Raw genomic sequence first — 57,671 nt, 5'->3', positions numbered from 1 at the left:
CAACTCGCCTTAGCTAAGGAAGTAAAAAAAATTTCGCCAAACGCAAAAAAACCGGCCAAGTGGCCGGTTTTATCTTTTAGCTATCGCTGAGCAGCTTCGATTTCTTGGCGATTTTACAACCCAGCGCGCGCTGAGTGTTTTTGCGTCCGATTAGGGCCGCGATCGCATAAGGGTGTTGTCTCAGTTTCGCTTTTAATCGTGATAAGGTTGCGCGAACCCGATCAAAAACGCTACTGCCGCGCAAGCCATGGTCTTTAGAACTTTGCATAGTCCATCCCTGCTAATTAACTGAACAAGTATTATACCTAAAACATATTGAAAAAGCTATGTCAATATCGAGTGATGATAAAAATATTACAATATGAAGAAAATGGATTGTTCAGCAGCAAGTTGATACATCCTATTTCTTCAGCCTGTACATTTTTTATCGCCTTCAGCGCAAGTTAGATCACTACTTCGACAGAAAAAGTAATTTCCTCACTTATCTTTCTAAAAATGCTTGTTCAATGACGAAATGCCCTTGCATGCGCGAGGTCGCTTTAGAAAACCCTTGCGAGGTGAGCCAATTCGAGAGATCCGCCAGCATCGCATCATTTCCGCATAACATAAACCGGTCGCTTTCAGGCGAAAGCGGCGGTAGCTCAAGATCCTTTACCAGCTTTCCCGTCTCCAGTAACGTAGTGATGCGCCCGCGGTGGGAACATAGCCCATCGACCTTTTTTAAACTGTTGTATTCATAGGGCTCGCGGGTAATCGAAGGATAATAAAGTAACTTTTCTTTAACGTCTTCCCCGAAATAGGGATTCTGCGGAAGTTCCGTTTCGATTTCCTGTTGATAGGCAAGTTCTGAAGCGAACCGGGTCCCATGCACCAAAATTATCTTCTCGAAATTCTCGTACAGAAAGGGATCTTTAATGATACTCAAAAACGGCGCCAGGCCCGTTCCGGTGGCAAGAAGAAAAAGACGCTTACCCGGCAACAAATGACCTGCGACCAAAGTGCCAGCGGGGCGAATTGACATCATAATATTGTCGCCCGGCTTGACGTTTTGAAGGCGAGAAGTCAGCGCTCCGTTCGGGACCTTAATACTAAAAAATTCCAACTCGTCCTCATAGTTAGGACTGGCGATGCTGTACGCTCGCAGCAACGGCTTACCGTCAACTTCCAGGCCAATCATCACAAACTGGCCGTTTTCGAATCGAAAAGAAGGTTCGCGAGTTATTTTGAAACTAAATAACGTTTCACTCCAGTGATGAACAGCGGTAACTGTGGCATTGATTAGATTTCGCATAAAAAATTATCCCGTTGGACGCCATTAGCGAATGATGTCACACATTCGTCATTGATAATAGTTCTCATTACCGGTTTTGCTAATTAATGTTCCTGTATGGGAATAAGTACTACATGCGCACCTGGACGCCGAACTTCAACAGTTGCTTAAGTCTTCCTCCTCAAAAGAGCGATAATTTATCGCAGACCGTCGTTATGATTACAGCCCTCATCACAGTATCCCCGCATCACTTAGAGATAACGGGTAGAAGTACCTACTGAAGTGTTGATAAGCTGAAAGAAGTTCCCGGGGGTAACGCGTAACTTATGTGGTTAGCTGTATGAGTATATATTTTCAGACGCTGGCTATGCTCAGGCCGAGAGGCCGCCTCCTTTGACTATGACAAAACCCGGGTAGATTCATGTGCTCTTCGCACTACTGTAAGTTGACACTTTCCCCGGTTTTTCAACATTCAATGTTCTAAGTGAAGAAGAAATTCGGTATTTGGATTCCCCAAATTCCGTTATAATTCCAGGTAAATATTGATCATATACCTTTCCCGGAAGGGAAAATTGAAGGTGTTGTTGTGTTTAATAGTCAACTGAAGCTGCAGTTACGTAGCGCAGAAGAAAAAGTCGCCTCCTACGACCAGATTTTTGATAGTTTAAAGTCAGAAATGCTGCATCTTACCTTAGATAATGAAGGCATTATTTCAGAAGTTAATGAGCTTTTCGAGAGTGAAAGCGGGTTTAAAAAACACCACATTGTGGGATCTGCCTTTGTTGACTTAGTACCTAAGCGCGCGCAAACGTCAGAACATTTTCGCCAATTGGCAGCTGCAATAAAGAGCAAGCATCATTGGGCCGGCGCAGTTGAAGTTGGTAAATACGAAAAGCTTGTCTGGTTAAGAGTGATTTTACAGCCGATTTTTGATTTGCAAGGTAAATGTCAGAGCTTCGATGTATTTGGAAATAACCTCACTCGTACCATTGAAGCGTCCAAACAGAATGAAAACCTCATATCTGCCTTGCATCGTTCAATGGCAGTAATCGAATTTTTCCCCTCGGGCGAAATTATTACGGCTAATAGTCTTTTTCTTCAAACCGTGGGGTATTCGCTCAACGAAGTTCAAGGAAGGCACCACCAGATTTTTTGTACTGAGGAAGAGCGCCGCAGTGATGAATATGCTCAGTTTTGGCACCGGTTGAATCAGGGGCAATATATCGCTTCACGGTTTAAGCGGGTTAACAAAAAAGGGCAAACTGTTTGGCTTGAAGCTACTTATAATCCGATATTCGATTCTTATGGAAAGCTTTATAAAATAGTTAAATTTGCCACTGATATTTCTCAGCAGGTACGTCGGGAAAATCTTGTTAACGAGGCAGCTGTGCTTGCTGCTGATACATCCATTTCCACAGGTGAATGTGCAGAAAAGGGACTAAAGCTGATGCAGGACACCGCTTTGGTAATGGAAAAATTATCTGACCACATGGCCGTTGCATCACAAAAAATTAAAGCATTGGAAGAGCAATCCAGTACGATCAGCAAAATGGTCAGCGCCATAGGCAGTATCGCTGATCAAACCAATCTTCTTGCGTTAAATGCCGCTATAGAAGCTGCAAGGGCCGGAGACCAGGGTAGAGGGTTTGCCGTTGTTGCAGATGAAGTCAGGCAGCTTGCCTCACGTACCTCAAAGTCAACAGAAGAAATAATGAATGTTTTTTCTAATAACGAAAGGCTGACAAAAGATTCGGTGATAACGATCACGCAAAGTATGACAACGGCCGAGGAAGTTGTAGAACATATTCGTAGCACTCATGAAGTTATCGACAACATTCAGGCCGGCGCGGAAAAAATGTCGAAGCAGTATCCCAGTTATCGAGTCGTCTGGACTAAGAAGAAGCCAGACCTGGACGTGCGGTTGGTTAGCGGTTAAATATTTATTGATGCTTACCATTCGCTAAGTAACCGTAACAAGATCTCTTTTGTCGTTATGGCTATTCGTTGCGAAAATCAGGCAGAGAGTTGCTTTGCAGGTTGCATCCTGCGTTGAGACACGTTAAAAAGTAAATTTGGGCAGGAATACAGAGTGAAGTTTTCAAATGTGTTCAAGGAAGAGCTCCCTCTACATATTATTGAAACTAAAGCGCCGATACTCTCATGTGAAGGGTGCCGCAATGGTAAAGCTTTAGATTTTAACTTTTCGATGGCTTTTCAGCCATTAGTGGATTTAGAAAACAAGTGCGTGTTTGGTTATGAGGCACTGGTTCGTGGATTGGCCAATGAGCCTGCGTTTAGTGTAATTGAAAAAGTTACGGCAGAAAATATTTACCGCTTTGATCAGGCATGCCGCGTAAAAGCAATTGCCCTTGCAGCAAAATCGGGCTTGACTAAACGGTTGAATATTAACTTTTTGCCAGGTGCGATATATCGGCCTGAGCTTTGTATTCGCACTACCTTAGCAGCCGCGGAAAAGTACGGTTTTCCTTTACAGAATATCACCTTTGAAATCGTCGAAACCGAGCAGGTTACCGATACAGTTCGTCTAAAAGAAATAATCGATTACTATAAAAAAATAGGTTTTTCTACCGCGTTTGATGATTTTGGCTCTGGTTATGCAAATCTGGACTGGTTGGCAGAGCTTGAACCGAACAGTATCAAGCTGGACATGAAACTTATTCGAAATATTCACCAAAAGGCAAAGAAAAAGACTATCGTCGCTGCTATCGCTAATCTTGCGAAAGCGTTAGAGGTTGATATATTGGCCGAGGGCGTTGAATCGAAAGGCGAAAGAGATTGTTTAGCTGAAATGGGAATAACCAAACAGCAAGGTTACTTTTTTGCCAAACCACAGTTTGAAGCCTTCATCGAAGTAGACGGCAATCGGTTTACATAACTCCAACTATAAGCCAAACACTATTTTGTTTCCTTATGCGAGTTGCCGTTCATGAATAGCAGGGGCTGATAGCCCCTCTTTTATCACATTAACGGCTAATGTTCCGGTTAGAAAAGATCCCGGTTTGAAGCTTGTCTGCAAGTTATTTCCTGTTATAAGCAATCCATACTGACAATAATTCCTCTCATAATTCATTCAGCGGTTCATGAAAAAGGCGCCGCTTCGCTTCGAACAATTGTTTCGTTCAAATAAAGGCAACGTAGCGAATTAACTGCTGTAGGGTATTCTTTGGGCAGATTAGTATTATCAATACAGCGGATAATAGCCGTGCCTACCGACTCAGCAGAACACTCTTTAAATTTTCATTTTTGAACCCTACGGCGCTATTGCGATGTATAAGTTGAAAGCTTAAAAAGATGTAGAAGAAGCGTAGCCGTTTTACCAACCTAGAAAAATAACCTGTTATTAGCACACAATATTTGTTAAATCCGCGTTACATGACAAAGCGAGTGCCGCAGATGCTTTGGCTTGAATTCTAATGCATTTCTGGCAAGCTGGGTTCCAGTCTAAGAAGATTAATTTGGTTAAATTCAATTATTTTTGGAGAAATTTTCTGTGCTGTGGTTTTTGATCCTGCATATACTATCGTTACTCGTGTGGACGGCGGCAGTGCTGTATGTGCCTATTTTGGTCGTGCACACAGCACAAGAGCAGGAACATTATCACCGTCTGCCCACCGACATCGGTTCTTTGGCACGATTGGTTTTTACCCACGTAGCATCGCCAGCCGCCATCATTGCTATTATCGCTGGAACGTTGGTCTTTGTGGTAGGTGAAAAGGTGACGTTCTGGTTGTTTGTAAAACTTACGCTGGTGAGTTTGATGACAGCCTCTCACGCCAGTATGGGGCTGCTTATTACGCGACTCGAACGTAATGAACTGCGTAATTTAAAGACGTTTAGCTGGATACTGTTTGTGTTGACGAGCAGCTGTATTGTCGCTGTGGTATGGGTGGTGCTGGCAAAGCCTGCCATACCGGAGGCTTTCCCATGGCGACTTTAAGGCTTCACCCGACGTTCTTCTTCCTGCGGGATATCCATTCCTACACCATATTCGAACACCAATTGGGCACCCAGCGAACCAGCAACGTTAATCATTATTCCTGCGAGTATGCTGATATACAGGCCCCAGGGCATAATCAGGGCCCCGGGATCATCACCCAAACGCAACATCAGGTTAAGGGTGGCCAGCGACAGCATCATTATCGCCAGCACACCATGAGCCCAGGCTGCAACAATTCGCCGAATCAAGCGCATGGAGAAAACGTCGATAGCCCCTGGCAAACTTGCAACGATACCACCTGCCAGACCCACAGCTGCCAACCAGAAGCTGGCTCCTGCCCAAAAGGGATCATCAGTGAAGACAAAGACAATGTCAGTAACAATCAGCAAAAGCAGCGCCGCTATGGGAAAATGGATCAAAGCCGGATGCAGAGGGTGACCTTTAATTGCTGCGCGACTGTTAATTCTGGCTTTAGACATATTGGCGTCTCGCTCTGTGATGGTTAGAGAAGGAGTAGAATGACCAGAGTAGCAGAAGTATTCCTTATTTTCAGTGTCTTGCTGCTATCGGGCTGTAGTGGCTATTATTCTACGTTGGATCCTGCTGGTCCGTATGCTCGATCAGTGGCATGGATCTGGTGGGGAATGTTTATCGTTGCTACATTAGTGCTTTTTGGTGTTTGCGGGCTCTGGTGGTATGCGATGCGAAAACGTAGTCGCGACTACAGTGATTTAGAAGTCCGCCGGGTTCTCAACCGGTTTATCTTGGCTGGCGGAACTGGTTTACCCGTGGTTGCCATGACGGTACTGCTAGCGTTTGGTATTCCGGAGGGTCACAAAATGATGCCATGGCCAGATGCTCGCGCGCTACATATTGACGTTCATGCTAAGCGGTGGGAGTGGCAGGTGAAGTACCCGAAGCAGAACATTCAACTCACCGATGAAATACACATCCCTGTCGATACGCCAATTGATGTGTATGTAACCAGTGCAGATGTTATTCACGGCTTTTGGGTGCCGCGACTGGGCGGTAAAATAGACGCGATTCCGGGTCGTACTAATGTGGTGCGAATACAGGCTGATAAACCAGGAAGTTATGGTGGGCAATGCGCAGAATATTGCGGGCAATCACACGCATTTATGAAATTTGAGGTAGTTGCACATTCTGCATCAGATTTTAAAAACTGGCTGGCACAACAACATGAGGGAAAGAATGAATAGGGAATCTGTGCTTGATGCCAAGTTTTCCAGGGTTTGGGACAACCTACCCGGATGGGGAGCATTAGCGGCTGTAAATCACACTTCTATTAGCTTGAGATTCATGTTGACCGGTGTGGTTTTCTTCCTGCTGGGTGGCATCTTAGCGATGCTCATTCGCACTCAGCTAGCGTTACCGGAACATGACCTGTTAAGTCCGGATCTCTATGCTCAGGTATTTACTATGCATGGCACGGTGATGATGTTTCTCTTTGCTATCCCGGTGCTGGAAGGGGCGGCGATGTACTTGATACCCAAGATGATCGGTACCCGTGATCTGGTGTTTCCGCGCCTCAGCGCGTTAGGTTACTACTGCTATCTGTTTGGCGGCCTCATCATAACCTCTAGCTTGCTTCTTGGTATCGCACCAGATGCCGGGTGGTTCATGTACACGCCTTTATCAAGTGCAGAATTCTCCCCCGGCCCCGGTTCTGATTTTTGGCTGTTGGGAATTACTTTTGTAGAGATTTCTGCGGTTTCAGCCGGCATTGAGTTAACTGTATCTATTCTACGTACTCGGGCACCCGGAATGACACTCGGCAAAATGCCCATTTTTGCCTGGTATATTTTAGCCATGGCATTAATGATTGTTTTTGGCTTTCCGCCGTTAATTTTTGCCAGTATCTTACTTGAACTTGAGCGCGCTGCTGGAATGCCTTTTTTTGATTCGGCCGCAGGTGGCGACCCGGTGCTATGGCAACATTTGTTCTGGCTGTTCGGGCATCCAGAGGTATACATTATATTTTTACCTGCTGCGGGTATTGTTTCCACCATTCTCCCTGTTTTCGCTGGTCGTCCGTTAGTCGGATACCGCTGGATAGTCTTAGCGGTAATCACGATGGGCTTTATTAGCTTCGGCCTGTGGGTTCATCACATGTTTACCGTTGGAATTCCGCAACTGGCGCAGGCATTTTTTTCCGTGGCCAGTATGCTGGTTGCGATTCCCACAGGCATTCAGGTATTTGCCTGGATAGCAACGTTGTGGACTGGTCGCGTCAGCTTTCAGTTGCCTATGCTTTGGATGTTTGGCTTTCTTTTTATTTTTGTCTGCGGCGGGCTTACGGGGGTCATGCTGGCTCTGGTACCGTTCAATTGGCAAGTTCACGATACGCATTTTGTGGTCGCTCATTTTCATTACGTGTTGATCGGAGGGATGCTTTTTCCTTTGATTGGCGGGCTTTATTATTGGTTACCTCACTTCTCTGGCAGAATGCCTTCTAAGAAAATAGGAAGCTGGGCATTTTGGCTGGTTTTTCTAGGTTTTAATATCACTTTTCTACTAATGCATATCACTGGTCTTTTGGGCATGCCTCGACGGGTATTTACCTATCAAAGCGATCTTGGCTGGGATTGGCTAAATCTACTCTCTTCCTTCGGTGGTTTTATCATGGCAATGGGCGTGGGGATGTTAATCCTCGACGTAATAATGCATTTTAAATTCGGCGCCAAGGCCAGCCATAACCCCTGGATGGCAGACACGTTAGAGTGGGCGACAGGAACGCCGCCAACCACCTACAACTTCATTAGTATCCCGCGTATCGAAAATCGTCATCCACTGTGGCAGGATCAGGGGTTGCCCCGTAGTATGGCACAAGGCGTACACGGACTTAGCAGCATTGAACATGGAAGACGCGAACTTTATGGTACCGATGCGATTACCGGCAAATTAAAAGAGGTCATGCATATCCCTAGTCACTCATGGTGGCCGCTATTGGTCGCTTTAGCGTTGGCAATCGTTTGCATAAGTTTATTAGTGCGGGCCTATCCGGTGGCCATGGGCGCGGCAGTAGTGGCGGCTGTTTTTCTGTTTCGCTGGAGTTGGGAAAATGGAGCGCACAAATCTATGGCGCCTCTTACCCCTGAAGAACAAGCGCGAGACGAGCCGCCGCTACATTCGCGTACGTGTGACGGGCCTGGGTTATGGGGAATGGCAGTGACGCTATTAGCTGATGGTGCTTTGTATTTATCGTTGCTTTTTGGCTGGCTTTATTTATGGACAGTAGCTCCTAACTGGGCTGTTCCGGAATCTTCGGCTATTCCATTAGGAAAAATGGCGCTAAGCGGCGCCTTGTTAACAGTCGCAGTGGTACTTTACAGACGCTTGGTAAAACGTCTGTGTGGAGGAAACGATCAGCACCTGGTTATTCAGCTATGGCTGGTTACGGGATTAGGGCTGTTACACCTGCTGGTACTATTGTGGATTACCTTAACCAGCGAGCTTCAATATACTAAACTGGCCCACGATGCAGTCCTTTTGGTAATGTTAGCGTTTTTAATATTTCATAGTGGCTTAAGTGTGATAGTAACCGGTTTACAGGCATTACGTGCAGGTTATGGCTATGTCAGTGCCAGGTTGCCCTACGAACCCGTTGTTATGAACCCGATGTGGTTATTCAGCCTGACAATATTCTGGATTAGCTACGCCAGCTTTTTGCTTCTGCCGTTGGTTTGGAAAGCCGCATGAAGATAGTCAGTACACATCCCTGGCACATTACAGCAGGCTTGGTGATATGGGCGGTGTGGTTTGTAGCGATTTATGGTGGTTTGTCTGTCGCTTGTGTAGTAAGTCCTCCGCCACCTGATAGCGGCGTTTTCAATTGGATAAATGCCGCTCTGATGATATCCACACTTGTTACCTCTGCTTATCTGGCTTGGTGTGCTTTGTTGTGCTGGCGTCGTATGCAAGACAGCGTCAAGCAAGCCCGCTTCACCTTGCGGTTGGCGGCAGCAGTTTACCTTGTTGGATGTTTGGCGACGTTGGCAGTCGGTGTGCCGACGATGGTGATAGTGCCATGTTTATAATACACATCTTATTTATTTCTGTACTATGGGCTGCACCAGCCTGGGCGCATAATCCCATTACCAGTGAAGGGCAGGATGCTGTTGCGGCTGGCTTGACCGCTGCCGTTGTGTTTGCGTTTTGGATTCTTTACTGGCTAGGCGCCCGGCATGCTACCCCCACGCCCTGGCGCCGCTGGGTATTTCATATTACGGCTGTAATAACCTTATTTACGATTCTGGGACCGCTTGACGAGTGGGCTGAACACAGTTCTGCGGCGCACATGACTCAGCATATGTTTATGATGGTAATAATCGCTCCTGCCTTTGCACTGGCTCGGCCGCTGCCTCAGTTGTATCGGGAGTGTGGTCGCTATGGAAAATGGTTATGGAAATCGGCCTTTAAAATTACTCAGTACCCGATGGTGTGCGCCTATGTCCACGGCTTTATGATTTGGTTTTGGCACATACCTGCGTTCTATATGCTGGCGGTCGAAAATCCATGGGTTCATATATTTGAACACGCTTGCTTTTTAGTAACTGCAGTATGGTTTTGGTGGGCGTGTCTCCATGCCTTTACACGCAAGGTACCTTACGCATTATTGGCGCTGTTGCTGACACTGATGCACACAGGGTTTTTAGGCGCATTGCTGACTTTTGCAAAAGAACCTTTATATGGTGAATCCCGCGACTTAGCCGATCAGCAGTTGGCAGGTTTGCTCATGTGGGTGTTAGGCGGTATTCCTTATATAACGGCAGCAATGTGGGCAGGTCATCGCTGGTATCGGCAATTACAGCGGCGATTTATCGATAATTAGCTTTTATTGATCGGGACGCTCTAGTGTATGGGTACCTAGCGACTTTGGCGTAATCGCTATATTAATCGCTTTTTTTACACCTGCAGTCTGAATTAGAGTTTAGAACTTAAAATACTGACCAGCAGACCGTACATCAGGTTTGCAAAGGCCGCTTAAACATGCCGCTATATTAGTGGGGTAGAAACAAGAAGAGCTAAGGCCTTAACTTCCGCTTTTTCGATTTACGTTAACTTGAATATCGGTGCTCTAGACCGCTGTCTAATAATTGATATGTCTAATACTAAAAGTGCGCTTGCTCCTCAAACCTGTAAGCTAAAGTAGTCAATTTTAACCCACCACTTACGATCGACAAGACAATTTATGAGGCGAGGATCTTGACGGTGATAGTTTACTTCATTTACCGCTTTGGAATTAGATGTAGCGCCTTATCAACTGGCGGAATAGACCTTTTACATAAAAGTGCACGTACAACCACTACCAGTTAATATGGCCCGGGCAACATACTGTCCCGGAAAGAACGTTCGTTGTCACTAGGGCGCGTTGACCTTTGCTGTTCACTTTTGCAGCCATTACAGGTGCTTTATACAAGGCAGAGACTGTGAAATGTAGTTGGGCCTACATGAACAGTTGATAACGCAGTAGAAAGTATCTGCAAGCGCTGCCCGGCGGGTTCTTCATAAACCTGTCTTGCTCTTTGTTGCTCACTATTTGCTTAGTTCACTACGCTACATAGTTCGCGGGGCGATCAACCCAAGTTTATTTTGAACGAAATTCCCACAGCAAAGATCAACGCGCCCTAATTGCAAAAAATGAAATAAGGAGGACTTGCATCAAGAATTCTTTCGCGATGCTACTATTGCTTTGGCTTAGTATGTCGAGCGCGCCTGCGTTAACTGAGTCAGAGCATTTATCTGCCGCGCTAGTAGACATTGCAGGAAAACGAATATGTGATCGTTTACAAAATCGCTACCGGGGTCTAAAGCGAGATCTTCCGGGCGGTGCCACCGCTTACAGTGGCACCCTTTGGATTCACTCCTGTGAGGTGGAATATAATGAGAAACAACAGGACATAATAACCTTACTGCTAGGAATAGAGGGATGGCGTTGGCTGTATAGAGAAAAAGAAAAGTTAGGCGCAGAATTTAAAGTAAGCGAGTTTGCTCAATTTCAAGTGGATATAAGCTTGCAGGGCAGGGTAGCGGCTAAATATGATCCACAGGCGAAACGCCTGGCGATGTGGTTAAAGCCGACAGAAACACCCGAGGTAAATTTTAAAGCGTCTGGTGATGTAGATGTTGAAAAAGAGGGAATGTGGGGAGCTGTATTGGCTGGTGCGGCCAGTCTAATAGGGCAATCTCCCGATACTCTGGCAGACGAAACTGACGTGCTCCAATAGATTCACACACCCAGTTAAGAGATAATTAACTCAACTGGAGTGTATATGAAAACCCGAAAAAGCTATTCAAAAGAATTCAAACTAGATGCTGTGAGTCTGGTTACAGAACAAAATTACAAGATTACTGAGGCAGCTCGTAGCCTTGGTATTAGCGCAAATATGTTGGGGCGTTGGCTTAAAGAGCAGGAGTCAGAAGGTGACCATGCATTTCGTGGTAATGGTAAGTTGACGCCGGAACAGGAAGAAATCCGTCGGCTCAGAGAAGAGAATAAGCGCCTGAAAATGGAGAAAGAGATCCTAAAAAAGGCGACGGTCTTCTTTGCCAAAGAAACCAAGTGAAATACGGTTTCATCACCCAACATAAGAAGACCTGGCCGATTAGCCTGATGTGCCAGGTTCTGGAAGTTAGTCGTCATAATTACTACAGCGCCATGCGACGTAACGAACAACTTGAACCAGATCCACAGCATGATGAGCTAATTGAGTGGGTACAGAAAATTGCAGATACCAGTGACTTTACCTATGGCGTAAGGCGTATGAAACGAGCGCTGAATTCACTGGGTTATCCGGTTGGAAAACAACGAACGCGCACCTTGATGAAGGAGGCCGGTGTTAGCGTTAGAAGGCGCAGAAAATACAAAGTAACGACTAACAGCGACCATCAGCAACCTGTATTCGAGAACGTGCTGTCACGCGACTTTGATGCGCAAAAACCGGATCAGGCGTATGTCTCGGACATTACCTATATCTGGACGCAAGAAGGCTGGCTGTATCTGGCCGTTGTAATTGATCTGTTCTCACGAAAAGTCGTGGGCTGGAGTATGTCTTCGCGGATGAATGCTCAGCTTGTGTTTGATGCGTTAACAATGGCTCTATGGCAACGTAAACCCAAAGCGGGCCTGATACATCATTCGGATCGTGGTTCGCAATACGCGAGCCGTCAATTTAGGAAATTACTGGCACAGTACAAGGTTACAGGCAGCATGAGTCGAAAAGGTGACTGTTGGGATAATGCCGTTGTGGAAAGCTTTTTCGGCACGTTAAAGCAAGAGCGTGTGCAATGGCGCCACTACCAGAGCCGCCACGCTGCTCAGCAGGATATCCTGCAATACATCACAATGTTTTATAACAGTCAAAGAATGCACTCATATCTGGATTACAGAAGTCCAAGTCAATATGAGGCTGAAATGGCTAACTTAGGAAAAGCTGCTTAACTGGGTTGTGTGAATTTGGTTGACCACGTCAAACAATCGCGGAGAAAGGAGAGAAACGGTTTAAGGAAAAAATATCAGAAGGCTTTAGTGTATCAATAGATTTTTGTTCTGGTCGCGTAGTTTCTGAACTTGGTCAGCTCAAGCAAGCCGCACTATTTACAAAACTGGATAAAAACCAGCGCGCGACATTTAAGAAGGTAAGCCTGAATCCGTCATCTTTTTTACTTTTTGGTCCTTACGGAGAAAAGTCTAAGCTACTTGACCTTCAGCTGCGCATGGAAGATCCAGCGAATTTTCAAAACAAATTAATTTGTTTAGATGATGCTATCCGACTAACGAAAACCTATATGGAAGGTGACAAACGCACACCAGAAGTTCCTGGTTTAGGGTTGGCTCAAGCTGATGATTCCAAAGGAGAGGTTACATTACGCAACGACCAACAAACTTGCCCGGTAGTGGCAATGTTTGCGATGGATGCAAGTGTAAAAGAGGATGCGTTGTTTGAGTTTAGAGTACGGGACTATAGCGAACCCACGCCTCTAATGCATTGCGATTGAACTTCACATGTACGTTGTAATACCTACTTAAAACGTCCGACAAGAAGTGAGTGTTATGAAAACTAAAGGGTACCTGTCAAGCATGAGAATTGCGCTTTGGTGAACACTTAGAGTTATCTTCTAAAGAAGATCTTTCGATTCCTCAGAAGCAAACCTGGTATTCGAACATATCAGTACCAGATAACGCCATATTTACCTTCAAGACCTAAATGCCTCGCGTTTCTTGGGATTGATAGTCTTCTACTTTGCCTTTTACGATGACATATAAATTAGTAACTAAAGCAGCTATAGCAGCAATACCTGGCATAGTTATTAAAGATAATAAAGGTCTTTATATCAGAGCGATTTTGCTCTTCGTTAACAATCGTACGATTTTTAATGCGCAAAAATCGGCCCGGAGGAACTTCCGGAAGATTCATCATTAAAGAAGCTGTATATACTTATCAAACTACGTTACAGCGCCATCAAACGGAAATTGAACAGTGACAATTGTATCTGCGAACGCCAGCAAGCGAAAGCTGGCAACAAGAATGATGTTTTTAAGTGCAGGAATGGTTACAGCGGCCTGGGCCACCATCATTCCCTTTATTAAAGAAGCACTCCAGATCAGTGACAGTATTATCGGCGGATTGTTGCTGTGCCTGGGACTGGGGGCAATGGTGGGCATGCCATTGGCTGGAATCGGCACAAGCCGCTACGGATGTCGCTCTGTGTTGATGGTATCGGTAACCGGATTTGCGCTGTTGTTCATGATAATTCCGGTGGCTGGAACTATTTTTACATTAGCGTTGGTATTGCTGGTGTTTGGTATGCTACTTGGAATTACAGATTGCACTATGAATATACAGGCAGTGGCTGTGGAAAAAGCGGAAGATCAAACGTTAATGTCAGGTTTTCATGGGTTTTATAGTCTTGGGGGCATGATAGGGGCACTTTTCGTCACCACGCAATTGGCCTTTAATATCAGCATCATGACAGCCTGTATAGCGACTTCCGCAATGGTCCTTTTATTCCTGGTTTTTGTCAGGCACGGCCTGTTGGAGAAAGTCCAGACGCAAAGCGGTTCCGTCTGGGTCCTACCGCAAAGTGTGGTAGTTCTTATCGGCTTAGTATGTTGCATCTTGTTTCTTGCTGAAGGGACTGTACTTGACTGGAGTGGAATTTTCCTCACGGAATATCGTGGTGTTTCTAACGCGATGGCAGGGTTAGGCGTCGCGTGTTTCTCTGTTGCCACGACAATTGGCCGGCTAACCGGCGATTACGTTGTTTTGAAATTGGGGCCTCGGCGTGTCATAAATGTAGGTACTTTGACTGCAATTGCCGGTCTTTTAACAACTCTACATTCTGAGGCATGGCAAATGGCATTGATTGGCTACACACTTGTAGGATTAGGTATAGCTAATACTGTGCCGATAATGTTTTCAGCTACAGGAAAACAGAACGTCATGCCTGAAGCCATGGCAGTGACAGCCGTCTCTACATTAGGATACGTGGGTGTACTTGCAGGCCCAGCTTTGGTGGGATTCAGTGCAGATGTTTTCAGCCTGCCGCTATCGCTTCACCTGATAGTGGCTCTGCTAATACTGTCATTAGCAGTAAGTAGAAACATCAGAGTGTGAGAAATTAAGGGTTTAAGCAATAAAAATTATATATATCCACTCATAGGTTGGACATTAAGGGTTAACCGAGACCAATCCATACTTCAAGCGCCCGGTTTTCCTGTCTCTGTCAGGATGTGCCCGTTTGGCATACCTTGATAGATAATTTACTGTCCAATTCCACGTTTGTTTTAATTCAGAGTAAGCGTCATGGAGTATCGATTCCATTAATGGGTAGAACCAGCTCTGCGTATTTTTCGCGACCATGAAGCTCGATATATCGACACCCATCAACCGTTGAATACTAAATCCAATTCGCCGTTTCACCAGCAGTGCCAGCAAACTGACCCATATCAGCCCTTCCATCAAGCCCGCGTTCCGGGTATTGAACTTGCGTAAATTGCAGTAGGATTTCCATTCTTTGAACAGTAACTCTATCTGCCAACGTAAGCTGTATAGTTGTACGACTGCTTTTGCCGGGTATTTCTCACGCGGCAAATTCGTTGCCCAATAGGTTGGCTCTGATTTACCCGTAGGCCAACTCGCTATCAGGCGATATGACACACTTCCCTCGACGTCCATATCGACCACTTGGCTTCGTCGGATGTGATGTTTCACGTCCTTGAGCTTCACATTGTCGAATCGTTTCAAGCGCTTACCCTGCGCTGTAACACCCAATAAAACCAAAGGGTTAGCGGTCGTTTTTGCCCTGACCAGATAGCTCCCTCCCGCCTGATGGATACTATCCAGATACGACAGTTTGAAATAGCCTCGGTCTGCCATAAATAAGCAGGCTACTAACGATTCGGCTGGCGGTAAAAAATCATACTCTGCCACGCTGTCTGCACTGACGGCTATCCGTTCAGGTTGACTGTGTAACATGTCCCAGCTCACATGAACCTCGACGGCCGCAGGACTAACGGTGGTAAAACGGCCTTTAAATTCTTCCTTTAACGCGTTGTGAACGGCAAACGAACTGCCATCTTGCAGCACGACCTGCTTAAACGCCGATAGGTCAGTGTCTGTACCAAGGATATGCTGCTGCCATTTATGCAATGCAACGCCCACTATGCGCTGAATCAACTGCTTAAATGCTGGCTTACTCAGTTGATTATGAAACGGCTTGTACTGCACATCGGTGTACGTCAATCCAGTAAAATAGCGGTGCAAATCACTGATGCAGTCAATGTTCTTGTCCCCCATGGCCGTCACCAGTGCCATCACTAATTCATAGGGCTTCACGATACGCTCCCGATGACAAAAACCACACCGTTTACCAATATCGTTAATATTAAATTCGTTCAGGACTTCCGTTATCTTGTTTAGCTCGTTATTCTTATCGCGCATGTTCTCAAATTTGTTTATGACGTTTGTTTGGCGATAAACATCTGATCAAATTTGAGACATGCATTCAAGTCCTAATTTCCTTAAGATCCTACCTATGTATATCCACTAGCACGGCTCGCTATTTCTCCGACTTTTTAAAAGGCAGTTTAAATGATACGTATTCTCGCATTTTCCGATATTCATAATAATCTTACTTGTGTAGATAAACTGATTTCTCAGGTTTCAGGTGAAAAGTTTGATTGTGTAGTAGTTGCCGGGGATATAGGTAATCAGACTGCTCCGACGTTTTTTGAAAAATTGTCGGTGTTGCCATTCCCCATCTGTTACGTGTATGGGAACTGGGACAGTAAGCTTTCCTATAATACTAAGTTTTCGGACAACAGCATCCATTTACACCAGAATATTCAGGAAATCGGCGGCTATTATGTGGTAGGTTTTAGTGGATGTCCCGCACATTGGGGACATAATCCAATTTATATAGACAAAAAGAAGCAACTGGAAAGCAACTACAGCGCTACGTTATCAGCACACAGGGAAATAAAGAGGAAAATTAAAGAGAAAAAACGCGGTGTTGATGCGCTTACAGAACTGGAAGATTCAAAAGACTTTCGCGACTATCTACATGCGAAGAAGACGCTCATTGGTGAGATAAACCATGAAAATAAACGTGCATTAGCCGCCTTGTTAGTAGATGAAAAGCAAGTAGATATGCGGAAGGTAATCATTGTCACACACGAGAGGCTTACCAAGATTACAGACTATTTTCCCGAGCCTCCGTTATTGACGCTGTTCGGGCACCTTCATAAATACAGTTTCAAGCAATGGCGCGATTGTACTTTCATCAATATATCACATTTGGACAATCAACCCTCTTCGTTTAAGCAAAAGCCTAAGCGAGCCACTCCAGGGAACTACTGTATAATTACCATCGAAAATGGCGCAATAACCAGTGAACAAGTCGATTTAATTCATCTGTAGGTTATACTCATTCGCTCTGGCGGTAGGTGAGTCTTCGCCGCAACAATGGGGAAGGGGGTTAAGACGAGATCATTAAGCAGTCTGATAAACTACAATTATAGGCTGCATGAAAATAACCATCGAACTTCAATATTTGCTCATATATAGACTTTCTCATTGAAGTAAAATCAGGGAAAATGGCGTCTTACGTTAAGTCCATGCCGGTCTCATTGGGCAATAATTACAGGATCAGAAAATGCCAAAGGCAAGTGAAATCAAGAAGAATAACACCATCGTATTTGACGGTAAAACCTGTATCGTGAGGGATATCGAGCGTTCAGTACCACAGGGGCGAGCCGGCGGCAGTATCTACCGCATGCGTATGTATGATGTGGTTAGTGGTGCTAAGTTTGACGAAACTTTTAAAGATTCGGACATGCTTGATATGGCGGACCTGGTGCGCCGGCCAGCGATGTTTTCTTATATGGACGGTGATGACTTTGTCTTTCTTGATAAAGAAGATTTCACGCCTTACCACCTCAACAAAGACAGTATTGCTGATGAGGCGCTGTTTATAAATGAGAAAACCGATTCCATTCAAGTGGTCATTGTTGACGAGGTGCCTGTGGCACTTGATTTACCAGTGAGTGTCGAATTGGAAGTGGTAGAAACCGATCCGTCTATAAAAGGTGCATCAGCCACTTCCAGGACTAAGCCCGCGAAATTATCTACAGGGCTGGTTGTGCAGGTTCCTGAGTACATCAGCACGGGTGAATGGATCAGGATCAACACCGAAGAACGTAAATTCCAGAGCCGCGCTTAACACCAGCCATATATCGCCGTAGCCACAGAGAGCTGCTGGCGTTAACGCTTCTGAAAGAAACGCATTTAAACGGTAAGCACAGGAAATAAAGCTACTGTGCTTATTAGATTGTAGGCAATGAATAAGACAATTAAAAAGCTCGATAACAATGTCGTCAAAGCGCTGACTCAGGCATGTGAAACTGCCAAACAATGGGACATCGGTTTTGAATGGCTTACACACACCGCGCGGTACAACCATTTTCCTGGCAGCCTAATGGTCACGTGTGTATTTAGTTCAGAGAACGAAATACAAATTGTTACTGACCAAGGCATAGACAAAAAGCTCCGTCAGCTAATTCAAGGCCAGTTACTTAAAGCTGGCATCCGTTTACAAGATATCCGGCGTCATGTTCGTCTCGATAGTGAAGAACGCTGTGTGAGCCAAGATAACGGCGACTGGAAAACGAGACTGTCGCGTTGGAGTAGTTGAAACTGGATTAACGTGGGAACAGCCATGTTTCAGCGGATAAATTCCCATCACGCAAGATAAGTGGAATTATCATGCGTGATGGACTTTGGTAAAATAGACACTTATACTGGTGTTATTCCCCAAGACTTTTAGTATCCAAAAGCGACATGACGACAAATTCTATTTCTATTACTTCGGGTTTTGTCAGCACATATAAAAAAGCCGTTAATGCTTACTTCACTGATATATTCACCAAGTTGCCAAAAAATACCCAGCGCGCTTACGTTTCCGATTTCAACGAGTTTGCCATTTTTTGTGAACAGGAAAATTTACCGGGCTTCAATGAAGTTATGGACAATAATCTTCATTGCATAAAGCGCTATGTTGAAGTGCTTTGCCAATCGCCGCTGGCTTACCGGACGATAAAACGTCGACTAAGCGCATTGAGTAAATTCTTAGGAATTGCGCAGCTTCCGAATCCCATTACGCAATCTGTTTACCTGAAGGATTTTGTCAGACTGTCTTTAGCAGAAAATGAAAAGTATCAGCTCAGCAGTCGCCAGGCGGTACCGCTCACATTGGATTTACTAGAACAAATAAATGAAAGTGTTATTCCAGACAGCCTGTTGGAAATGCGTGATTTGGCACTGATTAACTTAATGTTCGATGCGCTAATGCGTGCTGATGAAGTTGTTCGGGTTCGGCTTGATCACATTAACCGTCGCGATAATGCTGTGCTTGTATTAACTTCAAAATCCGATCAATCAGGTAAAGGTTCTTATCGCTATATATCCAATAGTACCTTGGCTATGATTGATGAATATGTAGAAGAATCGAATTTTGACGCTGCTAATTCCGTGCCGCGAAATCCGGAAGATCCTCGACGTATCAATAGCGGCATTTTATTCAGAAGGCTGTCAAATCGTGGACATGCCCTACTTCCTTATGATGAATCCGCCACGGGTAAATCATCAGCGGTACTGGAATATTCAAGCGTTTACCGAATATGGAAGCGGATTGCCCTTAGCGCGAATATTAAAGAAAATATTACACCACACTCTGGTCGCGTTGGCGGAGCCGTGTCCTTGGCAGAAAGTGGCGCAACCCTTCCCGAAATGCAACTGGCTGGCGGATGGCGTTCACCTGAAATGCCAGGACATTACGGTCAACAGGCTGCTGTAGGAAAAGGTGGTATGGCCCGTTTGGCCAAGAAACGAGGAAGATGAACAGCTAAACATGCTAAATGAAAATGCATGTTCACTTACCTTTTATTTCTGCAAAAGCATCTAGCGCTCGTTGTCGACTTGCTTTGAGGTCAACAATTGGATCAGGATAATCAGCCCCAAGCGTTATGTTTGCTTTGCGCAATACCTCTTCAGGTGCTTCCCAGGGTTTGTGAATATATTTTCTCGGTAAGAGCTTTAATTCAGGGCAATATTGACTAACGTATTCCCCTTCTTTATCGAATTTTTCTCCCTGCAACACAGGGTTAAATATACGAAAGTACGGGGCGGCATCGGCGCCTGAGCCAGCTACCCATTGCCAACTTGCACTGTTGCTCGCTAAATCGGCGTCAACCAGGCAGTCCCGAAACCACGCTTCCCCCTCTCGCCAGTCAATAAGCAGGTTTTTAACCAAAAATGAAGCCACAACCATGCGAATACGGTTATGCATATAGCCGGTTTGCCAGAGCTCACGAATACCGGCGTCGACAATGGGAATTCCGGTCTTTCCCTGCTGCCATGCTTGTAGATCGATGTTACTGCTACGCCACGGAAAAGTATCAAACTTTGGGTTAAAGTTTTTCGTCGCTAAATCAGGAAAGTAAAACAATAAGTAATAGCTAAATTCTCGCCAACCAAGCTCACTTAAAAAGGTATCGATATTCTTATTTTCGGTATCACCATATGCATCCTTAACCGCGTACCAGATTTGATGTGGTGAGATTTCACCAAAATGCAAATGTGGCGATAAACGGGAAGTACCAGGTACTGCCGGAATGTTGCGTTCCTCTTTATAATTGTCTGCAGTCTCTGTTAAAAACACGCTGAGACGTTCTGCAGCGCCCTCCTCTCCCGGTTGCCAGGTAATAGCTATTTTATGATACCAACGGATGTTTGGCATCAGCGTTAACTGGTCTAGTGGTAATCTCTTTAACGGCACATCGGCATAATCAATTCGAGGGGGCGGGGCTTGAGGAAAACGTGGAGGAGCAGCGTTAAGGCAGCCTTTTCGGTAGTAAGGCGTAAACACTTTATAGGCGCCGCCATCAGCTTTTCTGATATCCATGGGTTCCCATAACAGGCTGCCGTTAAAACTCCTAACCTCGATACTACTTGCTTTTAATGCGCATTTTATCTTTTTATCGCGCTGCATTTGATGCGGTCCATAGCACCGGTTCCAATAAACACTCTGAGCTTGAAAATTCTTTGCAAGTTTGGGAATTATCTCGTAGGGATCGCCCAGAAAAATCTGCAGATGCCCATTTAACCTGTCATTTAATTTCTGCAGAGAATGGTGCAGCCACCATTTAGAAGCACCACCGGGCTGTTGTTCATCAGGCGCTGTGGTGTCTTCGATATAAATGGGAACTAGCTTACCTTTATCACATGCTGCGTTAAGTGCAGGATTATCTTTTACGCGTAAATCCTGTCGGAACCACATTATACTTATCGGAACAGTCAAAAATTTTCCCTCAGAATAAATTACTACGTTTGTGTACGAGCTCTGTTAGGTACGACACTTGATCACATAAGATTATGATTGCCTTGCTAGCGCTAACGGCGGTGATTTTTTAACCACTCATTGAGCAGTTTAATTTGACCGCAGCGATATGCCGCGTAAATAACGCGTAGCGAATTGGATAAGACTTCGCTGTCACTCCATCCGGTCTTCTCTCTAATATCGTCATAACATTCCATTGCTTCTGGAGTAACGTACCCGCGGACTAACTTCTTGCCGGCTTGCTTCTGCCTTTCCCGAAATCGTCGTTGCTTTTCCGCGTTTGCGGAAGGGTTTTGTTTCTTTTTATCAGCCATGGTGCTTACTCCATTAGGGGAATTAGGGCCTATTGATTGCTGTCCGACTTTTGTTCTAAATAAACCGGTTTGATCGCGGCGCTAACTGTGAAGCCTCATCTCAATCAAAAAGTCAGCTTAGCGAATAGTGAGTAACGCGCAATACAACTTTATGACAAACCCTCTGGCAACTCTTGCAGGCACTTTCTTACTACGTTATCAGCTGTTCATGTAGGCCCGCTATATCTCGACGCCTCTGCCCTGCATAAAGAATCTGCTATCGCTGCATAATTGAACAGCAAAGATCCGCAGACCCTAGTTTAGATGTAAAAAAAGAGGAAATAAATCACTGTTCAGAGTTGTTTAGCTTACAAGTGTTCGCTAAATTAGGCCGCTGAATCTATTAAGTGAAGAGATAGCATGTCCGAAAAACAACACAGCTTTAATCGTGAAGATCTTCTTGCCTGTAGTCGAGGTGAAATGTTTGGTCCTGGTAACAGTCAATTACCAGCGCCCAACATGCTTATGATGGACCGTATAATCTCCATTACAGAAGATGGCGGAGCGCATGGTAAGGGAGAGATTATCGCGGAACTGGATATCAATCCTGAGCTATGGTTCTTTAAATGCCATTTTCCGGGCGATCCGGTAATGCCAGGCTGCCTGGGGCTGGACGCAATGTGGCAGTTAGTTGGATTTTTTCTTGGGTGGTGCGGCGGTCCGGGTAAAGGGCGAGCTCTGGGAGTCGGTGAAGTTAAATTTACCGGCCAAATTCTGCCGACAGCAAAGAAAGTAACCTATAAACTAACAATGAAGCGCGTAGTTAAACGCAAATTGTACATGGGGCTTGCAGATGGCTCTGTCGAGGTAGATGGAAGACAGATCTACACGGCTAAAGATCTGAAAGTAGGGCTTTTTCAAGATACTTCTAATTTTTAGTTAAACCCCCTACTCATTTTCAAAAAAAAAGCCCCGTTAGGGGCTTGTGTAAGAAAGAGATGTTAACGTACGGAATACCCGAGACTTCGGTCCTCTACCGCTTCACGCCATCCACCTAACCATTGGGATCTGGCATCAAATGCCTGAAATGGACAATTTTCTTTTGCACGACCACTTATTCCAGCGTGATACCCTTTTGCATGGGCGCGTGTGAGTTTATCTCTTTTTTGTCTTTTCATTGATGAGCCTCTTAAAATTGATTAATGTGCTTTAACAACTTTGCGCGGCCCTCTTCAATTAGTGTTTGCTAGTGCCGGCAAAAAGTTATTTTGCACACTAATGAGATAGTGGAAGAAGAAGAATGGTTCAAGTTATATTGATGAATTCTCCTGTTGACAGGAGGTAAAGTGATGAATTTCATTGTTTTTTACTCTTACACTTTTTTTGCATAAATATGTCGGGTATTAAAACCTGCTGAAATAACAAGCAGTGTCAGCCTCAACTTCTTCATTATCGAGCGTATATGTTTAAGCAAAACCCTTGGCAAGAGTGACTGGAAAGGATAAATATTGTTTTAAAAAAGCAAAAAATCCCGTTAACAGCGAGCTAACGGGATCCGTTCTGTCGAACAACAATATGTTAACTAAAACTTCTTACTTGCGTCGTCTAAACCCGAGGAAACCGGCTAGTGTAAGGAGCCACAGAGGCGACACTGCAGCGCCCTGACGCTCGTAGCTCTCTTCTTCGTCACCATCAACATCGCAGCTATCAGTAGTTTCGCTGTTCAGCGGACTCAGTTTTACCGCTACAATAGTGTCCTGCAAGACAGTTTCGCCAGCGCTGTTGAGTATCTCGTTACCATTGGCGTACCGTGCTGGAACGCGAACACGGGCATTAGCAATAATTTCGTTATTGTCGTTAATATCAATAGCATCGACCAGCGTGTATTCGCTGTCACACCCAACTAAGTCATTTAAATCGGTAAATTCGTCCGATTGAATATCGTACATAAACGCGTGAGTTTCGCGGTTGGTATCGGAGGCATAGTTAAATTCTGAGCTACCAACAATAATATTATTGTTGTTGATAGCATTACCGATTGTAGCAGAATTGATAAAAAATCCCTGAGGATAGCGCGCTTCCCCAGTATCAAGGTTATAGGCAAATAACCTTTCTCTGGCGTAGCTTCCAGGCTTACGAAGCGCCCAGCCGGTGATCCAGTTTTCGTCGTTTATGCTTAACGCACGGCTGGTAATATTTTCATCACGAGGAAGCAACTCGGTAGTTTCGCCGTTTGCAAATGACGTCGCCACCGAGCGGGATTGATAGGCAGAGATGTAAACAGTTTCCCCAGTAGCCGAGTCGCCTACTGCTATTCCGTTATTGTTGATATCGTAGGCGCGGGTGGCGTAAGAAGCTGTAGAGTCTTCTTCAGGAGTGAATAACAGCGGGTAGGTTGTTAAATTAATAACGTCGCCCGTTCCGTCCAATTGCCAGATCGTGGCACGTACCTGCGCCGCTGCGCTGTAGGCGCTGGTATAAAGAATATTGCGCAGACAAATCTCAACTGGTTGATCACCCCGCTCTTCATCGTCGTTACATTCCTCGATAGCGGTATCTAGACTATCTAAGAATGAAGTGGTGCCATAACCAGCAACTTGTAAATTATCGTTAACAGCGTAGGCGTAACTTAATCCGTTTAACGTTGTATCTTCCGGTGCCAGTCGCTTGGTTACACCATTCACTTGTGCAAAGGCCTGATCTCGCATCGTATTGTAGGTGTAGGTAACTTCTTCATCATCTTCATTAGTGTATTCAAGATCTGTATACAATCCTTCAGAGACGCCGACAATGACATTTCTATTCAAGCTATCTCTCGCTATCGTTCTAACAGAGCGGGAGTAATCGTCAAATTTTTCTGAGACTTCATCAAATCCGGGCACCAGGTCGGCATCCACAGTATCGGAAACATAGCTGCGATAAGGCGCCAAATGCTGGGTGAGCACATTGTTGTTCGAACTGTAATATAAAATGAAATTATAGATTGTTGAGAAATCGGCATTGCTGAAAATGCCCTGACGTATGTCGTCTTCATCTTCTAACGAGTAAGAGGTATTACCATACGTACTGGCGTCATAAAATCCAGAATCCTCAAGGCGTTCTAAATCGATAGGCGGATTGAACTCGTATTGAACAGTGGTCAGCATTGAGCCAGTATTGTCAATGGACTGAGCATAGTTATCTTTTGCAATATCCTGAACCGGTAACGGTGTTACAGAATAGGTTGCAGCAGCGGCTGATAAACTACCGGTTGCCAGCAACACTGCGGCGGTAAGCTGTGTTAATTTCATTTAAAATCCTATTTACTGCTGATCTTTTTCCAGCATACTTTCTAATTCATCCCAGCGCGCGTATTTCTGAGATAGCTCTGCTTCAATGTCGTCAAGCTTCGCCAGCGTATCGGCTGTGGCTTTACTGTCTTTTTTAAAAAAATCCGGGTCGTTAATTATTTCCTGACATGTTGCCAGCTTTGTTTCGAGGCGCTCAATATCACCAGGCAAGGCTTCGAGTTCCCGTTGATCTTTATATGATAGCTTTTTGGCCTTGCCGGGAGAAGGCTTCTGACTAGGACTTTCAGTTTGGGCTTTAGTTTCATTCTTCGCAGTGTTATCAACTGTTTCTTTCTGCGCAGGCTGAGATTTATACCACTGTTCAATATCAGAGTAGCCACCGACAAATTCGCGAATTTCCCCTTCGCCTTCAAAAACCACGCAACTGTTGGCGACATTATCGACAAATTCCCTGTCATGACTCACCAGCAACACCGTACCTGCATATTCTGCGAGCAGTGTCTCCAGCATTTCAAGAGTTTCCACATCCAGGTCGTTTGTGGGTTCATCAAGAACCAGCACATTGCTCGGTTTGAGCATGAGTTTTGCCAGCATCAAGCGGTTTTTTTCACCGCCGGACAAGGATTTTACCGGCGCATTCACCCGCTCAGGGCTAAACAGATAATCCTGCAGATAACTGATAACGTGTCGAGGCTGACCGTTTACTTCTAAATCCCGTTTTCCATCCCCTACTGCATCAATCACCGTTTGATTCAAATCCAGCCCGTGGCGGTGTTGATCAAAATAAGCCACTTCCAGATTGGTTCCACGTTTCACATTGCCGCTCACCGGCTCAAGTTCACCAAGAAGAAGCTTAATTAACGTAGTTTTACCGCTACCGTTTGGACCGATCAACGCAAGCTTATCGCCGCGAAGCACGTGCAAGTTGAGGTGATTAACGATAGGTTTACCTTCTATCTGGTAATGCAAATCGCTGACTTCGAAAACCACTTTACCTGAACGTTGTCCCTGGTGCTGGTTAACTACCGCATTTCCTTGGGTAGAGCGCCTGGCCCGGCGTTCCTCACGAAGCTTTTTCAGTGCTCTTACCCTGCCTTCATTGCGCGTGCGGCGGGCTTTTATCCCTTGGCGAATCCATACTTCTTCTTGCGCGAGCTTACGATCAAACTCAGCATTTTGGGTCGCTTCAACTTCAAGATCTTGTTGTTTCTTCTCAAGATAGGTTTCGTAGTTCCCTGGGTAACTGGTTAACTTACCTCTATCTAAATCCACAATTCGTGTGGCCATTTTTCGAATGAATGCCCTGTCATGGCTGACAAACACGATAGCGCCCTTGTAGTTACTCAAGCTCTGTTCTAACCAACGGATCATTTCAATGTCCAGGTGGTTAGTAGGTTCATCGAGCAACAGTAAATCGGGTGAGCGAACAAGTGCTCTGGCTAATGCTGCTTTTCTGCGCCAGCCGCCCGAAAGAGAAGACAGTGAAATGTCAGGTTCAAGCTTCAACATTGTCAACACTTGCTCAATTTGTTGCTCAAACTGCCAGGCATCTCTGCTATCCAGGACTTCCTGAAGATTCTGCATGCGCATTAAGTTCGCTTCGCTGGGATCTTCAGCAACAATTTTAAGCTGATGAGAGTACTGCTTGAGCACTTCTCCCACATCCGCTAACCCTTCCGCGACATAATCGAACAAGCTGATATCAGTGGTTTGCGGAGGATCTTGTTCCAAACGCGCAATCACTGTGGTGCTGTCTATAATTCGTTGACCATCATCAGCAATAATATCGCCAGCAATAACTTTCATCAGCGTAGATTTGCCACTGCCATTGCGACCCACCAGGCATACCCGCTCTCGCGGTTGCACGACAAGTTCAACACCATCTAATAGTGGCGGGCTGCCGTAAATAACGGTTATTCCCTTTAGTTGAAGAACGCTCATTGTAAAAATAACTCCAACGTTTCAAGATCAAACGGCCACCCTAATTCCTGCTGGGTATCTTGCCGCTTTAAAACCGGAATACGAGCACCATATAGGTGATAGAGCTGCGTATCCTCTCGAATATTATACTTAGTGATATCCAGCTCTCGTTGATGCTGACTTTGTGCCAGTATGTCATCAGCCAAATCACACAGCCCACACTCGGGGCCGGTATAAAACGCTAACTTCATAATTGAAAAATCCAGCACTTATGAATAGATTGGTGGCGAGCAAAATCTTCGGGTATGGTTTCTTTTGAAATATCAGTAATGGTAAACCCCATTGCTTCCAGCGCAACGCTATCCAGCTTAAAACCACGCTTATTATTGGAAAACACTATCGTGCCTTTCTCTCGCAAGCAGCGGCGAGCATCGGTTAACAAAGCGATGTGATCTCGCTGCACATCCCAGGTGCCGGACATTCTTTTAGAATTAGAAAAGGACGGCGGATCGATAAACATTAAATCGTACTGTCCATTATGTGATGCCATCCAGCTTGTGCAGTCGGCTTGAATAAAAGCGTAAGCACCGTTTAGGTTATTGCACTTAAAGTTTTCTTTTGCCCATTCGAGGTAAGTATTAGACATATCCACAGTGGTGACAGAGCGAGCTTTACCCAATGCCGCAAACACCGATACGCTACCCGTGTAGGAAAATAAATTGAGAACATCTTTACCTGCGGCACGTTGACGCACGATTTGGCGGGTTAGTCGATGATCTAAAAATAATCCTGTATCAAGATAATCGGTCAGGTTCACCAGTAATTTCGCACCGTTTTCCCAAACCTCGAGTTTATCGCCTTTCTGATCAAATTTTTCGTACTGCGATGTACCCTTTTGCTGGCTACGAACTTTCAAAGCAATTTTCTTTGCCGACACGCCGGTAACTGCAGGTAAATGCAGCAACACTTCCTGTAAGCGGCGGCGGGCCTTATCTTCAGATACTGTTTTCGGCGGTGCATATTCCTGCACCACCAACCAGTCAGCATAGCAATCTACAGCTACATTGTAGTCTGGCAGATCGGCGTCATAGATTCTGTAACAGTTCGTATCCTGGCTTTTTATCCATCCTTTAATCCGCTTAAGATTTTTACGCAGACGATTAGCGAATTCATGGTTTTGCGCGTCATCACCAAATTGCTGGCAATTTTCTTCGTCAAGCACATAGTTCACCAGACGGCATTCCAGTTTGCCGTTATTCATGGCGTAATCTTTTGCCGCACGTAGTTTCAGAATACGCAGTAAATCGCGATTGCTGCTGAGCAGCGTAATATGCCAGCCTTGCCACGTTTCTTTAAACTGCTTGCCCCACTGCGCAAACAACGGCAACAGCTCTGTCAGTTCACCCAGCCGCTCACCATAGGGCGGGTTGCTGACCATATATCCTTGTACTTTGGTGGGAGGTGCTGCTTTGGTGGCGTCTTGAACGCTAAAATGTATATCTTTAAATACGCCGGCGTAGTCAGCATTTTTTCGAGCGATGGCGATAAGTCTGCGGCTGACATCGCTGGCATAAATCGGCGCTGACGCTGTATGCTGCTGAGCCATTGCTTCTTCAATTAACCTATCCCAGTGTTTGGCATCATGCTGAAGCCAGCGGCTAAAACCCCAGTATTCTCGCTTTATCCCAGGTGCAATATTGCGGGCAATATACGCCGCTTCAATGGCAATAGTGCCGGATCCACACATCACATCCACAAGAGGCTTGCTGGTATCATTTGCCCAACCCGATCGCATAAGCATGGCACAGGCAATATGCTCTTTTAACGGCGCTTCTCCGGCTTGCTGCCGGTATTCCCGTTGATGCAAACTGCTGCCGCTTAAATCGAGCCCCATAATGACGCTGTCTCGCTGACATCTTACATACACCGGAAAATCAGAAAACTTTCTTTCAACAGAAGGACGTTGCCCGGTTTCTTCCACAAAATGATCAACAATAGCATCTTTAACTTTTACCGCACCAAACTGCGTATTATTGATTACTCGATTGGTGCCCACAAATTGAACGCTAAGGGTATGTTGCGGTTGCAGATGCATCGACCAATCAACAGACGCTGCTACATCATATAAATTTTCAGCAGAAAGACATTTTCCTGCGGTCAGCACCCAAATTACCCGGTTTGCTAAGCGCGACCACAGGCAAAGGGTATAGGCCTGATGAAGTTCACCTTCAAATTGAACCATACCGGGCGACATAGAGACTTGTACACCCGGACACAGCGTCTCGACTTCCTGCTTTAGAAGCTCATCCAGGCCTCGACTTGTTGTCACTAAAATTTTATTCATAAATTGCTTTTTAACCAGGCGCTATCAAGTGCAGCGCAAAAATAATGGCGTTAAACCTTACAGCGATTTAACGATGCGAGTGACGAGATCCGGCCCCTGATAAATGAATGAAGAGTAAATCTGCACCAATGATGCCCCTGCCCCAAGCCGGTCTTTCGCTGCCTGAGCGGAGTCAATGCCGCCCACACCGATAATCGGCAACGCCCGATCCAGGGCTTTTGCTAATTTTTCGGTAACACTATGGCTCATTTGCGTAAGCACCGAACCACTGAGACCGCCAGCTTCATCGCTGTGCTTCAAACCTACAACGCTATCTCTGCTAAGCGTAGTGTTGGTGGCGATTACACCATCCATTTTGCTGTCAATCAGCGATTTCGCTATGCTCTGAATTTCAAGGTCGCTCAGATCCGGTGCAATTTTGATAAAAAGCGGAACATATTTGCCATGGGTCTGACACAGTGTTTCCTGTGCCGATTTAAGCCCAACCAATAAAGCATCCAGCGCATCACCGTACTGCAGATTGCGTAACCCCGGCGTATTAGGAGAGGAAATATTTACCGTGACATAACTGGCGTAAGGATACACTTTATTTAAACATATAAGGTAGTCATCAAGCGCTTTAGATTCTTCGGTATCTTTGTTTTTCCCAATATTAATCCCTATTGGACCTTTAAAACGCGCACTTTTTACCTGTTGAACAAGATGGTCTACGCCTTTATTGTTGAACCCCATTCTATTTATGATCGCATGCTTTTCGGGTAAACGAAACATTCTTGGCTTGGGATTTCCGGCCTGCGGGCGCGGTGTTACCGTTCCGACTTCTACAAAGCCAAAACCCATGGCCGCGAATGCATCAATGCATTCGCCGTTTTTGTCTAAGCCCGCTGCCAAACCCAACGGATTGTTAAAAGTGATACCGGCTACTTTCACCGGCTTACTAATTATTTGCTTACTGTAAAGCCATTTTAGCGGGGTATGCTGAGTGCGGTGCAACCATTTAATGGCAAATTCGTGGCTACGTTCCGGATCGCATTGTAACAATATTTTCTGAGCTAAAGAGTACATGAATGCTCGCTATAAAAAAGCCCTGTTAACCAGGGCTTTGTCATGCAGGATGTGCGTATTCTAATGGTTAGATTTCACGCTTAAAAGCATCAATTCACGTAATGCGACAGAAAACTTAGCAAATTCGTGCGTTGAGCTGGTCTTAAACTCCGACATCATGTGATACCAGCGTTTAAGCAGCAACTGATTACTGTCCATCCAGGTATCCAAAATGTCATCAGCATCAGTAGCATCAGGCCGCGAGTGCAGCAGGTTTGCAGTGATAGAACGTTGTTGCCAGTCCAACTCTTCACGATATGATGCCCGCGCAAGAGCCTGCCAGTGGTTACTCACCGCTTGATTGTTAATCTGATCAAGGAACCAATGTAATTCCAGTTTATAACCTAACTGGAAGTACAACCTGGCAATAACAGAGGTATCGTGCTTGTCAGCGTCATCAATTTGCGCAATATCCAGACTGGAGAATAAATTAGAGAAGCTGGCGACCTGATAAGCAATATCATCAGGCACTCCTTCTTTAGTTAAACGTGCAATTTGTTGTTCTAAGGCGGTATATTCATCTTCAACAATGTATTGTTGAAGATTTTTCGACAAGTTTTCAAACGTAGCGCGATAGCTATCAATGGCTTCCTGGATACTCAGCGATTTATTACCATGACGAATATACCAACGAGCAGTTCGGCGCATGATGCGACGCACTTCTTCTAGCATGCGTAGCTGTAATTCAGCTGAAATTACCGTATCTAAATCTTCAATCTGTTGCCACAACACCTCAACGTTAAAAATTCCTTTAACAATGACATAGGCATCGGCAATTTCATGCACGCTGGCACCGGTCTCTTCCTGCATTCGAAAGACAAAGTTCAAGCCCATATCGTTAACCATTCGGTTGGTTAACTTAGTCGCAATAATTTCTCCGCGGAGCGGATGTTGCTGCATTTGCTCGCTAAACTTATCCCGTAGCACCATAGGAAACGCTTGCAGTAACAGGCGTCCATGATAAGCATTATCCGTAATCTCAGGGATATTAAGCGCGTCTTTTAGGACCATTTTGCCATAGGCAATCATCACGCTTAACTCAGGTCGCGTGAGGCCTCTATCTGATGCTACGCGATCAGATATCTCATCATCCGAAGGAATAAATTCAAGCTCGCGATTCAATTTGCCTTCGCGCTCAAGGCCGTGGATAAAGCGTAGCTGTTCTTTCAGCTGGCTAACCCCCGAACGTTCGGTTATCGAAATCGACTGAGTTTGGCGATAACAGTCTTCAATTACCAGTTGCGCCACATCGTCGGTCATTTCGTGCAATAAATTATTGCGTTGCTTAAGTGTCAGGTCACCATTGCCTACCAGACTGTTAAGCAAAATTTTAATATTTACTTCATTGTCAGAGCAGTCAACACCCCCTACGTTGTCAATAAAGTCGGTATTAACTCGGCCACCTGTAAAGGCGTATTCCACCCGGCCAAGCTGGGTTAAACCCAAATTGCCACCCTCGCCTATTATTTTCGCATTGACGTCTTTCCCGTTAACCCGTAAGTCGTCGTTAGCGCGATCACCTACTTCAGTGTGAGACTCTTTGCTGCTCTTAATATAGGTACCGATTCCACCGTTCCAGATAAGGTCAACCGGCATCTTCAGGATGTTATGAATGAGTTCATTGGGTGTCATTGTCACTTGACGAGTGCCAAGCCGCTTTTTCATCTCAGGAGTGAGCTTAATTGATTTCGATGCGCGACTGAAAACGCCTCCGCCTTTAGAGATAAGTTTGCTATCGTAATCTTCCCACGACAAGCTGGGATTTTCGAACAGTCGTTGGCGTTCCTGATAGCTTGACTCAGCATCTGGATTAGGATCGAAGAAGATATGTAAATGGTTAAATGCTGCTACTAAACGCGTATGGCGAGACAACAGCATACCATTTCCAAATACATCACCCGCCATATCGCCGATACCGACAGCGGTGAAATCAGTCGTTTGGCAATCGATACCCATTTCCCGGAAATGGCGTTTCACAGATTCCCAGGCACCACGAGCCGTAATACCCATTTTTTTATGGTCATAACCGATACTGCCACCTGAAGCAAACGCATCGCCAAGCCAAAAGTTATATTCTTGTGAAATACCGTTGGCGATATCGGAAAAAGTGGCGGTGCCTTTATCTGCTGCAACAACCAGGTAAGGGTCATCGTCGTCAAGACGTACCACGTCTCTGGGCGGAACGATTTCGCCGTTTACGATGTTATCTGTAATATCCAGTAAACTACGAATAAATGTGCGGTAGCAGGCCTGACCTTCAGCTTGGATAGCTGCGCGCCCCTCGCCTACAGGCAACTGCTTACAGACGAACCCGCCTTTAGCACCGACCGGTACAATAACAGTATTTTTTACCTGCTGAGCCTTAACCAGTCCTAAAATTTCGGTTCTGAAATCTTCCTGACGGTCTGACCAACGAAGCCCTCCCCGCGCCACTTTGCCGCCACGCAGATGCACACCTTCCATTTTCGGACTGTAAACGAAAATTTCAAACTTCGGTAATGGTAACGGCATCTCGGGGATCATTTCCGGAGCCATTTTAAATGAGACGTAAGGTTTTTCGTTACCTTCTTCATCGGGCTGATAGAAGTTGGTACGCAATGTCGCCTGCATCATGTCCAGGTATCGGCGGATAATACGATCATCATCTAAATTGCTGACGTTATCCAACTGAACTTTAATGTCTTCAAGATACGCCTCTTCTTTCTTAGCATTACGTTTCTTTAAAGGATGAAAACGCTGCTCAAAGAAGCTTACTAAAATCTTTGCAATGGCGGGATAATTAGCCAACGTATTAGCAATATAATCTCGGCTAAACGAGCTGCCCGTTTGGCGCATATACTTAGCGTAAGCACGAAGAATAGTTACTTTTCTGCCGGTAAGTCCCGCGCCAAGAATTAAGCGGTTAAACGAATCATCTTCTAAAGTGTTGTACCACACTTTAGCAAAAGCATCCTGAAACAGAATTTGCGCTCTTTCCATCTCAAGACGTTGGCCGCCTTTATGTAACATGGTGAAATCCATCACCCAGTTACGCTCGCCTTCAGAACAGGTGATTTTAAACGGGCTTTCATCAATAACACGCAGCCCAAAATGCTCAAGCATTGGCAGTACATCTGATAAATGGATTGGCTCAGACTTATGAAACAGCTTTAGCTTCACTATCTGGCTGTCTGACTGCTCTTCCTGAGGACGATAATAAAGCATGTCCAGCGTGTGATTTTCATCCAGCAGTTCCAGCTTTTGAATATCAATTAAAGCGGCACTCGGCAGGTTTTGTTCCATATAGCTGCGAGAAAACGCGTTGTTATATTTGCGCTCCAGCGCCTTCCCATTCGCTTCGCCATGAGCGGCAGTGATGGCATTCGCTAATCGATCGTTCCACGTCTTCGTCAACTCGATGATATTTTGTTCGATTTCCTTCACATCATATTCCGCATTATTATCTTTAACACGAGCGATGTAATGGGTTCGCGCATACACCGACTCAGAGAAAAACGTAGTAAATTCAACTTCTTCTACAGCGCCCAGTGACGCTTTTAACAGCGCCTGAGTCTCCTTGCGAAGCTGCGTGTTGTAGCGCTCTCTGGGAACAAACACCATACAGGAGAAGAAGCGCCCAAACAGATCTTTACGAATAAATAGACGGGTTATCCCGCGCTCCTGCATCTGGAAAATGCCGGTAATGATCTGAGCCAATTCCTCAGCGGGAGTTTGTAACAGTTCATCTCTGGGATAGGTTTCAATGATGTTTAAAAACGCTTTATAAGCATGCGTGCCTGGCTCATAGCCAGACAGATCGCATAACCGCCGAATTTTTTCTCGCAAAATAGGCAGCGCAGTCACACTGGAGTTATAGAAAGAAGCAGAATAAAGCCCCAGGAAGCGGTGCTCCCCAACCACTTGCCCTTCTTTGTTAAATACTTTAACTCCTACATAATCCATGTGTGCCGGGCGATGAACCCGCGCGCGGGAGTTTGTTTTAGTGAGCATCAACGGATTTTTGCTCAGCGCTTCGGCACGTGCGGAAGCTGGCAATTTTGATAACAATCGTTCCCGGTCGCTAACTGAGTTTTTCATCAACCCCAAACTGCTGTCGTTAGCCGGTATCCAGCGGTGATCTCCCTCGACTGCCTTTACATCGTAATAACGATAGCCCATCAACGTAAAATTATGATCTGCAAGCCATGCGAGGAAACCCTCAGTTTGCTTTACATCCGCTTCAGAAACAGGCCAGTTCATTAACGAAGCTTTTTTACGTACTTCATCCAGTTGCTCTGACATTGGCTGCCAATCAGTTACTGCCAAAGAGACTTCGTCAACAATGGAATGAAGTTCTTTGGTCAGATTTTCAATATCTTTTCTAGACGTTTGCCGGTCAATCTCAATAAACAGAACGGTTTCTTTGTGTGAGTCTTTCGTATTTTTACCAGGCTCGACAAAAGCCGTTAGTTTTTTATCTTCGTCACGCTTTAAGCCAATTGGGCAATGTAGTAACAAGTGTGCAGTAATGCCCATGCGGTTGAGTGCCATGCGCACGGAATCTACCAAAAACGGCATATCTTTGACGATAATTTCAACCACCGTATGGCTTGAATGCCAGCCGTGCTTCGCTATTTCAGGATTAAAAACCCGAATAAAAGGGCTGCTCGCATCAAATTTAAAAAACTTGTTCCATAGGCTCAGTGTCGCTCCGTAAAGGTCGCTGTCATTGCGATGTTCGAGATCTTCATTAGAAATATTTTTGTAAAGCAGGCGGCCAAATTGATTAACTAATGCCTTCTGCTGTGCGTCCACCTTCTTGTCTATTAGCGAGAAAACATTATCAAGCAGTACAGAATGCCGCTGTGAGGTGACTGTCATGTGTATAACACCTTAAAATTGTCGTAAGTGCAGAGAAACCTTAACCATTTTCGCTAATTCTGCGTGTCATTTAAAGCCCTATTTTAACGGGCTATTAACAGCATAGATAAGTATGCAAAAAAGGCCTATAAAAAAGGACCCAGAGGCCCTTTTTCCTGATTAGCTATGCAAAATATTTTTTACTTTTGGCTTTCATTTTTTGAAAACCAGAGAAATCTTGCAATGGCTGGTAATACGATGATGGCACCCAACATGTTCACCACAAACATAAAGGTGAGCAGAATTCCCATATCCATCTGGAACTTGAGCGACGAGAAAACCCAGGTGCTTACGCCGATAGCTAATGTTAAACCGGTAAATATAACCGCGCTCCCCCGTTCTTTCAGCGCTTCAAGATAGGCCTGTTGTACCGTAGCGCCGTGCTTCAGCTTAACGCTCATAGTAGAGAGGATATAGATTCCATAGTCTACACCAATACCCACTCCAAGCGCGATGACAGGTAAGGTGGAAACAGTAAGACCAATCTCCAAAAAGGTCATCAGTGCCTGCGCCAACACCGATACTACATACAGAGGAACCACAACCGAAAGAGTGGCGCGTAACGAGCGAAAACTTACCAAACACAGCAAAATAACCGCGCCAAAAACATAGGCCATCATCGGATACTGCGCTTTTTCGACGGCTTCGTTTGTTGCTGCCATAACGCCGACTGGACCAGAAGCAAGACGATACTTCATATCGTCTGTTTCATATTCCTCGCGAAAGTGTTTTATCGCGTTCACTACACGGGAAATGGTTTCGGCTTTGTGATCTTCCATGAACAGGATAACCGGCATTACTGAGCAGTTGCCGTTAAGAAGCCCGGACGATGTAGGAATACGCGCAATCGCTTGCACCAGCGTTTGCTGGTTGCGCGGCAACACTTGCCACTTAAGATTTCCCTCGTTATACCCCGCGTTGACGATTTTAGCTACAGAAGCAAGGGACACCGTCGATTGTACCCCAGGCACATTTTCCATTTTCCATTGAAATTCATCCATCGCCCGCATTACGTTGTATGAAGTGCAAGCATCAGCGGTAGTCTCTACCAGCACTGAAAGATAATCGACGGTAACTTCATACTTGTCGGTAATCAAAAATGTATCTTGATTATAGCGAGAGGATTCGTGCAGCGCTGGCGCGCCCGCATGTAGATCACCGATCTTCATATTTTGCGCTTGATATAACCCGCCCGCGAACAGACCCGCCGTTATAAGTAGAATAATTGCTGCCGGGCGCTTGTGGCTACATGCCGCTAGTCCGTTCCAAAAAGCGGCGGTACGATTTTCCTTACCTGCAAATTTTTCAACGTATTGCGCATCTAACGACAGAAAGCTCATTAGCACAGGCAGCAAGATAAGGTTGGTTAGAATAATCACGGCAACACCTAAACTGGCGGTAATTGCAAGTTCGCGGATCATGCCAATATCAATAACCAGTAATGTCATAAACCCAACAGTGTCTGAAAGTAGCGCGATTCCGCCCGGCATCAACAGGCTTCTAAACGCTCCCATGGCCGCATGTTTTGCGCCAACTCCGGCTATCGCCTTTTTCTCTACTGCGTTGATCATCTGCACGCCGTGACTGACACCAATAGCGAAAACCAGAAACGGCACCAGAATCGACATAGGGTCCATTCCAAAGCCAATGACTGTGAGCAGACCTAACTGCCATACCACTGCAATGAAAGAACAAAGTATCGGGAGAACGGTGAGCATGACGCTACGGGAAAAGAAAAACACCATAAGCGTGGTAATCGCAATAGCAATGACAAAAAAGAACACAACGTCTTTTGCGCCATCTGCCACGTCGCCAATCATTTTCGAAAAGCCGATGATATGAATGGAAATGTCGTCGCTCTCGTACTGTTGGCGAACTTGCTGCTCCAATGAACTGGCAATAGCCAGCGTGTCGAGCGGCTTTCCGGTTTGCGGGTCCAATTCCAGTAGTTGAGCGGTAACCATAGCGCAGCTGTAGTCGGTGGAAACCTGACGCCCAACGATATTAGCCTTTTCTATATTTGCCGCCACCTGATCCAGTGCTTTAACACTGGCTGAATTAAAATCAGCCGGAATTACAGGCCCGCCCGCGAACCCTCCCTCTACAATTTCAGTAAACCGGGTTGAAGGGGAAAACAACGATACTACCAAAGAGCGATCGACACCATTGATAAAGAACAACTGGTCGTGGACATTCTTCAGTGTGTCAAAAAAATTCTGGTTAAAAATATCGCCATTTTTATCGCAAACGGAGACGAGGATGCTGTTGGCACCACCAAAATCCTTGCGGTGTTCCATATAGGTTTTCATGTATTCGTGTTGAAGCGGAATATTTTTTTCAAAACCTGCATCAAGTCGCAGTTGAGACGCTTGATAACCTAAGAAAACTGTCACGAATGCAAATATAGCAATAACAATTTTGCGGTTACCAAAAACAAGTTTTTCGATAAAGTGGGTAAAGCTCGTCATGGAAGTGACTTAATCCAAATGTAAGTATTTAATGCCGTTAGCAGTAACGGCTAACGTATGTTTGTTGAAGGTAACAGCATTGAGAATTGCTGCTTTACCTTCAAGCTGAGTGACTGAGATCCCAGCAGCGGGCTGGCATTGTGACGGATCTGCCGAAGGGCCAGATTGGCTTACCGGCAGTGGGCGCTCAAGCGCTACCATCATGCCGTTATTCCCCAGCGCCACAACTTTCTCTGCCGAAGCGACAAAAATGGAGTTGAGGGTGCTGGTTGAACAGGTATTGACGTACTGCCAGTTGCCTTGGTCGCGCATGACAAAAATGTTCCCTCTTAATCCAACAGCCATAATTGTTTTTTCATCAAGCGGCTTAATATCAAAAAATGAGCCTGTATACTCGACATCAAAGCGGGCCCAGCTTTTGCCCTGATCTTCGCTTGCAGCCAATAAACCGGCTTCACCAGCAATAAAAAGACGATCGCCGATGTTAGTTATGCGATTAATATGCGGCAAAATGGAGTTCAGTTCCTGCTCATAGAAACTTTCGTCTTCTTGTTTTATTTCTTCTAAATACTCTCTGTCTGCAGTGGGAAGTAAGGTGGCGTGAAGTTCCGGTTGCCAGCTTTTTCCGCCATTCAGGGTGCGGTAGAACAATCCGTAAGCGCCAACAGCGATACCGTGTAAATCATCGAAAAACAATACGTCCAGAAACGGGCGTTGAAATTCTGGGGCCGAAAATTGCTGTTCCCAAGTGTTACCCGCATCAGCAGAGTGAAGAATGACAGCATCATGCCCCACTGCCCATACATTGTTCTCAAAAATATCGACCGCGGTTAACATTGTCGTAGAGGGAACATCAGCCTGATGGAAAGTTTTGCCATCAGCGGAAAGTAGCACATGCCCCCGCTCGCCAACCATCACCACAAAATTGGTTGCCGCGACATCGAGAAGAACAGATTTTTCCGCTAATGGAGCAATATAAGACTGTTCACAGCAAGCGGAAAAGCTTGCCAACATTGCGACTACTGTCGCGATAGCATGTCTCATATCAGAAGATTCCTGTGTTATTATTATGTAATACAAAAACGGTTGGCATCGCCAACCGTTTTTAAGCGACTAGCGCATACCTTCTCGTCGCAGCGCCTGCGGCGTAAATTCAACATCACGAGGACGAATCGAAAAGTCATACATAGGCTTCTCGTTGTCCAGTCCGATAGCCAGATAACGGCGAGAGTTTAAATCGTGATAAACATCAAGGGTAGACCATTGCGTAGGCACTTCGTAATAGTTTACGCCGTAAGCAAAAGCGACGCGATATAGCTCGTTACGGTTATCGTACATATCAGCAACCTGAATCTGCCAGCTGTCTTCATCAATAAAGAAGACGCGCTTCTGATAAATATGGCGAAATCCGTCTTTTAACGTTGCTTCAACGACCCATACCCGATGCTTTTCCCAACGGGTCAGGTCAGGGTTAATGTGATGAGGTTGCAAAATGTCTTCATTGGTAACACTATCGCTGTGTAACTTATAATTGTTATACGCGATATACATTTCTTTCTTACCTTTCAGTTCCCAGTTGTAGCGGTTGGGCGAACCGTTAAACATGTCAAAATCATCGGTTGTCCGTAATCCATCAGCGGCTGTTCCCGGCGTATCGTAAGCAATGTTGGGAGCAAGGCGTACACGCCGCTGCCCTGTGTTATAAGTCCAGGCTTTTCTGGGCTCCTTTATCTGATCTACCGTTTCCTGAACCAACAAAGCTGTTCCCGCCAAACGAGCCGGCTCGGTCACTTTCTGTTTGAACATAAACAAGATGTTGTCTTGCAGCAACTGCTCAGGTGTGGCGTTGGCTTTGGCATACTGGATCAGCAGTTGCTCATCGAACCCAATTACATTGTAATCTCCTGAAGATGTTACCGCTGCCTGGCCACCAAAACGCTGAACAGCTTCTCCCCGATAGCGAAGAATATGATTCCAAATTGCCTCCAAACCATCTTGAGGTATAGGAAAAGGAATACCGATTGCGGCGCCCGTTAAACCGTTTCCGCCAGCGATTAACTCCGCGCGAGTGGCATTAGCTTTTGTGGCTTCATATACGAATTGCGGGTTAGAGGCGGTTCTGCGCGTTTCATAGACAGGCATTCGAAACGTTTCTGGATAGATTTCGAACAGCTTTTTCTGGCCTTCAGACAGCAAGTTAGCATAATCTTTGTAATTTGATGCGGTTATCTCAAACAGCATTTTATCGTGAGGATAAGGATCTGGATGATGATCGCCCACATCGTAGTCTGCAGGCGGCTTGGTTATCCCCCCGTTCCAGGCAGGAATGCTGCCATCCGCGTTTGCTGATTTTTCGGCGCCCAAGGGGCTTAATGTCTCGCCGAGTTTTTTTGCTTCTTCCGTAGAAATTTTTGCCATAACCAGTGTACTGGCGAAGGATAGCGATATTGCCGCAGCAATGAACCCAATCTTTTTATACATAATGACTACCTCTAAATCGCATATTTGATGTTGAATGAGATGAAATCGCGATCCGACAATTGATTTGTCGTACCAATGCCTCCCCAAAATGCACTGTAGGAAGCGGTAGCCGACCATCTACTTAAGTAATCGAAAGTAAAAGAAATACTCGCAGACTTACTATCTTCAAGGAACAGGTATAGCGGATCTGGCGTGGTGCCTTTTACATCGTGAGAAAAGGTAGCGCGGGTGCGTAAGTTCACACCGCCATAGATATTGTTGTAATCGGCTACAGCGAGTAATCGATAGCCCCAGGCATCATCTGTAGCAAACGGGTTGGTTTCGGGGCCGTTAGATAAGCCGGTGTGTAACCCTTCTCTAGGATTGCCATCGGCGGTGGGTTCTAAAGAAGGCGTTCTTCCAGTGCCAGGTGCATTCAACCGAATGATATTGGGATCAGGAAAATCCATGATATTGACATACCCTGCTTCACCTAAAAGAACAAAATTATCTGTTCCCAATGCAGGACCAAACACGTGTGAAACCGTAAATTGTGCCTGCCATGTGTCTGAGAACAAGTATCCCTGCGCAGTCTCGCCCGGGCCTACTGCACGGCCAATGTTATTTAGCTGGGAAATACCGGCCAAATCCGGACGCAATCCTGCGTTGGCTAATTGCTCAGGCATGCCCATGTAGAGCAACTCGACATCATCTATTTGTAAGGGCTCATCAACGCGATATGCAAACTCACCTGATACTGCGGTAGTGCCAAGGTTGGTATTAAAGCTGTAACCATAAAGCTGTATGTCTTCAGGATAATAAAATTTTGCCTCAGTGAACGCCACCAGATCAGTGACATTGTCACGGGTAACCGCGTTTTGCGCGATGAACGCCAAATCTGCACCAATGCCTTCGGCGGTGAAATTAGAGGTTACGCCAGAAATGAGAGGACGTTGGCTGTGATAGTTGATGTGGTAAAAACTCATTTCGGTTTCATTTAACGATTCAGCAAACCAGGTAAGACGCAAACCATATTGACCTTGATCGTCCGCATCTATGTGGGCATCATCAGAATAACCACGAACTGCTACCTTAGTTGGATAAGCCAGGTAAGCTTGGGAAATAGCAGTTGGATCTGCCCCTGCTCGCAAGACGTCTCCCAAGCCATTCAGCGAGGACAATAAATGTTCAAGATTAATATCTGGATTACCAGTAAAACCAAGTTGTACATTATTCGCCTGACCCCCTTCTCCAGCAAAATCATTGGTTGCAAAGTAGCTTCCTGCTACCGGTAGCCAACTGCGCTCCCATTCATATTGGTAGTAGCCGGATATGCTGACAGTATCGGTTAGCCCTAGTGAGGCAAACACCATACCCACCGGAATAAATACTTCTTTTAATTCTGCACCTGGTGCTTGGGCGCGAGTGACATCAACAGGATTGGTGGTGTTTATGCCGTGTTGAATGAAGGTGCTCTCACCCCAACTGATCACCTGCTGACCAATCCTGACTGTCAGTGGCTTGTCATTCACCCACCAGTCGCCGTAGAAAAATGCATCGAGTAAGCGAATATCAGAACACAGTAGATCTTTGGCATCATCATCGTCGCAGAGATCAGTTGGGGTGCCGGTTATAGGATTAGACCAGGGCCGGTTCTCATCCATCTGCTCGAAATCGTAAAACCAGAAACCACGGGCAAAGAACCCGTAATCACCGAAATTCACATCGAGTTCGTGATTACCTGAGATTTGCGTTGAAAAGGCCTCACCGGGATCATGCGCAAGATTGCCTAAATCACCATTAGTAGAATATTCTCCATTTGCTAACGACCAGACATCAGCGCTTGAATAGATATTATTGGTGGCTGCGTTGTATCCTGACCAGTCAAACTGCGGGTGGTTACTGTTCCCTATCAACGAATAATCGCGTTTTTCTGTACGAATACTGGTAGCGAGTGTGAAGTTAGAATCTAAGGTAATATTGGCGTCACCGAACTTCCAGCTTGCCGCAAATGCGGGACTTGTGGCTGCACTAAGACAAACAATAACGCCTATTGCAACAGGTGATTTTATAAATGTGCTAGCCCTGTTTGACATAATTTTTATTCTCCGAAATCAACGCAGACAGTGCGATGGCGAAAGACCATTTATGGTTGTTAACAAAATGATTACATCATTTCACAAGAATCGCAAGAACTAATCGTACCAGTTCTCCATACTTGTCAAACAGGTGAATAAATCAACACGGCAACGTTAGGTGAGTTAAGTTTGGGCGATATTTTCAAAAAGGGCTAACGGATCCGCTCAAAACTTTTTATCTTGTTTTCGGCACTGACAATCATTCTAAAGCGTCCTTTGATGCCGCTCCTTTCGATAAAGGCTCGCAGTCGGGACGCAGGAATTTGAACGCGGTGCCCACTGTCAGCAGTAAGCACCACGGCAGGATGGTGAGGTTGATATAGCGCTTCGCAGCGAGCGTAGGCTATAGAGAGAGAAAAAAAATAAACGCTATCGCTACTGAGACGGTGTGTCATAGGCCAGGCTCTTACTGACTTTTTCAAATAAGTCCCGACTCAGCCCCTTCTCGTTCAGAAGACGCCCCAGTTGGACTTTCATTTTTTCCTGATACACCGGCGCATAATTTTGCCACTGGGTTAGCGGCGTTACAATTCGTGCTGCGACTTGTGGATTAGTTTTATCCAACATCAGGAGATAATCGGTAACAAATTTATAGCCACTGCCGTCAATCGCGTGAAAACCTGCAGTATTGTAAAACGCAAAACTGCCGATTAAGGCCCGTACACGATTAGGATTTCCAATGCTGAATTGCGGATGCTCCCGCAGTAAAGTAATGTGACTAAGAATATCATCCCGCTCCTGTGTGGCATGAAGTGCAAACCACTTATCCAAAACTAATGGCTCTTCACGCCATTGCTGCTCAAAACTTGCCAGCAATTTTTCAAATTGCTCTTTATCGCCATGTTGCGCCGCTTTCAACGCCCCCATTGTGTCTGTCATATTGTCGGAGCTATTAAACTGTTTACAGACAAGCTCCTGGCCTTGCGGTAGTCGGGCGAGATGATTTAACACCACATTGCGACACCTTCTGGCGTTTACGGCTTCCAGCGTATATTCGTAATCACCGGTATGAATGTTCTTATAAACAGTCAACAAAGGCGTAGCCAGCTCCTGTGCAAAATCTTGGCAGAATGCTCGTCTCGCCTGTCTTAGCTGTTCAACGTCCACTAGCGACCGTGACTGGCACAGTGTTTCAAAAGAAGGAATAACAAGACACTCTCCAAGCAACTCATGATTTTGCGCCTCCCGTTCAACCACTTCTTTTAATCCGTCCCAGATAGATGCGGTCACGGCTTCCGGTTTGCCGAGAGCATATTGCTCAATACACCAGTCATAGAGTTGCTGTAACGCATCCCAGCGATTAAAGGCATCTCTGGCAAAGCGAAAAATAGCCAATAGATCTTCAGAAGGTAATGGATTTTTTACCTTAGCTGGCGCGGAAAAGTTGCCCAGCACCACAGGGATAAGCGCAGAAGTAACATCCGAGAACTGCAGAGTCACGCTCGGTTCATTCAGCAATAACATATTGTTCTTAACACGCTGTTCATCGTCCTGATAATGATTGCCCTTGCTATCAATACAGTCAAAGGCTACTGGCATAAATAACGGGCGCTTCACTGATTGATCTGCTGTTTTGGGCGTGTGCTGGCTTAACGTAACTGACATGCGTTTTGCCGTTTCATCGTATTGATGAGAGACAGTAATTAAAGGTGTACCTGACTGGCTGTACCACAAAGCAAAGTGGCTAAGATCCAGTTCGGTTACAGATTGCATTGCAGCCACGAAATCATCACAGGTAACCGCTTGTCCATCATGACGGCGAAAGTATTCGTCCATGCCTTTGCGAAATTTCTTCTTGCCAAGAAGCGTATGCAACATTCGGATAACTTCGGCACCTTTATCGTAGACGGTGACCGTATAGAAGTTATTCATTTCCATTACTTCGTCGGGGCGAATAGGATGACTCATGGCACTGGCATCTTCTGCAAACTGATGTTCCCGCATTACGCGTACGTGCTTGATACGGTTACTCAGCGGAGACGTCATATCGGCGCTAAACTGTTGATCGCGAAACACCGTCAGACCTTCTTTCAAACTTAGCTGAAACCAATCTCTACAGGTAACGCGGTTTCCGGTCCAGTTGTGAAAATATTCATGAGCAATAACAGATTCAACATTAAAAAAATCTTCATCTGTAGCGCTGTTCTGATCCGCCAGAACAAACTTGCTGTTAAAAATATTAAGGCCTTTATTTTCCATCGCACCCATGTTGAAGAAGTCCACGGCCACAATCATATAGATATCTAAATCGTATTCCAGTCCATACGTGTCTTCATCCCACTTCATAGCACGCTTTAGCGATTCCAGTGCAAAAGGACCACGAGCTTTTTTTCCTTTATCCACGTAAAGTTCCAGTGCCACTTTACGGCCACTTGTGGTGGTATATTCATCAGTTAATACATCAAAGTCACCTGCTACCATAGCAAATAAATAACAGGGTTTTGGATGAGGATCCTGCCAGGTAACCCAATGGCTGCCGTTATCGCCCTCGCCTCGCGCAATGGGATTGCCGTTGGCTAACAGCGTAGGATATTTGTTTTTATTTCCATGCAAGGTAACCTCATAGGTAGCCAGTACATCAGGGCGGTCAAGAAAGTAGGTAATGCGCCGAAAACCTTCAGCTTCACATTGAGTGCAGTACACACCGCTTGATAAATACAACCCTTCAAGCGCTTTGTTGTTTTCCGGGTCTATCGTGGTGATAACTTCTAACTGAAAGCTATTGGGCACATTCGGGATGGAGAGAGAAGAGTCGGTCTGCTCATAATCCTGAGTGATTTTACCGTCTATTTTTACGCTATTGAGTACTAGTTTTTCACCATCTAAAATTAACTTTTCATGATGGTTTCCTAATCTTTTAACTGTTAAATAGCTGGTAATTCTTGCAGCAGTAGGATGCAGAACCACATCCATTTTGACGTCACTGATAGTGAAAGCAGGCGGCATGTAATCCGCCCGTCTTTTAGTTTTTATAGTCATAATTCCCCCTTATGAAAAAGATTACGGGTTTTCTTCCTCCACGGATTCTTTAAAGGGAGGATCCAGCCTTAGAATTTTAATTCCAAGGTATGCATAGACAACGGCTAGAACTGGGTTTATTACATTGAAGAAGGCGTAAAAAATATATTCGAAAGGATGCACCATCAACACCCCTTGCATGTATGCTCCACAAGTATTCCAGGGAATTAAGGGCGAAGTTAATGTTCCTCCATCCTCTAAGCTACGGGAAAGATTTAGCTGATCCAGCCCTCGCTTACGAAATTCTTCTTTATACATTCTTCCGGGCATAACAATTGCCATGTACTGATCCGCAGTAACAAGATTTGTTCCTATACACGTTAAAATGGTACGACTTATCATGTCCCCTGCTGAAGTAGCACCACGTAAAATCGCACTTACCGTGCGTTTTAGTAGCCCTACGCGCTCTAACACAGCGCCGAAAGACATAGCACAAATAATCAACCAAATTGTGTTAAGCATAGAGGACATGCCGCCACGACTTAACAGGCTGTTCAGATTTTCGTCGGGCGTGGAAAAGGCGACTCCATCATAAAGCGATGTCCAAACAACTTTTAGCATGCCGATAGCAGGACTGTCTTCATCGCCAGCCATTGCAAGCACCACATCTTGTTGAAAGAGCACGGCCCACAACACGCCTAACAGCGCTCCAATGGATACCGCAGGGAATGCGGGCATTTTCTTAACGGCAAGAATCAGCAACACAACTAACGGAGCCAGTAAATACCAGCCTAGAGAAAAGGATTCCTGAAGCAGTACCTGCATTTGTTCAATACGCACTGCTGTTGCAGATCCGGACTCGCTGAAACCCAACACCATAAACAAAATTAAAGCGAGAACAAAACTCGGTACGGTAGTCCACAGCATGTAGCGAATGTGGTCGAATAAATCTGTTCCAGCCACCGCTGGCGCCAAATTGGTAGTTTCCGAAAGGGGGGAAATTTTATCACCAAAGTACGAACCTGAGACTACCGCTCCAGCCGTCACTGCCGCTGACATCTCCATTCCCGAAGCAACGCCCATAAGCGCCACACCCACTGTTGCGGCAGTTGTCCATGAACTACCGATGCTCATTGCTACCACCGCACAAATAAGGCACGCAGCGGCATAGAAAAACGACGGATTGAGTAATCCCAGGCCATAGTAAATTAGCATTGGTACTGTACCTGACAACATCCAGGCACCAATTAGTGAGCCCACTGCCAGTAGAATCAGGCACGCACCGAGCGCCATTGAAATACCGTCAACGATACCCGCTTCAATTTTCTTCCAGGTATGTCCATTTTTCATACCGATAATTGCAGCGATACCCGTACCTAAAAGTAACGCAATTTGGTTAGGACCATAGGAAGAATTGTCGCCAAAGAGATAAACAGCTCCGCCCATCATTAATATCAGCGCGATAATAGGTATGAGAGCATCAGCAAGTGAAGGTGGTTTTATTGAATCTGTCATTATTGTTATTGATTTCCTGATGTCTTACATAATTGAGCGAATGAACATTACTGCAATGATAACCGGACATACAAAACGCACGTACCAAGGCCATATTTTCCAAAATAAACCGTTTTCCGCATCAGGATTGCCGGATTGAATTTCTTGAAGAATGGCATCGCGACGCCAGACCCAACCAGCGAAAATGCACAGTGCCAATCCTAATAACGGCTGACTGTATTGCGTCGTTAAGGCAATTACAAAACCGAAAAGATGCTCAAAATTAAGTATAATTGTGCAGCTACAAATAAAAATGATGCTGGTCATTACCCACACCGCCTTTTTCCGCATCAGGCCTTTGCTTTCCACCAGGTAAGCAACCGGTACTTCAAGCATCGAAATAGATGATGTTAACGCAGCAATTATCATTAACGCGAAAAATGCGAAGGCTACGAATACACCCACTGTTCCTATAGAAGTAAATAACGCAGGCAGGACGGTAAAGATAAGCTGATCACCTTCTATTAAGGCTCCTTCAGCAGTAAATATTTCTACGCCATTGTTCAACGCTACATACATTGCAGGAATGATCAACATACCTGCAAGAATGGCCACACCAATATCCACCAACGCCACTGCAGCACCGATGGTAGGTAAATTTTCGTCTTTGCTTACGTAAGAGCCATATACCAGCATCGTGCCTACCCCTAACGACATCGAGAAAAAGGCTTGTCCCATGGCACTGATCAATAAATCGGGCTCAAGGATGCGGGAAAAATCGGGTACAAGATAGGCGCTCCACCCTTCAATGGCGCCCGGCTGAAAGCTTACATAAACAATCAACAAAATGATGAGGACGACCAGTGTCGGCATCAGCCTTACCGACCACTTCTCGATACCGGCTTTTACACCACCAAGTACGATGGTCGCAGTAAACAGCATAAAGATACCGCAGAAAAGAATGTTCCGCGGAGCAGAAAAAGTGATGAGCCAGGAAGATAACGGCTCCAAACTCGCCATCCTCGCAGCGGATTCTGCAAAATAGGAAAACATCCAGCCGCCAACAATTGCGTAAAAAGCCAGTATTAAGGAAACAGTGATAAAGCCCCAGATACCGGTCAGTCTACCAATTGCGCTATCGGATATTTTACCCAGTGCATCAACCATATTAGCGCGAGTCGCTCTGCCAATAATTAGCTCGGCCATTAAAACGGGATATGCCAGAACAAAGGCCAGTAAGATGTACACCAACACGAAAGCCGCCCCACCATTGCTGGCTACCTGAGTCGGGAATCCCCAAATATTTCCCAAACCCACAGCAGAGCCCGCAGCCGCTAAAACAAAGCCGATACGGGAAGAAAATTCGCCTCGCATTGCCATTATGTCGTCCTTTTATTATTGTTGTAGAGCGTTTTTTAATAGACACAAAAAAAGGGCTGGTATGGCACCAGCCCTTTACCAAACTAGTTTAATTATTCGTAATTGCGTATTTACCTGTATCCAGCATGTCGTACGTGATACTTGCTGCCTCGTCAAGAAACGGATCCAGTTCCTTTAAGTCTTCGGGTAAGTCATCCATCGATTTAATCGGATCTTTACCCATACGAGCCAAACGTTCATTTGTTCGTGCTAGTTCTTGTGCTTTTGCTTCGTCTTTTTCTTTCACTCTTTCAGATTTGACCAGCGAAATAAAGTCACGATCTTTATTCTTTTTGTACTCTTCAATATCTTCATAAAGATATTTAAATTCAGGATCCTTAAGTACGCGCGCATTATGTTTTGCAGTCAAAACATCAAGCGCATGCTGGCTATCACCAAAGGTGGTGTAGTTCGCTCTATCTATACTATCCCACGGCAGCGCATTCTCTTCCTGACTCTCGCCCCACTCAGCAGGATCGATGGGGGAAGGATATTTAATATCCGGTACTACACCTTTATGTTGGGTGCTACCGCCATCAATACGGTAAAACTTGGCAATGGTAAACTGAACACTTCCCAGCGGGTTGTCATAGAGATCGTAAATACGTCCTAGTCCGCGATGCTGCTGCACAGTACCTTTTCCAAAAGTCTGCTCACCAATGATAAGGGCGCGATGATAATCCTGCATGGCAGCCGCAAAAATTTCAGACGCAGATGCACTGTAACGGTCCACTAACACGGTTAATGGACCATCGTACGCTACTAACCCGTCTGTATCACGATTGACACTGACTTTTCCCTCACCGTAACGAATTTGAACTACCGGCCCTTTTTCTATAAACAGACCAGAAAGTAACGTGGCCTCGGTGAGTGAGCCGCCACCGTTGCCTCGTAAGTCAACAATAATGCCTTTAACGTCTTGCGCTTTTAACGCATCAATTTCCTTTTTAACGTCCGCATGCAGGTTGTTGTAAAAGCTTGGAATGGTAATAACCCCAAGTTCCTCGCCTTGATGAGGACCAGTTTCCGGTACATAAACTTCCGATTTAGCTGCCCTATCTTCAAGTTTAATTTTATCCCGAGTCAGGCTAACTACAGACATTGATTTACTGTCAGTAGCCCCTTTTTGAACCTGCAATTTCACAGTACTGCCTTTAGGTCCTTTGATAAGTTCAACAACTTCGTCGAGACGCCAACCAACAACATCAACAAATTCCTCATCATCCTGAGCGACACCGACAATCTTATCTTCCGGCTTCAATCCTTTGGATTTATCTGCTGGTCCACCCGGAACAATGCTTTTTATCACAGTGTAGTCATCTTCACTCTGTAATACTGCTCCGATACCTTCAAACGATAAATTCATTTCCATCTGAAAACGATCGGCATTCCGCGGCGAAAGATAGCTGGTATGGGCCTCAATACTGCGGGCAAAAGAGTTCATGGCAGTCTGAAATACATCTTCACTCTCGGTTTGCTTAAGTCGTTTAATCGCTCTGTTGTAGCGCTTGGTAAGCAGCTCTTTGGCTTCATCCCAGGTTTTATCAGCTAAAATTAAATTTAGCGCATCATATTTTACCCGTTGACGCCATAACTCGTTTAATTCTGCTTCATTTTCTGGCCACTCAGCGTCTTCACGATCATAATAAAACTTGTCATCTTCTTTGCTGAAGTCGAACGGTTCATCAAGCAGGCTTAAGGCGTATTCGAGTCGTTCAATACGACTTAGCGCACTGGCATTGTACATATCGTAAACAACACCGAGATTTCCCCGGCTCAAGGCCTCATCAAAGGTATCCCGATACTGCTTAAAATCCTCGACGTCAGATTTGAGAAAAATCTGTTTATTACTGTCCAGAGATTGGAGAAAACGATCAAAAATCTTTTCTGAAAGCGCATCATCCAACGCAATTTCTTTATAGTGAGCACGCGTAAACAACGCACTGATACGTTTTGCCGCGACGCTGTGCTGGGATTCCTGCTGTAACATGGGAAGATCTTGTACAGCGGGTGCGCTTGTGACAGCACCTGCTCCGACAGCAATGGATAAAAACGCACTTGCAACAGAAATACGAAGGATATCTTTCATTTTACGACCTCTTGGAGCTTGCCAAACGTAAAGCCTCTGAATTGACTTTAACTACCATACCGGAATCTAGCTGAACATGAATTCCATCTTTGGCAACTTCAGTGATAACGGCTGGCATCGGCGCTTTACCTAATTTTACCGTCACTAGCGTGCCCGGATGAATATCCGCCTGAGTTAGTTTTGCAGGTGGAGTCTTATTTGGTCTGCTAGGACGAGATTTAGTTCCCTTTTTACTTTCCGCACCACGAGTATTTTGTGATGAACCTTCAGCATTGCGCGGGGGCGAACGCTTATCATGGTTCCGCGGGGATTGTTTCTGCTGACCTTTTCGCTTTTCAGCTGCTTTTGCTTTGCTTTCCTCAAGCTGCTGGCGCGCATGGTCTGCATGTTCCTTTTCAATTTGTGCATCGGGTTTACCATCCAGATCCACACGAAACGCGCCCTCTTGAATGCTGTGCAGGTACCGCCAGCTATTCGTATAATGACGAAGAGACGAGCGCAATAAGGTTTTACTTACGCGCTCTTCACCTTCTAATCTTCCAGCAAGTTCCTGGAAAATGCCAATTTTTAGAGGTTTTGCTTCGCCCTCTACGGAAAAACAGTTGGGGAATGATTCGGCTAAAAAGGCGATCACGTCTTTGCTGTTAGAAAACTTCTCTGCTGATTCCATCAAAATAGTTTGGTCAATTAATAAAATTCTTCGTTGTCTGCATCATCCCAAGTTGCCAGCGTGTGGTCAACCCAATCCAGCAATTCATCATCATCAATATCCAATAAATTACTATTTTGATGCCAAATTTCCCATGTGTGGTGTAATAATCGTTCAAGCCACTCGGTTTCAACGTCTTCATCAGCACCATCATAAACCGCGTGCAGAATAAAATTTATGCGATCCGCGGCATCATGAGCGTCTTCGTGATAATCATCCATGTCTGCTGGCGTTGCCAGTACCACATGAATATCTACATTTTGTTTCATTGCTGGCTTTCCAGCAAGGCTTCAGCTATAGCTGTCAGGCCGATTTTGTCTTCCTCATCAAACCTGCCTTTATGAGGACTATCAATATCCAGTACACCAATTAACGTACCATCGATAACTAAAGGTATTACTATTTCTGAATTTGAGGCCGCGTCGCAAGCAATATGTCCTTCAAATCGGTGAACATCCTGAACAACTTGTGTTTGCCGCGTGGCTGCAGCCGTCCCACAAACACCTTTGCCTATCGGAATACGTATACAAGCAGGTTGCCCCTGAAACGGCCCAAGTACCAGTTGCTCGTCTTTATACAAGTAGAAACCGGCCCAATTAACATCTTCCATCTGATTGAACAGTAATGCGCTAATATTGGCCATATTGGCGATTACATCTTTTTCACCGCTTACCAAACTCTTCGCCTGGTTAATTAGTTGGGCGTAAAATGCGCTTTTCAAACCTACCTCTCAGTCCTGTGTGGAAATTGCGAAGCTCACATTTAAGCTGGCTTCTATCATCTGTTGTCCCGGCATTGCTGAGGCAAAATCTTCTCTCATTGCACTGGCACGCATCATCGGCATCGTATAACTGCTGCCATTTTCATGAACAGCAATAACGCTACCCAATTCTACATCAAGTTCTTTGGCAAGAAGCGTCGCACGTGACTTGGCGTCTTTTACTGCATTTATTAAAGCTTGCTGATACGCATTGTCCTGTTTTGAGGCAATAAATTCAAACTGCTGTACCCTATCTACACCGCTACTTAACGCCCCATCAATAATAGCATCGTAATTATCGATATTATTATGGGTTACGCGTACCTCACGCATGAGCACAAAACCTGCTTCTTTGCGCCCTTCAGGGGCGGATTCATACCAAGGATTAAGTTGAATCTGCATCGATTGAATTTGATTTTCAGCGATACCTGATTCCAGCAAAAAAGTAGTAAGATTACGCACCTTTAACTGAATCTTTTTATTTAATTCCGCTACCTTTGGACCTTTTTCTTCAACGATAAAAGTAACGGAAAAAGCATCCGGTACTACCGCCACAATTCCTTTTCCCACTACATTAATTGCCGGTTTTGTAACGTTTTCCGCAAACGCCGCCGCGCTAATAATACAGGCTACTACGATAAATGCAGTACGGGTAATAACGGGTAACATAAATTATCCTTACAAAATGTTGAGTGCTTCTACAGAATGCGTTTTTTCTCTGAACCTGGCATGAATGTCATCTGAATAACTTACGCAGGATCAAGGGTAACTTAGCCGAAAAACCAATAACTCACTCCAATAGCCGCTATTATACCGGCCACATCTGCCACTAAACAACATGCTACTGCGTAACGTGAATGTTTTATTCCTACTGCGCCCAGGTAAACGGCAAGCACATAAAAGGTAGTTTCTGTAGAGCCCTGAAGAACCGAGGACAGCCTGCCGGCAAAGGAGTCTGCACCATGATGTTGCATAGTTTCAATCATCAGCGCTCTGGCACCACTCCCGCTTAACGGTTTCATCAAAGCAGTTGGCAAGCCGTCAACAAATCTGGCATCGCCACCGAATAAAAGCACTGCCTGTCGTATTCCATCTACCACCAAATCTAAAATACCACTTGCACGTAGCATTCCGATAGCCACTAACATTGCGAGTAAAAACGGAATGAGCGACACGGCAACTTCAAAACCTTTTTTTGCTCCCTCCACAAACAGCTCATACGTATCCAACTGTTTGCGCCAGCCACTTACTAACACTACAATGATAAAGGTGAATAATAAAAAGTTCGCAACGATAGCAGACTGCGTTGCAAGTGCACTAGCAGCGAGATGGGAAAAGTATACTATAACAGCGCCAAGCGCAGCAAAAACACCGGCCAGATAAAGTAAGATAACGCGGTTAAGTAAGTTAATCCGTTGGATTAAACACGTAACGATTAGCCCGGCAAGCGTGGAAGCACTTGTCGCTAATAGAATCGGAATGAACACATCGGTAGGTTGCGCTGCCCCCTGTTCTGCTCGATAAAGAAACACTGCAATAGGAAACAGTGTGACAGATGACGTGTTTAGCACCAAAAACAGAATTTGGCTATCGGTTAGCGTGTCTTTACGTGGCGCCAAGGTCTGCATATCTTGCATGGCCTTTATTCCAAAGGGTGTGGCGGCGTTATCAAGTCCAAGCACGTTAGCAGAAATATTCATTGTAATACTTCCCAAAGCGGGATGATTGCGGGGAATATCTGGCATAATGCGGCAAAGTAAAGGGGCCAGAATTCGGGAAACTTTGTTGATCAAGCCCGACTGCTCGGCGACCTGAAAAATTCCCAGCCAAAAAGCCAGTACACCGATCAGCCCAATTGCAATTTCTACGCTAAGCCCGGCCATACTGGAAACTGCCTGCATGACATCCTGAAACCCACCGGGATTGGCACCAAAGAATGCCTGATAACAGGTCGCGAAAAATGCCGCGACGATAAAAGATAGCCAGATTCTGTTCAACATACCTGTTATTCGCAAACGAATTTCGTGCAGTGTACAACAAACCTTGTTGATATTTCAGCGGAATTCTCACAGTCGAAAACTTGCACCAGAATCAGGGGGATTTGCAGAAGCTCCTTTGTTTTACGCGATAGCGCCATATGGTTAAACAGCGGTATGCAGACTGGCTGATCCATTTAACAGCATTGCTGCGTAGAATTTCATATTAGCCGGAACTAAGAACTCGCGAGACTGCTCCCTACAGAAAAAATTCAAATAAATTTCACAGAAGCTGTTTATAAAGCAATCATTCTTGTTCTATGATTATTATCCGTTGTGAATACATGCAATTGTTTATTTTGCAAAGGTTAGCGCAAGGCTCAGAAATGAGCCATTCCCCTGGGCCCGGAACGCCAGTTCTGGGCCTTTTTTTATAAAAAACACTAGCGTTTGAAAATAGCTGTGTTGACAAGCGCCAGTTAAAAAAAAAGCTAACGCTGGTGCTACAAACCAATTTATCCCAGTTTGGACTAGCGGGGGCATTTGAACAGAAACTTACGGTTTCGCCCTCACCGATCCATCCCAAACCGTAAATTCCTGCACGAAATTCACCTGATGGGCGATTACTTGCCTTTGGCGGCTTCGATGTACTTGTAGAGTGTGGGTTTTGATATCCCCATCATTTCGCAAATCTGATCGACCGTGTGTTTCTTCTCGTCGTACAGTTTCACTGCCAGGGCCTGCTTGTCCTTGTTGAGCGCCTTGGGCCTGCCGCCTTTGCGGCCACGCGCTCGCGCAGCCTGGAGCCCCGCCTGTGTGCGTTCACGGATCAGGTTCCGCTCGAATTCGGCCAGGGCGCCAAAGATATGGAAAATCAGCTTGCCGGAACTAGACGAGGTGTCGATGGCTTCCTGGAGGCTCTTCAGGCCAATACCCTTGGATTCCAGCAGTGCCACCATCTCAATAAGGTCTTTGAGCGACCGGCTGAGTCGATCCAGCCGCCATACGACTAGGGTGTCACCGGCTCTCGCGTACTGCAAAGCCTGGTGCAGTCCTGGGCGTTCCGCCCTGGCACCGCTAAGCTGGTCCTCGAAGACCTGTTCACATCCAGCTTGGTCTAGGGCATCTCGTTGCAAATTGAGATTCTGATCGTCGGTCGAGACCCGTGCATAGCCAACCAGCATGTTTTTCTCTCTCCAGACAAACTTTACAAATTTGGGGTTTCTTCACCGGCCCTTAAAAAGTTGGCGGTTATCGCAGATACCCGGTCATTGCCTTCAAAAAGTAGTCACTTACTCATTGAGAAGAATCATATCTTAACATTGAATTATTAACCGAGTATATTTACTCTAATCGCCCTGAAAATTTATGATCTTTCGGGCTGTCAGGATGAATTAATAAAGCGGGGGTTTTCTTAACTTAGTGGTCAGTAAGATATTTTGTGGTATAGTATTCAGAGGTAATACCTTTGAATACTGAGGTGACGAGATGGCAACATCAGTAAAACTTGACGAAAACCTGAAAGGCCGGATCCAGCACTTGGCTGAAGTGCGGCATCGTTCATCGCATTGGATTATGCGGGAAGCGATCCGTGAATATGTTGAGCGTGAAGAAAAGCGCGAATCTTTCAAGCAGGATGCATTACGCGCCTGGGAATCGTACCAGGAAAATGGACAACACCTGACGCTTGAAGAAGCTGATGCTTGGCTGGAGAAGCTTGAAGCAGGTGACGATGTGGAGTTGCCTAAGTGCCACGACTGATTTGGTCGCCTTCCGCTCTGGCTGACGTGCAGCGACTTTATCGCTTCCTTGCTATAAAAGATGAAGATGCAGCCCGACGTGCCATCAAAACAATACGGGCAGGCGTGAAAATACTCGCACACCAGCCAGAGGCAGGACGTCCTGTTGAAGACATGGAGCCGGTGTTTCGGGAATGGCCGATTGATTTCGGAACTAGCGGCTATGTAGCGTTGTATCGTTTCGATGGTGAAACAGCAATCATTCTTGCTGTGCGACATCAGAAAGAAGCCGGATACTAAGAACAGATGACGGCCAATGAAAAATTCCTGACCCAGCGGCAGCGCTACCAACCAGTGACATTGCCGCAGGATTTTTCTGATGAGGAAATGGCCAGGGACTGGACGCTATCGGAGGCGGACCAGAAAGAAGTCAATCGCTATCGCACCAACTCCCGCCCGTTCATCGCCATTCAACTTTGCGCCGTGCGTCTGTATGGCCGCTTCCTGGTGGAGGTCAACGACCTGTCGCCACGCATTGTGAGTTACCTCAATAGCCAACTCGATTACCGCCATCGCTGACTATCAACACCCCGGATCGGGATGCTACCTTTTCCGAGCAGCGCAAGAATATCCTAACCTACCTGGGCTTTTCCAAATACGACGATACCGCGCAGGCCAGCCTGGAAAAGTGGCTCTCCAAGCAGGCCGAGCAAGGTTACTTGCCGGACGAACTGTTTCTACGTGCCGAGCAGTATTTGCTGAATGCCAAGGTAATTCTGCCGGGGCCAAGCGTCATGGAGCGCTTGGTTATCAGCGTTTGCTCCGATGTCCACGAGCGTCTGTTTGAAACGCTTTATCAGCAATTATCAACGGAAATTCGGCAGGCTATCGATGAGCTGTTGATTGCCGCACCAGGTGATCAGCGTTCGCTGTTCTATCTCCTGAAAGAATATCCGCCTTCAGCCACCATCACCTCGATTCAAAGCTACCTGGAGCGCTACCGGTCTCTCGACGGTTCCGGCATCGACGCCATCGAATCCCGAATCGTGGATCCGGCGTTTATGGATTATCTCTACAAACTGGCTCGTCGCTACAACGCCAAGGACATCAAACGGTTCAAGGAAAACAAGCGCTATTCCTTGATGCTGTGTTTTCTGCTGGAAACGCGCAAGGTGCTGCTGGATCACCTGGTGAAGATGCACGACCAGTACATTCTGGACATGCTGCGCAAGGGCAAGCAGGTTCATGAGAAAAAGCACCGTGAGTTTCGCAAACGCCAAAAGAAGGCCATCGATACGGTGCTGGATGCGACCCACCTGATCCTGAACTGGCCGGATGACAAGCCGTTGAACAAGGTGGATCTGTGGCAACGTATTGATGAGAAGAAACTGCTGGCATCCGTGGATGATCTACATATCTTCAAGCGCCTGGAAGAGCGCGGCTACGGCGATCTGCTGTTGGCCCGTTATCCCAGTTTACGTAAGTACTTCCCGGTGTTCCTCCGCCTGCCGTTCCAGGCCAAGCCCGGTACCGAACCCCTCCTGAACTCTATACAACTGATTCGCCGACTCGATACCGGTGAATTGAAAAATCTGCCCGAAGACGTACCAACGTATTTCATTCCCAAGGAGCTGCGGCGCTGCTTGAAAGTCAAAAATGGCAAGATTCAGCGCAACACCTGGGAACTGGGCGTGGCTATGGCCATGAAGGAGGCCTTGCGCTCGGGGGATTTGTTTGTGCCCAAGAGCAAACAGCACGTTTCTTTCTGGGATCTGATGCTGGACCTGCACCGTTGGAAGGACACCCGCGAAGCCGCCTACGAGGACCTCCAGCAACCGTTCAAAGACCAGGTGAAAGCACAATTGATTCTGCAATTTCACCAGAGTGTGGGTGAAGCGGATAAGCATTTCTGGACACCTTTGCCGATATCAAGGATGGCAATCTCAAACTGAAGCGTGACGACAAGGCAGAGATTCCGGAGGCAGTGAAGAAACTCCAGAAGGTCATCGATGCCACTATGCCCACTATTCGCATTGAAGAACTCCTGATGGAGGTGGACAGGGAAACCAACTTCACCCGGCACTTTATTCCGGTACAGCAACACCACTCCAGGCCGAAGAATTTCTACAGAACGCTGATTTCAGCGCTCATTTCCCAAGCAACCAACCTGGGTGTGGTGGCGATGAGCGCGAGCGTTGTTGGCGTGACCGTGGATATGCTGCGCCACGTCTTGCAATTTTTCGTGCGCGAGGAAACCATCACGGCGGCCAGTGCCGAGATTGTGAACCAGCACCACCAATTGCCGTTCAGTGAGGTACACGGATCCGGCCAGGTGTCGTCATCAGACGCGCAACGCTTCCGGATCAGAGCCGACAGCCTGTTGGCGGCATACTATCCCCGGTACTACGGCTACTATGAGAAAGCGATCGGCATCTACACCCATGTGTCCGATCAATACTCGAATC

At 45.7% G+C, this 57,671-nt stretch carries 49 protein-coding genes (1 of these 49 running past the window's edge); 21 read left to right on the top strand and 28 right to left on the bottom strand.

Translation table 11 applies throughout. From position 1 onward, the window contains the following. Window positions 1–76: 76 nt before the first annotated feature. Together CA267_RS18705 and CA267_RS18700 are read right to left on the bottom strand one after the other, a co-directional pair. Window positions 77–268 (bottom strand): hypothetical protein, encoded by a 192-nt coding sequence (locus CA267_RS18705; protein ID WP_075609382.1) that lies wholly within the window; start codon window positions 266–268, stop codon window positions 77–79. A 213-nt stretch (window positions 269–481) separates the two neighbouring features. Continuing rightward, entirely contained in the window at window positions 482–1,291 is an 810-nt protein-coding gene (locus CA267_RS18700) for a ferredoxin--NADP reductase (protein WP_075609383.1), read from the bottom strand. A 565-nt stretch (window positions 1,292–1,856) separates the two neighbouring features. Here CA267_RS18700 and CA267_RS19180 point away from each other — a divergent pair. From CA267_RS19180 to CA267_RS18685, 3 genes are all read left to right on the top strand, one after another. Further along, on the top strand, window positions 1,857–3,206 hold the full coding sequence (locus CA267_RS19180; RefSeq protein WP_269748474.1) for a methyl-accepting chemotaxis protein: 1,350 nt from the start codon (window positions 1,857–1,859) through the stop codon (window positions 3,204–3,206). Window positions 3,207–3,401: 195 nt separating this feature from the next. Then, a complete protein-coding gene (locus CA267_RS18690) occupies window positions 3,402–4,166 on the top strand; it encodes an EAL domain-containing protein (RefSeq protein WP_075610064.1) in 765 nt (254 codons plus the stop codon). A gap of 615 nt (window positions 4,167–4,781) precedes the next feature. Beyond that, window positions 4,782–5,228, top strand: coding sequence for a CopD family protein (locus CA267_RS18685; protein WP_075610065.1), 447 nt, complete (start codon window positions 4,782–4,784; stop codon window positions 5,226–5,228). On the opposite strand, the gene CA267_RS18680 is transcribed toward CA267_RS18685, so the two are convergent. Further along, entirely contained in the window at window positions 5,225–5,707 is a 483-nt protein-coding gene (locus CA267_RS18680) for a DUF2231 domain-containing protein (RefSeq protein ID WP_075609384.1), read from the bottom strand. The genes CA267_RS18685 and CA267_RS18680 overlap by 4 nt on opposite strands. Window positions 5,708–5,746: 39 nt before the next feature. Here CA267_RS18680 and coxB point away from each other — a divergent pair, with 39 nt between their 5' ends. From coxB to CA267_RS18640, 8 genes are all read left to right on the top strand, one after another. Continuing rightward, on the top strand, window positions 5,747–6,448 hold the full coding sequence (gene coxB, locus CA267_RS18675) for a cytochrome c oxidase subunit II (protein ID WP_075609385.1): 702 nt from the start codon (window positions 5,747–5,749) through the stop codon (window positions 6,446–6,448). Then, window positions 6,441–8,948 carry a cytochrome c oxidase subunit I gene (gene ctaD / locus CA267_RS18670; RefSeq protein ID WP_097349230.1) on the top strand — a complete coding sequence of 836 codons (2,508 nt, stop codon included), beginning with the start codon at window positions 6,441–6,443 and terminating at the stop codon, window positions 8,946–8,948. The genes coxB and ctaD overlap by 8 nt, the downstream gene beginning before the upstream one ends. Further along, complete coding sequence (locus CA267_RS18665; RefSeq protein ID WP_075609387.1) at window positions 8,945–9,286, top strand: hypothetical protein; 342 nt, start codon at window positions 8,945–8,947, stop codon at window positions 9,284–9,286. Before ctaD ends, CA267_RS18665 begins: the two co-directional genes overlap by 4 nt. Further along, window positions 9,277–10,080, top strand: coding sequence for a cytochrome c oxidase assembly protein (locus CA267_RS18660; RefSeq protein ID WP_075609388.1), 804 nt, complete (start codon window positions 9,277–9,279; stop codon window positions 10,078–10,080). The genes CA267_RS18665 and CA267_RS18660 overlap by 10 nt, the downstream gene beginning before the upstream one ends. Before the next feature lie 871 nt (window positions 10,081–10,951). Then, a complete protein-coding gene (locus tag CA267_RS18655) occupies window positions 10,952–11,476 on the top strand; it encodes a hypothetical protein (protein WP_139316243.1) in 525 nt (174 codons plus the stop codon). 45 nt (window positions 11,477–11,521) lie between these two features. After that, window positions 11,522–12,690, top strand: a protein-coding gene (locus CA267_RS18650; protein ID WP_097349138.1) for an IS3 family transposase whose coding sequence is annotated in 2 segments (ribosomal slippage) — window positions 11,522–11,774 and window positions 11,774–12,690 — 1,170 coding nt in all. Because the reading frame shifts where the segments join, the coding sequence is not laid out codon by codon here. 275 nt (window positions 12,691–12,965) lie between these two features. Continuing rightward, the gene (locus CA267_RS18645; RefSeq protein ID WP_075609390.1) at window positions 12,966–13,247 is read left to right on the top strand and encodes a hypothetical protein; all 282 of its coding nucleotides are present in this window, start codon (window positions 12,966–12,968) and stop codon (window positions 13,245–13,247) included. Window positions 13,248–13,729: 482 nt separating this feature from the next. Next, window positions 13,730–14,866, top strand: a complete 1,137-nt coding sequence (locus CA267_RS18640; RefSeq protein ID WP_075609391.1) for an MFS transporter — start codon at window positions 13,730–13,732, stop codon at window positions 14,864–14,866. Between the two features lie 54 nt (window positions 14,867–14,920). On the opposite strand, the gene CA267_RS18635 is transcribed toward CA267_RS18640, so the two are convergent. Continuing rightward, window positions 14,921–16,192 carry an IS4 family transposase gene (locus CA267_RS18635; protein WP_075609392.1) on the bottom strand — a complete coding sequence of 424 codons (1,272 nt, stop codon included), beginning with the start codon at window positions 16,190–16,192 and terminating at the stop codon, window positions 14,921–14,923. A gap of 150 nt (window positions 16,193–16,342) precedes the next feature. Between CA267_RS18635 and CA267_RS18630 the strand changes: the two genes are divergently transcribed. From CA267_RS18630 to CA267_RS18615, 4 genes are all read left to right on the top strand, one after another. Continuing rightward, on the top strand, window positions 16,343–17,170 hold the full coding sequence (locus CA267_RS18630; protein ID WP_075609393.1) for a metallophosphoesterase family protein: 828 nt from the start codon (window positions 16,343–16,345) through the stop codon (window positions 17,168–17,170). A gap of 235 nt (window positions 17,171–17,405) precedes the next feature. After that, window positions 17,406–17,972 carry an elongation factor P-like protein EfpL gene (gene efpL, locus CA267_RS18625; protein WP_075609394.1) on the top strand — a complete coding sequence of 189 codons (567 nt, stop codon included), beginning with the start codon at window positions 17,406–17,408 and terminating at the stop codon, window positions 17,970–17,972. Between the two features lie 117 nt (window positions 17,973–18,089). Continuing rightward, entirely contained in the window at window positions 18,090–18,443 is a 354-nt protein-coding gene (locus tag CA267_RS18620) for a Fis family transcriptional regulator (RefSeq protein WP_075609395.1), read from the top strand. Between the two features lie 146 nt (window positions 18,444–18,589). Then, complete coding sequence (locus CA267_RS18615; protein ID WP_075609396.1) at window positions 18,590–19,648, top strand: tyrosine-type recombinase/integrase; 1,059 nt, start codon at window positions 18,590–18,592, stop codon at window positions 19,646–19,648. 31 nt (window positions 19,649–19,679) lie between these two features. Here CA267_RS18615 and CA267_RS18610 read toward each other — a convergent pair whose 3' ends face one another. Together CA267_RS18610 and CA267_RS18605 are read right to left on the bottom strand one after the other, a co-directional pair. Next, window positions 19,680–21,107: a cryptochrome/photolyase family protein gene (locus CA267_RS18610; protein WP_075609397.1), complete on the bottom strand. Its 1,428-nt coding sequence runs from the start codon at window positions 21,105–21,107 to the stop codon at window positions 19,680–19,682. A 92-nt stretch (window positions 21,108–21,199) separates the two neighbouring features. Beyond that, complete coding sequence (locus CA267_RS18605) at window positions 21,200–21,460, bottom strand: hypothetical protein (RefSeq protein WP_075609398.1); 261 nt, start codon at window positions 21,458–21,460, stop codon at window positions 21,200–21,202. 399 nt (window positions 21,461–21,859) lie between these two features. Here CA267_RS18605 and fabA point away from each other — a divergent pair, with 399 nt between their 5' ends. Then, complete coding sequence (gene fabA, locus CA267_RS18600; protein ID WP_075609399.1) at window positions 21,860–22,378, top strand: bifunctional 3-hydroxydecanoyl-ACP dehydratase/trans-2-decenoyl-ACP isomerase; 519 nt, start codon at window positions 21,860–21,862, stop codon at window positions 22,376–22,378. A 62-nt stretch (window positions 22,379–22,440) separates the two neighbouring features. Here the strand turns inward: fabA and rmf are convergent, their stop codons facing one another. The 22 genes from rmf to CA267_RS18490 form a co-directional block, all read right to left on the bottom strand. Then, on the bottom strand, window positions 22,441–22,617 hold the full coding sequence (rmf, locus tag CA267_RS18595) for a ribosome modulation factor (protein ID WP_075609400.1): 177 nt from the start codon (window positions 22,615–22,617) through the stop codon (window positions 22,441–22,443). A gap of 414 nt (window positions 22,618–23,031) precedes the next feature. Continuing rightward, window positions 23,032–24,729 (bottom strand): DUF3466 family protein, encoded by a 1,698-nt coding sequence (locus CA267_RS18590; RefSeq protein ID WP_075609401.1) that lies wholly within the window; start codon window positions 24,727–24,729, stop codon window positions 23,032–23,034. Window positions 24,730–24,741: 12 nt separating this feature from the next. Beyond that, window positions 24,742–26,670: an ATP-binding cassette ATPase Uup gene (gene uup / locus CA267_RS18585; RefSeq protein ID WP_075609402.1), complete on the bottom strand. Its 1,929-nt coding sequence runs from the start codon at window positions 26,668–26,670 to the stop codon at window positions 24,742–24,744. Beyond that, window positions 26,667–26,900: a glutaredoxin family protein gene (locus CA267_RS18580; RefSeq protein ID WP_075609403.1), complete on the bottom strand. Its 234-nt coding sequence runs from the start codon at window positions 26,898–26,900 to the stop codon at window positions 26,667–26,669. The genes uup and CA267_RS18580 overlap by 4 nt, the downstream gene beginning before the upstream one ends. Then, window positions 26,897–28,993 (bottom strand): bifunctional 23S rRNA (guanine(2069)-N(7))-methyltransferase RlmK/23S rRNA (guanine(2445)-N(2))-methyltransferase RlmL, encoded by a 2,097-nt coding sequence (gene rlmKL, locus CA267_RS18575; protein ID WP_075609404.1) that lies wholly within the window; start codon window positions 28,991–28,993, stop codon window positions 26,897–26,899. Before rlmKL ends, CA267_RS18580 begins: the two co-directional genes overlap by 4 nt. Window positions 28,994–29,050: 57 nt before the next feature. Then, window positions 29,051–30,058 (bottom strand): quinone-dependent dihydroorotate dehydrogenase, encoded by a 1,008-nt coding sequence (gene pyrD, locus CA267_RS18570; protein ID WP_075609405.1) that lies wholly within the window; start codon window positions 30,056–30,058, stop codon window positions 29,051–29,053. A 60-nt stretch (window positions 30,059–30,118) separates the two neighbouring features. Beyond that, the gene (locus CA267_RS18565; protein WP_075609406.1) at window positions 30,119–34,957 is read right to left on the bottom strand and encodes an NAD-glutamate dehydrogenase; all 4,839 of its coding nucleotides are present in this window, start codon (window positions 34,955–34,957) and stop codon (window positions 30,119–30,121) included. Window positions 34,958–35,136: 179 nt separating this feature from the next. Next, window positions 35,137–37,464: an efflux RND transporter permease subunit gene (locus tag CA267_RS18560; RefSeq protein WP_075609407.1), complete on the bottom strand. Its 2,328-nt coding sequence runs from the start codon at window positions 37,462–37,464 to the stop codon at window positions 35,137–35,139. 9 nt (window positions 37,465–37,473) lie between these two features. Next, window positions 37,474–38,508, bottom strand: coding sequence for a WD40/YVTN/BNR-like repeat-containing protein (locus CA267_RS18555; RefSeq protein ID WP_075609408.1), 1,035 nt, complete (start codon window positions 38,506–38,508; stop codon window positions 37,474–37,476). Window positions 38,509–38,577: 69 nt separating this feature from the next. After that, a complete protein-coding gene (locus tag CA267_RS18550; RefSeq protein ID WP_075609409.1) occupies window positions 38,578–39,945 on the bottom strand; it encodes a DUF1329 domain-containing protein in 1,368 nt (455 codons plus the stop codon). 11 nt (window positions 39,946–39,956) lie between these two features. Beyond that, the gene (locus CA267_RS18545; RefSeq protein ID WP_075609410.1) at window positions 39,957–42,020 is read right to left on the bottom strand and encodes a DUF1302 domain-containing protein; all 2,064 of its coding nucleotides are present in this window, start codon (window positions 42,018–42,020) and stop codon (window positions 39,957–39,959) included. A gap of 194 nt (window positions 42,021–42,214) precedes the next feature. After that, the gene (locus tag CA267_RS18540) at window positions 42,215–42,457 is read right to left on the bottom strand and encodes a DUF2835 family protein (RefSeq protein ID WP_075609411.1); all 243 of its coding nucleotides are present in this window, start codon (window positions 42,455–42,457) and stop codon (window positions 42,215–42,217) included. Then, the gene (gene pepN, locus CA267_RS18535) at window positions 42,438–45,041 is read right to left on the bottom strand and encodes an aminopeptidase N (protein WP_075609412.1); all 2,604 of its coding nucleotides are present in this window, start codon (window positions 45,039–45,041) and stop codon (window positions 42,438–42,440) included. Before pepN ends, CA267_RS18540 begins: the two co-directional genes overlap by 20 nt. A gap of 21 nt (window positions 45,042–45,062) precedes the next feature. Further along, window positions 45,063–46,535: a Na+/H+ antiporter NhaC gene (gene nhaC / locus CA267_RS18530; protein WP_075609413.1), complete on the bottom strand. Its 1,473-nt coding sequence runs from the start codon at window positions 46,533–46,535 to the stop codon at window positions 45,063–45,065. Window positions 46,536–46,559: 24 nt separating this feature from the next. Further along, window positions 46,560–47,894: a sodium-dependent transporter gene (locus tag CA267_RS18525; protein WP_075609414.1), complete on the bottom strand. Its 1,335-nt coding sequence runs from the start codon at window positions 47,892–47,894 to the stop codon at window positions 46,560–46,562. An 88-nt stretch (window positions 47,895–47,982) separates the two neighbouring features. Then, window positions 47,983–50,022, bottom strand: a complete 2,040-nt coding sequence (gene prc, locus CA267_RS18520) for a carboxy terminal-processing peptidase (RefSeq protein WP_075609415.1) — start codon at window positions 50,020–50,022, stop codon at window positions 47,983–47,985. A 1-nt stretch (window position 50,023) separates the two neighbouring features. Further along, entirely contained in the window at window positions 50,024–50,692 is a 669-nt protein-coding gene (proQ, locus tag CA267_RS18515) for an RNA chaperone ProQ (protein ID WP_075609416.1), read from the bottom strand. Window positions 50,693–50,709: 17 nt separating this feature from the next. Then, window positions 50,710–51,000 (bottom strand): hypothetical protein, encoded by a 291-nt coding sequence (locus tag CA267_RS18510; protein ID WP_075609417.1) that lies wholly within the window; start codon window positions 50,998–51,000, stop codon window positions 50,710–50,712. Further along, window positions 50,997–51,452, bottom strand: coding sequence for a GAF domain-containing protein (locus CA267_RS18505; protein WP_075609418.1), 456 nt, complete (start codon window positions 51,450–51,452; stop codon window positions 50,997–50,999). The genes CA267_RS18510 and CA267_RS18505 overlap by 4 nt, the downstream gene beginning before the upstream one ends. Before the next feature lie 9 nt (window positions 51,453–51,461). Continuing rightward, a complete protein-coding gene (locus CA267_RS18500) occupies window positions 51,462–52,160 on the bottom strand; it encodes an SIMPL domain-containing protein (protein ID WP_075609419.1) in 699 nt (232 codons plus the stop codon). 101 nt (window positions 52,161–52,261) lie between these two features. Beyond that, window positions 52,262–53,491: a nucleoside recognition domain-containing protein gene (locus tag CA267_RS18495; RefSeq protein ID WP_075609420.1), complete on the bottom strand. Its 1,230-nt coding sequence runs from the start codon at window positions 53,489–53,491 to the stop codon at window positions 52,262–52,264. Window positions 53,492–54,090: 599 nt separating this feature from the next. Beyond that, entirely contained in the window at window positions 54,091–54,651 is a 561-nt protein-coding gene (locus tag CA267_RS18490) for a recombinase family protein (RefSeq protein ID WP_075609422.1), read from the bottom strand. Window positions 54,652–54,955: 304 nt separating this feature from the next. Between CA267_RS18490 and CA267_RS18485 the strand changes: the two genes are divergently transcribed. The 5 genes in view from CA267_RS18485 to CA267_RS18940 are tightly spaced (at most 32 nt apart) and all read left to right on the top strand, a layout consistent with a single transcriptional unit that may run on beyond the window. Next, window positions 54,956–55,228, top strand: coding sequence for a CopG family ribbon-helix-helix protein (locus CA267_RS18485; protein ID WP_075609423.1), 273 nt, complete (start codon window positions 54,956–54,958; stop codon window positions 55,226–55,228). Beyond that, the gene (locus CA267_RS18480) at window positions 55,216–55,506 is read left to right on the top strand and encodes a type II toxin-antitoxin system RelE/ParE family toxin (RefSeq protein ID WP_075609424.1); all 291 of its coding nucleotides are present in this window, start codon (window positions 55,216–55,218) and stop codon (window positions 55,504–55,506) included. The genes CA267_RS18485 and CA267_RS18480 overlap by 13 nt, the downstream gene beginning before the upstream one ends. Before the next feature lie 6 nt (window positions 55,507–55,512). Further along, the gene (locus tag CA267_RS19175) at window positions 55,513–55,785 is read left to right on the top strand and encodes a DUF4158 domain-containing protein (RefSeq protein ID WP_217358044.1); all 273 of its coding nucleotides are present in this window, start codon (window positions 55,513–55,515) and stop codon (window positions 55,783–55,785) included. Next, window positions 55,782–57,158 carry a DUF4158 domain-containing protein gene (locus CA267_RS18945; protein ID WP_217358073.1) on the top strand — a complete coding sequence of 459 codons (1,377 nt, stop codon included), beginning with the start codon at window positions 55,782–55,784 and terminating at the stop codon, window positions 57,156–57,158. The genes CA267_RS19175 and CA267_RS18945 overlap by 4 nt, the downstream gene beginning before the upstream one ends. A gap of 32 nt (window positions 57,159–57,190) precedes the next feature. Beyond that, window positions 57,191–57,671 carry the 5' portion of a Tn3 family transposase gene (locus tag CA267_RS18940; protein WP_217358043.1) on the top strand. Its footprint extends 101 nt past the window's final position, so 481 of the gene's 582 nt are visible here — the first part of the coding sequence; the start codon lies at window positions 57,191–57,193; its stop codon lies beyond the right edge, outside the window.

The sequence above is a fragment of the Alteromonas pelagimontana genome (assembly GCF_002499975.2).
GTDB classification, from domain to species: domain Bacteria; phylum Pseudomonadota; class Gammaproteobacteria; order Enterobacterales; family Alteromonadaceae; genus Alteromonas; species Alteromonas pelagimontana.
Note: the sequence above shows the minus strand (reverse complement) of the source record. Positions and strands in the feature narration are given on the sequence as shown.

Excerpts from the sequence above, each read along its gene's own strand:
- CA267_RS18565 (WP_075609406.1), bottom strand. The coding sequence starts at position 34,957 with ATGACAGTCACCTCACAGCGGCATTCTGTACTGCTTGATAATGTTTTC.
- CA267_RS18680 (WP_075609384.1), bottom strand. The coding sequence starts at position 5,707 with ATGTCTAAAGCCAGAATTAACAGTCGCGCAGCAATTAAAGGTCACCCT.
- CA267_RS19175 (WP_217358044.1), top strand. The coding sequence starts at position 55,513 with ATGACGGCCAATGAAAAATTCCTGACCCAGCGGCAGCGCTACCAACCA.
- proQ (WP_075609416.1), bottom strand. The coding sequence starts at position 50,692 with ATGGAATCAGCAGAGAAGTTTTCTAACAGCAAAGACGTGATCGCCTTT.
- CA267_RS18495 (WP_075609420.1), bottom strand. The coding sequence starts at position 53,491 with ATGTTGAACAGAATCTGGCTATCTTTTATCGTCGCGGCATTTTTCGCG.
- ctaD (WP_097349230.1), top strand. The coding sequence starts at position 6,441 with ATGAATAGGGAATCTGTGCTTGATGCCAAGTTTTCCAGGGTTTGGGAC.
- uup (WP_075609402.1), bottom strand. The coding sequence starts at position 26,670 with ATGAGCGTTCTTCAACTAAAGGGAATAACCGTTATTTACGGCAGCCCG.
- CA267_RS18645 (WP_075609390.1), top strand. The coding sequence starts at position 12,966 with ATGGAAGATCCAGCGAATTTTCAAAACAAATTAATTTGTTTAGATGAT.
- CA267_RS18510 (WP_075609417.1), bottom strand. The coding sequence starts at position 51,000 with ATGAAACAAAATGTAGATATTCATGTGGTACTGGCAACGCCAGCAGAC.
- CA267_RS18635 (WP_075609392.1), bottom strand. The coding sequence starts at position 16,192 with ATGCGCGATAAGAATAACGAGCTAAACAAGATAACGGAAGTCCTGAAC.
- prc (WP_075609415.1), bottom strand. The coding sequence starts at position 50,022 with ATGAAAGATATCCTTCGTATTTCTGTTGCAAGTGCGTTTTTATCCATT.
- CA267_RS18655 (WP_139316243.1), top strand. The coding sequence starts at position 10,952 with ATGTCGAGCGCGCCTGCGTTAACTGAGTCAGAGCATTTATCTGCCGCG.
- CA267_RS18620 (WP_075609395.1), top strand. The coding sequence starts at position 18,090 with ATGAATAAGACAATTAAAAAGCTCGATAACAATGTCGTCAAAGCGCTG.
- rlmKL (WP_075609404.1), bottom strand. The coding sequence starts at position 28,993 with ATGAATAAAATTTTAGTGACAACAAGTCGAGGCCTGGATGAGCTTCTA.
- pyrD (WP_075609405.1), bottom strand. The coding sequence starts at position 30,058 with ATGTACTCTTTAGCTCAGAAAATATTGTTACAATGCGATCCGGAACGT.
- CA267_RS18490 (WP_075609422.1), bottom strand. The coding sequence starts at position 54,651 with ATGCTGGTTGGCTATGCACGGGTCTCGACCGACGATCAGAATCTCAAT.
- CA267_RS18605 (WP_075609398.1), bottom strand. The coding sequence starts at position 21,460 with ATGGCTGATAAAAAGAAACAAAACCCTTCCGCAAACGCGGAAAAGCAA.
- efpL (WP_075609394.1), top strand. The coding sequence starts at position 17,406 with ATGCCAAAGGCAAGTGAAATCAAGAAGAATAACACCATCGTATTTGAC.
- CA267_RS18545 (WP_075609410.1), bottom strand. The coding sequence starts at position 42,020 with ATGTCAAACAGGGCTAGCACATTTATAAAATCACCTGTTGCAATAGGC.
- fabA (WP_075609399.1), top strand. The coding sequence starts at position 21,860 with ATGTCCGAAAAACAACACAGCTTTAATCGTGAAGATCTTCTTGCCTGT.
- CA267_RS18615 (WP_075609396.1), top strand. The coding sequence starts at position 18,590 with ATGACGACAAATTCTATTTCTATTACTTCGGGTTTTGTCAGCACATAT.
- CA267_RS18660 (WP_075609388.1), top strand. The coding sequence starts at position 9,277 with ATGTTTATAATACACATCTTATTTATTTCTGTACTATGGGCTGCACCA.
- CA267_RS18665 (WP_075609387.1), top strand. The coding sequence starts at position 8,945 with ATGAAGATAGTCAGTACACATCCCTGGCACATTACAGCAGGCTTGGTG.
- CA267_RS18555 (WP_075609408.1), bottom strand. The coding sequence starts at position 38,508 with ATGAGACATGCTATCGCGACAGTAGTCGCAATGTTGGCAAGCTTTTCC.
- CA267_RS18525 (WP_075609414.1), bottom strand. The coding sequence starts at position 47,894 with ATGGCAATGCGAGGCGAATTTTCTTCCCGTATCGGCTTTGTTTTAGCG.
- CA267_RS18700 (WP_075609383.1), bottom strand. The coding sequence starts at position 1,291 with ATGCGAAATCTAATCAATGCCACAGTTACCGCTGTTCATCACTGGAGT.
- CA267_RS18590 (WP_075609401.1), bottom strand. The coding sequence starts at position 24,729 with ATGAAATTAACACAGCTTACCGCCGCAGTGTTGCTGGCAACCGGTAGT.
- nhaC (WP_075609413.1), bottom strand. The coding sequence starts at position 46,535 with ATGACAGATTCAATAAAACCACCTTCACTTGCTGATGCTCTCATACCT.
- CA267_RS18705 (WP_075609382.1), bottom strand. The coding sequence starts at position 268 with ATGCAAAGTTCTAAAGACCATGGCTTGCGCGGCAGTAGCGTTTTTGAT.
- CA267_RS18580 (WP_075609403.1), bottom strand. The coding sequence starts at position 26,900 with ATGAAGTTAGCGTTTTATACCGGCCCCGAGTGTGGGCTGTGTGATTTG.
- CA267_RS18485 (WP_075609423.1), top strand. The coding sequence starts at position 54,956 with ATGGCAACATCAGTAAAACTTGACGAAAACCTGAAAGGCCGGATCCAG.
- CA267_RS18630 (WP_075609393.1), top strand. The coding sequence starts at position 16,343 with ATGATACGTATTCTCGCATTTTCCGATATTCATAATAATCTTACTTGT.
- CA267_RS18560 (WP_075609407.1), bottom strand. The coding sequence starts at position 37,464 with ATGACGAGCTTTACCCACTTTATCGAAAAACTTGTTTTTGGTAACCGC.
- CA267_RS18550 (WP_075609409.1), bottom strand. The coding sequence starts at position 39,945 with ATGTATAAAAAGATTGGGTTCATTGCTGCGGCAATATCGCTATCCTTC.
- CA267_RS18540 (WP_075609411.1), bottom strand. The coding sequence starts at position 42,457 with ATGACACACCGTCTCAGTAGCGATAGCGTTTATTTTTTTTCTCTCTCT.
- CA267_RS18500 (WP_075609419.1), bottom strand. The coding sequence starts at position 52,160 with ATGTTACCCGTTATTACCCGTACTGCATTTATCGTAGTAGCCTGTATT.
- pepN (WP_075609412.1), bottom strand. The coding sequence starts at position 45,041 with ATGACTATAAAAACTAAAAGACGGGCGGATTACATGCCGCCTGCTTTC.
- coxB (WP_075609385.1), top strand. The coding sequence starts at position 5,747 with ATGACCAGAGTAGCAGAAGTATTCCTTATTTTCAGTGTCTTGCTGCTA.
- rmf (WP_075609400.1), bottom strand. The coding sequence starts at position 22,617 with ATGAAAAGACAAAAAAGAGATAAACTCACACGCGCCCATGCAAAAGGG.